The sequence below is a fragment of the Pseudomonas farsensis genome (genome assembly GCF_014268805.2).
Lineage (GTDB): Bacteria > Pseudomonadota > Gammaproteobacteria > Pseudomonadales > Pseudomonadaceae > Aquipseudomonas > Aquipseudomonas farsensis.
In genome coordinates this window covers 864,883-919,920 of sequence record NZ_JABWRF020000002.1, presented here as the reverse complement: position 1 = coordinate 919,920, position 55,038 = coordinate 864,883, and the positions used below count along the sequence as shown (strand labels likewise).

Here is a 55,038-nt window from a genome sequence, read left to right as displayed (position 1 = left end):
CATCTACAGCATGGAGCAGAGCCGCTACTTCCCCGAAGGCTGGCTGCGCCGCTACGCCCAGTGCGGCGTCGGCGAAATGCAAGGGCGCCTGCGTATCCAGGCCAACCTGCGCGCACGGGTGCGTTTTCGTGAGGTCAATGTGATCCGGCCATTACCGGAAGACTTGGGGACATTTGACGTGATTTTCCTGCGTAACCTGCTGATCTACTTCGATGCTGCGCAAAAGCAGGAAATCGTCCGGCGCATGGTCGGGCAACTGCGCGTCGGCGGCATGCTGTTTATCGGCCACGCCGAAAGCATCCACGGTTTCGATCTGCCGCTGCGCCTGGCGCAGCCTTCGGTATTCGAGCGGGTATGAACACACGAGGCAAGGAGCCGATCCGCGTTTTCATCGTCGATGACTCGGCACTGGTGCGCCAGGTACTGACGCAACTTCTGGAAAAACACGCGCACATTCGCGTTATCGGCATGGCCGCCGACCCGCTGTACGCCATCGACAAGCTGCGCAAGGACTGGCCCGATGTGCTGATTCTCGACCTTGAGATGCCACGTATGGACGGGCTGACGTTCCTGCGCCAGATCATGGCCGAGCGCGCCACCCCGACCATCATCTGCTCAAGCCTGGCCGAGCCGGGCACCGCGCTGGTGGAGCAAGCCCTCAAGGCCGGCGCCGCCGGTATTTTTACCAAGGCAAGGCTGGGCCTGCGCAAGGCGCTGGAAGATATCGAAAGCGAGCTGGTCAGCAGTGTCGAGAACGCCGCGCGACGCGCCGCCCCGCGCGCGCCGGCCAGCAAGCCGGTGGACGAAAAAAAAACCGCAAGCGGCGCGACGTACGGCCTCAAAACACCCGAACGAATCGTTACACTTGGCTGCTCGACGGGCGGCACCCTGGCACTGGAATTCATACTCAAGCGCCTGCCGGACAATTGCCCCGGCATCGTCATCGTCCAGCACATGCCAGAAAAATTCACCGCCGATTTTGCACGCAGGCTCAACGGCCTTTGCCAGATCGAAGTACGCGAAGCCAAACACCTGGACCGCGTGCACAGTGGGTTGGCCCTGCTCGCTCCCGGCGGCCTGCACATGCAGCTCAAGCGCAGCGGTGCGCACTTTCTGGTCGAAGTACTCGACGGCCCTGCGGTCAACCGCCACAAGCCTTCAGTAGACGTCCTGTTTCGCTCGGCGGCGCGGCATGCCGGTAGCCAGGCGCTGGGCATCATCATGACCGGCATGGGCGATGACGGCGCTCGCGGGTTGCTCGCCATGCGCGAACAAGGCGCCAGCACCGTTGCCCAGGACGAGGCCACCTGCGTGGTCTTCGGCATGCCCAAGGAAGCTATCAGGATGGGGGCTGCACAACATGTCGAACCGCTGCAACGGTTGCCTGCTCTGATCTGCCAGTTCGCCGACGCTGCAGGCCATGAATGACAGAAGCGGCGCCATACCGAACATTCAACCGACTGTTGCCAAGGCCACCCGGGCACCACGCATGCAAGCGGCCCGCTGACGGCTGCCCGCATTGCAACACCCAGAACAAAGCCAACAACGCTCCTTCTATTTTGCAAGACAGGTTACAGCCTATGCGTTGCCGTGTACTCCTTGCTGACGACTCGCCGCTGTTCCGCGCGGGCCTGCGAGCGCTGCTGGAAAAAAAACAAGAATATGCCGTGGTCGGTGAGTCCGGTGATTGCCTGGGGACGGTCGCGCTGGCCGAGCAGTTCAGGCCAGACATCATCCTGCTCGACGTAGCGCTCGCCTCCAAGGGCGAACAGACCTTGCGCGAGCTGTCGGAGCGCGCCCCGGAAAGCGCGGTGTTGATGCTTTCGTCACGCTCGGAACTTGAGTTCGTGATGAAGTGCCTGCGCCAGGGCGCGCAGGGGTTTCTGCTGAAAAGCGCGACAGTGCTGGAGCTGGAGCTGGCCCTGCAATCGCTGCAGGCTGGCGGCCAGTACCTGTGCTCGACGGTGTTGCCGCTGGTCATCGGCCAGGCGGTCAAGCACACCCGTCAAAACGCGGCGAACAACCCCGCCACCCAACTGACCGTGCGCCAACTCGAGATATTGCGGCTGATCGCCCGTGGTGAAACCACCCGTTCCATCGCCGAAGGCCTGGGCCTGAGCATCAAGACCGTCGAGGCCCATCGTTCGCAGATCATGCACCGCCTGCAAATCCGCGACGTACCGGGGCTGGTGCTGTTTGCCGTGCGCGAGGGCATCATCCGCCTCAACGATTGAGCGCGAGCCCGGCAAGGATCAGCCGCAGGTTGTCGGGCAGCGCCATCGGCCGCCCGCTGGCGCGTTCGACGAACACCTGCACCAGCGTGCCGGCCGCGCAGGCATCGTCATCGCCCGGGCGGTACAGCGCCAGGCGAAACTCCACGGTGCTACCCACCAGCCGCGTCACCCCAAGCCCCACTTCGAGCACGTCAGGGAAGCCTGGCAAGGCATAGAAATCCGCCGCCGAGCTGACCACCACCGCCGCCACTTCACCCTCGCGCAGGTCCAGCTCGGCCTGCTCCACCAGAAACGCCTGAATGGCGGTTTCGAACAGCGCATGCACCGTGGAGCCGGCCAGATGGCCGTTGTGGTCGTTGTCCTGGGGGCGGGTGAGTACGGGGTGGAAGTGCGAGAAGGCGGAACGCTGGGGGGATTCGGTCATGGGGCAGTCTCTGTTTCGCAGTCAGTGCTGGAATTGAAACAGAAATCCTGCACCTCGGGGGCGCTTTACAGAAAGACGGGGGCTAACATGCAAAAGCCGCCCCTAGGGGCGGCTTATGCGGTTGTTGCTTACAGCTGTGGGCCGGCGGCCTTGATGGCGTCGGAGACGTCGAACTTCTTGAAGTTCTCGGTGAACAGCTTGGCCAGCGCCTTGGCAGCTTCGTCGTAGGCAGCTTGGTCAGCCCAGGTGTTGCGTGGGTTGAGCAGCGCGGTATCGACGCCTGGGACGGCTTTTGGCACGTCCAGGTTGATGATGCCCAGGTGTTCGGTTTCGGCACCGACCAGAGCACCGCTCTGGATGGCAGCGATCACGCCACGGGTGGTCGGGATGCTGAAGCGCTTGCCAACGCCGTAGCCACCGCCGGTCCAGCCGGTGTTGACCAGGTAGACCTTCGAGCCAAAGCCATTGATACGCTTGATCAGCAGCTCGGCGTACTCGCCAGCCGGGCGCGGGAAGAACGGCGCGCCGAAGCAGGTGGAGAAGGTCGACTTGATGCCGCCGCCCGAACCCATTTCGGTCGAACCGACCAGCGCGGTGTAGCCGGACAGGAAGTGGTAGGCCGCCTGCTCGTTGTTCAGGATCGACACTGGCGGCAGTACGCCGGTCAGGTCGCAGGTCAGGAAGATGACTGCGTTCGGCTCGCCGCCCAGGTTGGCTTCGGAGCGCTTGGCAACGTGCTCCAGCGGGTAGGCCGCGCGGCTGTTCTGGGTCAGGCTGACATCGGCGTAGTCGGCATGCTTGTTGGCGTCGAGAACGACGTTTTCCAGCACTGCGCCGTGCTTGATGGCTTTCCAGATGACCGGCTCGTTCTTCTCGGACAAGTCGATGCACTTGGCGTAGCAGCCGCCTTCGATGTTGAACACCACGCCCTCGCCCCAGCCGTGCTCGTCGTCACCGATCAGGTAACGGCTTTCGTCGGCCGACAGGGTGGTCTTGCCGGTGCCGGACAGGCCGAAGAACAGCGTGACGTCGCCCGCTTCGCCGATGTTGGCGGCGCAGTGCATTGGCAGCACGTCGGCGGCCGGCAGCAGGAAGTTCTGCACCGAGAACATGGCTTTCTTCATTTCACCGGCGTAACGCATGCCAGCGATCAGCACCTTCTTCTGGGCGAAGTTGATGATCACGCAGCCGTCGGAGTTGGTGCCGTCACGCTCAGGCACGCATTCGAAGTTGGCAACGTTGAGCACCTGCCATTCGCCGCGGTCGGCCGGGTTGTACTGCGCCGGGTTGATGAACAGGCAACGGCCGAACAGGTTCTGCCAGGCGGTCTGGGTGGTCATCTTCACCGGCAGGTAGTGCTCGGCAGCGGCCCCTACGTGAACGTAGGAAACGAAGTGATCCTGGGCGTTGTTGAACGCCTCCACGCGGTCCCACAGGGCGTCGAACTTGTCGGCCGGGAACTTGCGGTTGATCGGGCCCCAGGCGATGGCATCCTGGGTGGAAGGTTCTTCGACGATGAAACGGTCAGCCGGCGAACGGCCAGTACGGTGACCGGTTTCGACTACCAGTGCGCCAGTATCGGCTAGCACGCCTTCACCGCGTTGCAGCGCTTCTTTTACCAGCTCATCGACACTGAGGTCGGTGTACACGGTGTTTTTGGCTTGCGTCATGAGATACCCCATCCGGCCCGAGGCCGAGTGCTCCGAACGTTTTGTAGTTGCTTAGGAAAAACTACTACAGCGAAAAAAGTGGCCGGATTATGCCAGAAACGCCCAAAAAAAGTAGGCCCCTCCTGTCAGAACTGCGATTTTGCGCAATTCGACAGGAGATTCTCCTGAGCTTTAACGTTTCAGTGACGAGTTTCTGATGCCGAGTCCGTACCGCCACCCGCAAAGAGTTGCGCTACATCACCGGCATCGAACAAATAGCGCTCGTTGCAGAACTGGCAATCGATCTCGATCTTGCCGCCGCACTCAACCACCAACGCCTTGGCATCCGCCTCGCCAAGACTGACCAGCGCATTGCCGGATCGTTCGCGCGAGCAACTGCAATGAAAGCGCAGCGGCTCGATATCGAACAGCCGCACCGCGTCTTCGTGGTACAGGCGGTGCAGCAGGATTTCGTTGTCCAGCGCCCACTCGTCGAGCTTGAGGGTGTGGGCCAGGGCCACCACATGCTGCCAGCTCTCTTCACGCTCTTCGTCGTCGGGCTGGCGATCACGCGGCAGTTGCTGCAGCAGCAGGCCACGGGCCTTGCCGGTGGAGGTGTCCAGCCAAAAACGCGTGTTCAACTGCTGCGACTGCACGAAGTAGTTGGTGAAGCACTCGGACAGGTTGGCGCCATCCAGGTCGACAGTGCCCTGGTAACGCTGGCCCTTGACCGGGTCGATGGTCAGCGTGAGGTGGCCGTCGGGCATCAGTTGTTCCAGCGAGGCGTTGTCCGCGATCTGCTCCGCTTCATAGCGGGCCACACCGCGGATTTCGCGGTCCCCGGAGCACTCGACCATCAGCAGCGGGATCGGCCCCTGGGAGCGCGCCTGAAGGATCAGCAGGCCATCGAACTTGAGCGCGCCGACCAACAAGGCGGTGGCCGCCATCAGTTCGCCCAGCAAGGCGGCGACCGGCTTCGGGTACGGGTGACGGGCCAGCACTTCGGCGTAGCTTTGGTCCAGCGACACCCACTCGCCGCGCACATCGCGGTCGTCGAAGATGAATCGTTGGGTGAAATCGGTATCTGGCAAGTCGCTCATGGTTGTCCGGGTATCTGCAAATGATGTCAAAATAATTACAGGCAAATAAATGGCCTGCTGTAGAGCGCGCAGGCGGCGCTCATATTCTCTGGAGATCGAGGTATCTTATGGACAATCGACCACTGTTTAAAGCCAGGTGGTCCTGGGGCCCACTCGCAGTCTGCACACTGCTGCCCATCGCATTACTGTGTTTCTGGTTGTGGCCTGCTGGCCAGGCCCTTTGCCTGGCATTCGACGAATGGCTGTTCCGCAGCCTCAACGCGCCGCTGGCCGATAACGTCGTATGGCGCTCGATCTGGGCTGTAGGCAGCCTGCGGCCGTTCGATATCGTGGTTGGCCTGATCATGCTTGGGCTGCTGATTCGCGGCAACTGGGTGTTCAAGGCCGTGCAGGTGCGCCAGGCATTTTTCGGCTTTCTGGTAACGCTGCTGCTCTTAGTGGTGATTCGTGCGCTGTTTTCCAAGTGGGTCAGCGCAATGGGCTGGCAACACAACAGCCCATCGATGGTGGTCGACAACGCCGTCCACCTGAGCGACTACTACCCGAACCTGGAAGCCAAGTGGGAACTCAAGGACCGCTCAAGCCAGAGTTTCCCGGGTGACCACGCCTCGGTGCTGCTGATCTGGGCGCTGTTCATGAGCCTGTTCAGCCGCCGCCTGATGCAGCATGTGGTGATCTGGACGCTGGCCGTGCTGTTCATGCTGCCACGGCTGGTGGCCGGTGCCCACTGGGGCCAGGACGACTACATCGGCGGGCTGCTGATGGCGGTACTGGCGCTGGGCTGGAGCTGCCACACCCCGCTCGCCGCCAACGCCACACGGGCCTTGGTGCGCTGCACGGCGCCGCTGTTCAACCTGTTCGCCAGGTTGCCGCTGATCGGCCGCCTGAGCATTCTGCGCAGCGCCTGATGCCCTGACCCGGTCTGCGTAGGAGCGGCCTTGTGTCGCTAAGGGCTGCGTAGCAGCCCCGGGGATATTGCATAAGGTCGAGATCCTGGGGCTGCTACGCAGCCCTTCGCGACACAAGGCCGCTCCTACAAGTGACCGGGTGGTTTTATTGAATCTGCTCAGGCGTCACGATCACCCAGTTCTTGTCTGCCGTCACCGCCAGCCCTTCCTTGGCCTGCGCCGCCGCATTGCGGGTAATCATCCCGTTCAACTGGTCCATGTACTTGGCCTTGCGGTTTATCCACAGGTGCACGCCGCCCTTGCCCACATCCACCCCGTGAAACTGCATGTAGCCATCACTGGTCGGGGTGTCGCCACCCACCAGCACGGGTTTCTTCCACTCATCGATGTACGTGAGAATTGCCGCCTGCTTGCCAGCCATCCAGGTGGCGGGCGTCCACAGGTACGGGGTCAGTTCGAGGTTTTCGTTGGCCTTGGCATCGTAGTGGCCGGCGCTGATCTGCTTGCGTGCGGTAGTCAGCTGGCCGTTGGCGCGGTCCTTGAGCAACAGGCTGACGCCGATGACATTCTGCGGTTTGACGTTGTAGCCGTACTTGGGGTCTGAGGCGACCATGCGCACCAGCTCTTCGGAGGCAGCCGAGATCACATACACCTCGATGCCGTTTTCCATCAGCTTGTTGTAAAGCTCGGCCTGGCCGGTGAAGACCTTCGGCGGCTGCACCTCGATGGCCTTGACCTGGTCACCCTCAAAATAGGTGGCCGGCACCGGCTTGGTCGAGGCCATCAATTCATCGACCTGCACCTTCAATTCTTTGAGGGTATAGCCCGAGAACACCTGGGCAACCCAGGGGTAGCAGACCATATCGTCGATTTCGCACAGCCGGTTGTAGTAGCTGTACAGGCTTTCCTTGTGCCCCGCGCTGTCCTTGAACGGGATCAGTTTGAGCGAAGGGTCGAGCTTGTCGCGGGTCAACAGCCCCTTGTTCTCCATGAACGGCAGCAACGCCTCTTCAAGGTCGTAGCGATAGCTGGTGTTGTCCATGTCGAACACCGCGTAATTGCCCTTGTTGGCGTTGGCGGCAATCATCGCATCGAGCTGCCTGGCAGCCTCGGGTGGCCAATGTTTCAGCTCGGTCGCCGCCCAGCTGCTGGCGCTGAGCAACAGCGCAAGGCCGCCGGCAATCAGTTTTGGAGCAGACTTCATATGCGGGTCTCCCGGTAACGTGGCCGTTCAACCCTAGACCGGCTTGCCGAAAAACGCACCTTTACCACCGACCCTGGGGCGCCTCTAAACGCCATGTTGATTGCCAAAAACGACAAGGCGTTATTCCATAACCGACCATACACATTACCTTTCGGTATAAATTCGTTTGTTTTCAGACTGTTAGCATTTACGTTCGCAATCGCTCACAGAGGCGATGCCTCTTTTTGCATTTTTTGGAGCTGCAATGAACCTGCCCCTGTCTCTCAACCTGCTGGCCTTCCTGGCGCTGCTGCTGGGCCTGTCGCAAACCCGCCACACTGACTGGAGCCTGGCCAGGAAGGTGCTGCTGGGCCTGGTACTGGGCGTCTGCTTCGGCCTGGTGCTGCACACGATCTACGGCGCCGGCAACCCGGTGCTCAAGGCCACCCTCGGCTGGCTCGACTTGGTCGGCAACGGCTATGTGGGCCTGTTGCAGATGATCGTCATGCCGCTGATCTTCGCCTCGATCCTCAGCGCCGTGGCCCGCCTGCACAACGCCTCAAGCCTTGGCCGCATCAGCGTGCTGAGCATCGGTACGCTGCTGCTGACCACCGCCATCGCCGCGTTGATCGGCGTGCTGCTGACCAACCTGTTTGGCCTGAGCGCCGAAGGGCTGGTGGCCGGTGTACAGGAAAGCGCCCGCCTGCAGGCCATCCACAGCGATTACGCCGGCAAGGTCGCCGACCTCAACATCCCGCAACTGCTGCTGTCGTTCGTCCCCAGCAACCCGGTGGGCGACCTGGCGCGGGCCAAACCCACCTCGATCATCAGCGTGGTGATCTTTGCGGTGTTCCTGGGCCTGGCGGCGCTGCAACTGATCAAGGACGACAAGGACAAGGGCCAACGCGCACTGTCGGCCATCGACGTGCTGCAAGCCTGGGTGATGCGCCTGGTGCGCCTGGTGATGAAACTCACCCCCTACGGCGTACTGGCGTTGATGACCAAGGTGGTGGCCAGCTCCAACCTTGAAGACATCCTCAAACTGGGCAGCTTCGTGGTGGTGTCGTACATCGGCCTGGGCCTGATGTTCGTGGTGCACGGGGTAATCCTGGCGCTGACCGGCGTCAGCCCGCTGCGTTTTCTGCGCAAGGTGTGGCCGGTGCTGACCTTCGCCTTTACCAGCCGCTCCAGCGCTGCCAGCATCCCGCTGAACATCGAGGCGCAGACCCAGCGCCTGGGCGTGCCGCAGTCAATCGCAAGCTTCAGCGCCTCGTTTGGCGCCACCATCGGCCAGAACGGCTGCGCCGGCCTGTACCCGGCAATGCTGGCGGTGATGGTCGCCCCGGCTGTGGGCATCGATACCTTCGACCCACTGTGGATTGCCACCTTGGTGGCCATCGTCACCCTGAGTTCGGCCGGAGTGGCCGGCGTCGGCGGCGGCGCTACCTTCGCGGCGCTGATCGTGCTGCCGGCAATGGGCCTGCCGGTGGAGCTGGTGGCGCTGCTGATTTCGGTCGAGCCGCTGATCGACATGGGCCGCACGGCGCTTAACGTGAACGGCTCGATGACGGCCGGTGTGGTGACCAGCCAGTTGCTCAAGCAGACCGACCGGCAGGTGCTGGCGAGCGATGAGCAGGGTCAGCTGAGCCACAGCTGACCCGCTTTGCCAAGGGGCGTGCCTACGCCCCTTAGGGTCTGTCTGAAATGTGTCTGCGCGAAGGCCAGACAAGGCGAAACGGGGCGAGGAAGCGGAGTGTACTGGAGTACATGAGCATTCCGAGCTCCGTTTCAACGCAGTATGGGCGAGTGCAGATACATTTCAGACAGAGCCTAGCGCTTGTTCCAAACTTCGAAGTGATAGCGCGGCTTGCCTTCCTCGGCCTGCGCTTCACTCGACGCCAACTGCCACTGCGCCTCGTCAAACGCCGGGAACCAGGCATCACCTTCGGGCTCAAGTTCCACGCGGGTCAGGTACATCCGGCTTACCAGCCCCTTCTCCAGCGCCTGCGCGTACAACTGCGCACCGCCAATCAGCATCAGCTCGGCAACACCCTGCGCACGTGCCCATTGCTCGGCACGCACCAGCGCCTGCTCAAGCGACGCAAATACCTCTGCGCCATCGAGCTGCAACCCCGGTTGGCGGCTGACCACGATATTCAGCCGCCCCGGCAGCGGCCGGCCGAGCGAATCCCAGGTCTTGCGGCCCATGATGATCGGCTTGCCGAGGGTGGTGGCCTTGAAGTACTTGAAGTCCCCCGGCAGGTGCCAGGGCATGGAGTTGTCGATGCCGATCACACGGTTCTGCGCGAGGGCGGCGATCAGGCTGAGGGGGAGTGAGGTCGTCATGCCGGCGAGGATAGCATCGGGCACGTGGGTTATGCTTGCCCCCTGACCTGTGCATTGGAAGAGCTTGTGACGCCACAGTCCCCACTCGACAAGCGCTGGCTCACCGAAGCGGTGCGCCTGCGCGAAGAACACGCCGGGCCCCTGGACGACCAGGAGGCCAACCGCCGCGCCCGGCAACAAGGCGGTGACCTGGCCGCCCGCATTGAAACCCGTGCCCTGTGGCTGGCCGAACGTGACGGCATGAGCACCGCGCTGCGCCACTGGAAGCAGGGCGCGCGCCTGGCGCTGTTGGCGCTGATGCTTGCCGCCGTGCTCAGCGGCGCCGGCCTGGGCCTGGCGGCACTGGGCGATGGCCTGCGCCCGGTAAACGTGTTCTGGGCGCTGGGCAGCCTGCTCGGGCTCAACGTGTTGCTGCTGGCCGGGTGGGCGCTGGGTTTCTGTTTTGCCGGCGAGCACGGGGCAACGCTGGGCCGGCTATGGCTGTGGCTTAGCGAGCGCCTGGCCCGCGACGCCAAGGCCGCGCAACTGGCCCCGGCGCTGCTGGTGCTGTTGCAGCGCCAGCGCCTGAACCGCTGGCTGCTCGGGCTGCTGGTGCATGGCCTGTGGCTGCTGGTCATGCTCAGCGCACTGGCGATGCTGCTGGCGCTGCTGGCTGCGCGGCGCTACGGGTTTGTCTGGGAAACCACGCTGCTGGCGGCCGAGCCGTTCATCAGCCTCACCCAGGCGCTCGGGGCCCTGCCTGCGCTGCTGGGTTTTACCATCCCCGACGAGGCGCTGATTCGCGCCAGCGGCGCTACCCAGCCTGCTTTGGATGCCGCGCGCCAAGCCTGGGCCAGCTGGCTGCTGGGTGTGGTGCTGGTGTACGGCTTGCTACCTCGCTTGCTGCTGGCCGCACTGTGCCTGTGGCGCTGGCGCCAGGGCCGCGAACGCCTGGCTCTGGACCTCAACCTGCCCGGCTACGCGCAACTGCGCGACGCCCTGATGCCCAGCAGCGAACGCATCGGCGTACAGGATGCAGCCCCCGAACACCTGCCGCACTTCGAGGCCGGCCAGCTCGATAGCGCCAGCACCGGCGCCTTGCTGGTCGGGCTTGAGCTGGATGACCAGCGCCCATGGCCACCCGCCCTGGCCGCGGGCATTAGCAATGCCGGGGTGCTGGACAGCCGCGAGTCGCGCAACAAGCTGCTCGAACAACTAAGCCGCTTCCCCCCAGCGCGCCTGGCCATCGCCTGCGACCCGCGCCGCTCGCCGGATCGCGGCACCCTGGCATTGCTCGCGGAACTGGCGCGCAATGCCGCCAGCACGCGCATCTGGCTGCTGCCGCCGCAACCGGGTGAAACGCTGGACGCCGCTCGCCTGGGCGATTGGCACGAAGCCCTGGAACGCCTCGGCCTGCCCTACGCCGACACCTCGCCCCTGACCTGGCTGGAGCATGGCCATGACTGAGCCGCTGAAACTGGCCGTTGTCGGCCACACCAACGTCGGCAAGACCTCGCTGCTGCGCACGCTGACCCGCGATGTCGGCTTTGGCGAAGTCTCGCACCGCCCCAGTACCACCCGCCATGTCGAAGGCGCACGCCTGTCGGTGGAGGGCGAAGCACTGTTGGAGCTGTACGACACACCGGGGCTGGAAGACGCCATCGCCCTGCTCGACTACCTCGAACGCCTGGACCGCCCCGGCGAACGCCTGGATGGCCCGGCGCGGCTTGAACGCTTTCTGCAAGGCAGCGAAGCCCGCCAGCGTTTCGAACAGGAGGCCAAGGTGTTGCGCCAGTTGCTGGCCAGCCATGCCGGCTTGTATGTCATCGACGCCCGTGAACCGGTGCTTGCCAAATACCGCGACGAGCTGGAAGTGCTGGCCAGTTGCGGCAAGCCCTTGCTGCCGGTGCTCAACTTCGTCGCCAGCCAGCAGCACCGCGAGCCCGAGTGGCGCGAGGCCTTGGCCCGCCTTGGCCTGCATGCGCTGGTGCGCTTCGACAGCGTGGCACCGCCTGAGGACGGCGAGCGGCGCCTGTACGAAAGCCTGGCCTTGATGCTCGAAGACGCCCGCCCCGCCTTGCAACGGCTGATCGACGACCAGCAGGCGCAGCGTCTGGCCCGCCAGCAAAGCGGCAAGCGCCTGATCGCCGAACTGCTGCTGGACTGCGCGGCCTGCCGGCGCAGCGTGACCGCAGAGCCTGCCGCCGAAGCCCTCGCCATCGAGGCCCTGCGCCAGGACGTGCGCCAGCGTGAACAACGCTGCGTGGAGGCGCTGCTCAAGCTGTATGCGTTCCGCCGCGAAGATGCCGATGCAGGCGACCTGCCGCTGCTGGACGGGCGTTGGGGCGATGACCTGTTCAACCCGGAAACCCTCAAGCTGCTGGGCGTGCGCCTGGGCAGCGGGGTGGCGGCGGGTGCGGCGGCGGGCGCGGGGGTGGACCTGCTGGTGGGCGGCCTGACGCTAGGCGCTGCGGCGCTGGCGGGTGCGATTGCCGGAGGGGCACTGCAGACCGCACGCAACTACGGCTCGCGCCTGCTGGGCAAGTTCAAGGGCCAGCGCGAGCTGACCGTCGACGATACCGTGCTACGGCTGCTGGCACTGCGTCAGCAGCAGTTGATGGTGGCGCTGGAAAGCCGTGGACATGCTGCGCAGGGCAGCATCAGGCTCAATGCGCCGGATGAAAAAACCTGGCGCGAGGGCAAGCTGCCCGAGGCACTGGGCAAGGCCCGGGCGCACCCGCAGTGGTCGACATTGAACCCCGGCGCCAAGCTGAACCAGGCGCAACGCCAGGAGCAGTTGGAGGCGCTGGTGCTGCAGTTGTGATTCGGCAGGCCCGACTGCATTCGTCACGCAGTCGGTGTAGGAGCGGCCTTGTGTCGCGAAAGGGCTGCGTAGCGGCCCGGAGATCGTGGCTTCATGCACAATTGCCGGGGCTGCTACGCAGCCCTTTCGCGACACAAGGCCGCTCCTACAAGGCTGACATCGGCCCTACATAAGGAGATTCACTTGCGCAACAGGCGCAACCCGTTGAACACCACCAGCAAACTGACGCCCATATCGGCGAACACGGCCATCCACAAGGTAGCCATGCCGGCAAAGGTCATCGCCAGGAAGACCGCCTTCACCCCCAGCGCCAGCACGATGTTCTGCAACAGAATCGCCGCGCTCTGGCGCGACAGGCGGATAAACGCCGGGATCTTGCGCAGATCGTCGTCCATCAACGCAACATCCGCCGTTTCGATAGCCGTGTCGGTCCCTGCCGCTGCCATGGCAAAGCCGATCTCGGCCCGCGCCAGGGCCGGGGCATCGTTGATACCGTCACCCACCATGCCAACGCGGTGGCCTTCGGCATAAAGCGCTTCGATGCTGTGCAGCTTGTCAGCCGGCAGCAGGTTGCCCTCGGCACGGTCGATGCCCACCTGCGCAGCGATAGCCTGGGCCGTGTGCGGGTTGTCGCCGGTCAGCATCACTGTCTTGATGCCCAGCGCATGCAGTTCGGCAATGGCCTGCCGGCTGCTGTCCTTGACCGTGTCCGCCACGGCGAACAGCGCCAGCGGGCCGCTGCGGTCGAGCAGCAACACCACCGTCTTGCCCTGGCGCTCCAACACATCCAGTTGCGCCTCAAGCTCAGGCGAGCACAGCCCCAGTTCTTCGACCAGGCGATGGTTGCCCAAATGGTAGGTCACGCCGTCGATATCCCCGCGCACGCCCCGCCCGGCCAGTGCAGCAAAACCACTGACCTCGACCATGGCCAGGCCTTCAGCCTTGGCAAACTGGGCAATGGCGCCTGAGACCGGATGGTCCGAGCGCGCCGCAAGGCTTGCCGCCAGCGCCTGGGCGCGGCCTTCGAACCTGGAGTCGAGTACCTGGCTGTCGGTTTGCACCGGCTTGCCGTGGGTGATGGTGCCGGTCTTGTCCAGGGCCAGGAAGTCCAGCTTGCGGCCACCTTCCAGGTAAACCCCGCCCTTGATCAAGATGCCCTTGCGCGCGGCAGCAGCCAGGCCGCTGACAATGGTCACCGGGGTCGAAATCACCAGTGCGCACGGGCAGGCGACCACCAGCAGCACCAACGCGCGGTAAACCCAGTCGAACCAGGCGCCGGCCATGAACAACGGCGGAATCAACGCCACGGCCAGGGCCACGGCGAACACGGCCGGGGTGTAGATGTGCGAGAACTGATCAACGAAACGCTGGGTCGGGGCGCGGGCGCCCTGGGCTTCTTCCACGGCCTTGATGATCCGGGCCAGGGTGGACTGGCCGGCAGCGGCGCCGACGCGGTATTCAAGCGCCCCGGCCTGGTTGATGGTGCCGGCGAACAGCTTGTCGCCAGCCGCCTTCTCCACCGGCAGGCTTTCACCGGTGATCGGCGCCTGATCGACGCTGGATTGGCCGTTTACTACCTCGCCATCCAGCCCGATGCGCTCGCCCGGGCGCACCCGCACCAAGGCGCCAATGGCCACATCACGCACCTCGACCTCCAGCCACTGGCCGTCGGCCTGCTGCACGGTGGCCATGTCCGGGGTCAACTGCATCAGGCCGCCGATAGCGTTACGCGCACGGTCCAGCGAGCGCGCCTCGATCAGCTCGGCAAGGGTGAACAACACCATGACCATGGCCGCTTCTGGCCACTGCCCAATCAACACCGCACCGGTCACGGCGATGCTCATCAGCGCATTGATATTGAGGTTGCGGTTTTTCAGGGCGATCCAGCCCTTTTTGTAGGTGCCCAGGCCACAACCCAGAATGGCCGCCAAGGCAAATACGGCGACCAGCCACTCAGGGGCCATGCCGGAAAAGTGCAGCACTTCGGCGCCAATGGCGGCCACACCCGACAGCGCCAACGGCCATACGCTCTTTTTCACCACCGGCGCTGCGCCGTCGCCCTCGCCCGTCAGCGGCTCGGCTTTCATGCCCAGGCTGTCGATGGCCCGCTCGATGTCGCCGGTGCCGTCCAGGGTGTGGCGCACGCCAAGCACGCGGTTGATCAGGTTGAATTCCAGCTGTTCGATGCCCGCCAGCTTGCCCAGCTTGTCCTGGATCAGCGTCTGTTCGGTGGGGCAGTCCATGGCCTGGATACGGAAGCGGCTAAGCCGCGCGCTGGCGCTGGCCGTCTCGCTCAGTTGCACCAACGCAGGCGCAGCAGCGCCACCGCAGCAGCTGTGGGCGTGGCCGTGGCTTTCGCCACCGTGGTCGTGGGCATGTTCGTGACTGACGGGCTGGTTCATCGGGGCGTCCTTGATTTGAGCCTGTTGCCAAGTGAACACCCTGTAGCCACTATAGGGTCAAGCCCTCAGTTGGAGATGTGCCGTGAAGATCGGAGAACTGGCCAAAGCCACCGACTGCGCCGTGGAGACCATTCGCTACTACGAGCGCGAGCAACTGCTGCCGGAACCTGCGCGCAGCGACGGCAACTACCGGCTGTACACCCAGGCCCATGTCGAACGGCTGACGTTCATCCGCAATTGCCGCACGCTGGACATGACCCTTGAAGAAATCCGCAGCCTGCTGCGCCTGCGTGACAGCCCGGACGGCTCATGCGGCAGCGTCAACGCGCTGATCGACGAACACATCGAGCATGTGCAGGCGCGTATCGACGGGCTGATGGCGTTGCAGGCGCAACTGGTGGACTTGCGCCGCCAGTGCACGGCGCAAGGTGCCGAGTGCGCGATCCTGCAGCAGTTGGAGACCAACGGCGCGGTAACGCTGCCGGACGTCGAGCATTCCCATGTGGGGCGCAGCCATGGGCATTGACGCCTGAAAACATCGCGGGGCAAGCCCGCTCCCACGTTCATCCACCTTCAAAGGGGGCGTGGGAGCGGGCTTGCCCCGCGATGGCGTCAGCCAAGCCTGCGAAGAACGATCAGACCGCCATCGGCGCCGTCAGTGGCGCATGGTGCTCGTAGCCTTCCAGCCAGAAATCGCTCGGCTCGATCTGCTCAAGCCACTCAGGCGCGTACACCCCGGTATCGGCAAACGCCGGTACACGGTCGCTGATCACGAACTTCGGCGCCGGCAGCGGCTCGCGCTTCATCTGCTCGTTGAGCATGTCCAGATGGTTCTCGTACACATGGGCATCGCCGATGAAGTAGGTGAACCAGCGCGGGGTGTAGCCGGTCAGGCGGCCGAACAACGACAGCAACGCCGCGCCTTCGGTGAGGTTGAACGGCGTGCCAAGGCCCAGGTCGTTGGAGCGGATGTAGAGCGTCAGGGAGATTTCCTTGGTCTCGACATTGGGGTGGAACTGGTACAGCAGGTGGCACGGCGGCAGCGCCATCTCGTCGAGCTGCGCGCAGTTCCAGCCGTGGAACAGGATGCGCCGGCTGCCCGGATCATTGGCAATGGTGTCCAGGCACTGGCGCACCTGGTCGATGGCCTTGTACAGAATGACGAACGCCTGGCCGTCTTCTTCATCCTGGGCAATCTGCCGGAAGCCGGCCTTTTCGGCCATTTCGATCGCAGCGGGGTTGTTCAGCGCGATGCGCTTGTACCCCGGCCACTGGCGCCACTGCACGCCGTAGATTTCGCCGAGGTCGTCATGGCCCTGGCGGAACGGGTTGGCCAGCCACTGGGCGTTCTCGTTGGCGTTCTGGTCCCAGACCTTGCAACCCAGGTCACGGAACTGCCCGGCGTTTCTCACACCCCGCAGAAACCCGACCATTTCGCCAATCGCCGACTTGAACGCCAGCTTGCGCGTGGTGACGGCAGGGAAGCCTTTTTGCAGGTCGAAACGCAGCATCGCACCCGGCAGGCTGATGGTGCGGATACCGGTGCGGTTTTCCTGCAGCGTGCCGTTTTCGATGACGTCACGGACCAGGTCTAGATACTGTTTCATGGCATTCCTGTAGCAAGCACGGCAGGGGGTCGCCCCTGCCGTGGGAATCAAACGACGGCTTTGGCCGTGGGTTTACGGTTGTAGGCCAACCAGATCAGGAAGAGCCCGCCGACGATCATCGGCACGCAGAGCAACTGCCCCATGGTCAGCCAGCCGAACGCGATATAACCCAGCTGGGCATCGGGTACCCGCACGAATTCCACGATGAAGCGGAAAATGCCATAGAACAGCGCGAACATGCCGGATACGGCCATGGTCGGGCGCGGCTTGCGCGAGTACAGCCAGAGGATGGCGAATAATGCCACACCTTCGAGGGCGAACTGGTACAGCTGCGACGGGTGACGCGGCAGTTGCGCCGGGTCGCTGAAGGGTGGGAACACCATGGCCCATGGCACATCGGTGGCCTTGCCCCACAGCTCGGCGTTGATGAAGTTGCCGATACGGCCGGCGCCCAGGCCAATCGGCACCAAGGGCGCAACGAAGTCCATCAGTTCGAAGAACGACTTGTTGTTGCGCTTGCCGAACCACAGCGCTGCCAGCATTACGCCGATGAAACCGCCGTGGAACGACATGCCGCCCTTCCAGACCTCGAAGATCAGCGTCGGGTTGGCCAGGTACTGGTGCAGGTCGTAGAACAGCACATAGCCCAGGCGCCCGCCGACGATCACCCCCATCGACAGCCAGAACACCAGGTCGGAGAGTTTTTCGCGGCTCCAGGTGGGGTCGAAGCGCTTCAACCGGCGCGAGGCCAGCAGCCAGGCGCCGCCGATGCCGATCAGGTACATCAGGCCGTACCAGTGGATTTTCAGCGGCCCGAGGGCCACGGCCACGGGGTCGATCTGCGGGTAAGGCAGCATGGTTATTCCTCTTGGTTCAAATCAGAAAACTCAGGCCGACGCTGAACAACAGCGCGGCAAACAGACGCTTGAGCACCCGTGGCGACAGCTTGTGCGCCAGGCGCGCGCCAAAGCGTGCGAAAAACATGCTGGTCACGGCAATGCCGAGCAGCGCCGGCAAGTACACAAAGCCGAAGCTGTGCGGCGGCAATTGCGGCTCATGCCAGCCCAGCCAGATGAAGCCAAGGGCGCTGGCCACGGCAATCGGCAAGCCGCAGGCGGACGAGGTTGCCACCGCTTGCTGCATCGGCAGGCTGCGCCAGGTCAGAAACGGGACAGTGAGCGAGCCGCCACCAATGCCGAAAATCGCCGAAGCCCAACCGATGACACCACCGGCTGCGGCAAGCGCCGGCTTGCCAGGGATGCCGCGGCTGGCCTTGGGCTTGAGGTCCAGGGCCATTTGCGCGGAAACCAACAGGGCAAACACGCCGATGATTTTTTGCAGCAGCGGGCCCTGGATCAACGAGGCGGTCTTGGCCCCGACCATGGCCCCGAGCAGGATACCCACGGTCATCCAGGCGAACACCGGCCATTGCACGGCACCTCTGCGCTGGTGTTCGCGTACAGCGTTGATCGAGGTGAAGACGATGGTTGCCAGCGAAGTGCCGACGGCCAGGTGGGTGAGCACCGAGGGCTCGAAGCCCTGCAACGTGAAACTGAACACCAGCACCGGCACGATAATGATCCCACCGCCCACGCCGAATAGCCCGGCCAGTACGCCGGCGCAGGCACCCAACAGCAGGTAGAGTACGAATTCCATTCGTGGCCCCAGTGGAAAACAATGCGGCATGGTAACGGAAGCCGCGCCTGGGGCTCTAGTGAACTCTGTGTCAGCTGATGCCTGGCCGGGACAGTGGCTGAAAATCCAAGAGGCTAGTTATGTGCCTGATCGTATTCGCCTGGCGGCCGGGGACAGCCCGCCCGCTGATCGTCGCAGCCAACCGCGACGAGTTCTATGCCCGCCCCACCCAGGCGCTGGGCGCCTGGGAGGATGCGCCGGGGGTGTATGCCGGGCGCGACCTGGAGGCCGGCGGCACCTGGCTGGGCATCGGCCCGCAGGGGCGCTTTGCGGCGCTGACCAATATTCGCGACCCAGGGCAGCCGCTGGGGCTGCGTTCGCGGGGGGAGTTGGTGGCAGGTTTTCTGCAGGGTGAACGGGGTGTTGAGGCTTATCTGCAGCACGTGGCCAGCCGGGGCGGGGAGTATTCGGGTTTCAACCTGCTGGTCGGCGACGGCACGCAGTTGGGGTATCTGAATGCCCGCCAAGCACAGCCGCGCATGCTCGATGAAGGGGTGTATGGGTTGTCCAACGCTGAGCTGGATACGCCATGGCCGAAGCTGGTAAAAGCGCGGGCGGGGCTGCAACGGCTGGAGCAGCGGCCTGAACCGCAGCAGTTGCTGGCATTGCTGGCCGACGCGGCGCCGGCTGCCGACAGCGAGTTGCCACAGACGGGTGTGGGGCTGGCGACCGAGCAGTTGCTGTCGAGTGTTTTTATTGCCAGCCAGAGCTACGGGACTCGGGCGAGTACGGTGCTGATTGTGGATAACAACGGGCAGCGGCGCATGGTGGAGCGCAGCTTTGGGCCGTTTGGCGGGCGCCTGGGGGAGGTTGAGGTGTTGGCCTGAGCCATTGACGCTGGTTGGGCCGGCCTCTTCGCGGGGCAAGCCCGCTCCCACCAAGCCTGGTGTGGCCTTGTGGGAGCGGGCTTGCCCCGCGAGAGGCCAGCGCAGGCTTCAGAGGGTCTTGTTGGCCCCAGGCCCGATCATCCGCGCCAGCCCCAGGTTCTTCAGCGCCAGTTGCAGCGAGCTGTGGATAAGTTGCGGGTTGTCGTGGCTCAGGGCGTCGACCAGCAGCTCCTTCGCCTTGCTCATGTTCACCTGGCGCAACATCCACTTCACCTTCGGCAAGTTGGTGGCGTTCATCGACAGGCTGTCAAAGCCCATGGCCATCAGCAGGATCGCCGCAGCGGGGTCACCGGCCATTTCGCCGCAGATACTCACAGGCTTGCCCTCGCCGTGGGCATCGCGCACCACGTGGCTGAGCGCCTGCAGCACCGCCGGGTGCAGGTAGTCGTACAGGTCGGCGACACGCGGGTTGTTGCGGTCCACCGCCAGCAGGTACTGGGTCAGGTCGTTGGAGCCCACGGACAGGAAGTCCACCTGCCGCGCCAGCTCTTTGGTCTGGTACACCGCTGCCGGGATTTCCACCATCACGCCAACCGGCGGCATCGGCACGTCGGTGCCCTCGTCACGCACCTCGCCCCAGGCGCGGTGGATAAGGTGCAGCGCCTCTTCCAGCTCGTGAATGCCCGAGATCATGGGCAGCAGGATGCGCAGGTTGTTCAGCCCTTCGCTGGCCTTGAGCATGGCGCGGGTCTGCACCAGGAAGATTTCCGGGTGGTCGAGGGTGACGCGAATGCCGCGCCAGCCCAGAAACGGGTTTTCTTCCTTGATCGGGAAGTACGACAGGGCCTTGTCACCGCCAATGTCGAGGGTGCGCATGGTCACCGGCAGCGGGTGGAACGCCTGCAACTGCTCGCGGTAGATCGCCAGCTGTTCCTTCTCGCTGGGGAAACGCTGGTTGATCATGAACGGCACTTCGGTGCGGTACAGGCCCACACCCTCGGCGCCGCGCTGCTGGGCACGGGCAACATCGGCGAGCAGGCCGGTGTTGACCCACAGCGGCATGCGGTGGCCATCCGGGGTAATGCACGGCAGTTCGCGCAGCGCGTCCAGCCCCTGGGCCAGTTGGCGCTCTTCCTCGACCACTTCGCGGTACTGCTTGCGCAGCACATCGCCTGGGTTGGTGAACACTTCGCCCTTGTAGCCGTCAACGATCAGTTCGATGCCGTCGACCTTCGAATACGGCAGGTCGACCAGGCCCATGACCGTGGGGATGCCCATGGCCCGGGCCAGGATCGCAACGTGCGAGTTACCCGAACCGAGCACCGAAACCAGGCCCACCAGCTTGCCTTCTGGCACTTCGCCAAGCATCGCCGGGGTGAGCTCTTCGCTGACCAGAATGGTGTTGTCCTGGTACACCAGCGACTGCGAGCGGGCTTCTTGCAGATAGGCCAGCAGGCGCCGACCGAGGTCCTTGACGTCGGAGGCGCGCTCGCGCAGGTAATCGTCGTCCATCAGCTCGAAACGGCTGACGTGCTCGCCCACCACCTGGCGCAACGCACCCTGGGCCCACTGGCCAGTCTTGATCACGGCGACCACTTCGCCGCCCAGGGCTGCGTCTTCGAGCATCATCAGGTAGACGTCGAACAGCGCACGCTCTTCAGGGCGCAACTGCGTGGCCAGCTTGGCCGACAGCTTGCGCATGTCGGCGCGCACGCCTTCGAGGGCGTTGTTGAACAGCTTGAGTTCGTTGTCGATGTCTTCGACGGTCTTGTCCGGCACCACTTCGAGGTCCGCCGGCGGCAGCATGACCACCGCCCGACCGACCGCAGCACCCGGCGAGCCAGGCACACCGACGAAGCGCGCTTCCTGGATGCCCTTGCCCTGGCGGCCCAGGCCGCGAATGGAGCCGGTGGCCTCGGCGTGGGCGATAACCCCGGCAAGCTGGGCGCTCATGGTCACCAGGAAGGCTTCTTCGCCTTCATCGAACTGGCGGCGCTCCTTCTGCTGGATGACCAGTACCCCAACCACGCGGCGGTGGTGGATGATCGGCGCACCGAGGAACGACGCGTAGCGCTCTTCGCCGGTTTCGGCAAAGTAGCGATAACGCGGGTGATCGGCGGCGTTTTCCAGGTTCAGCGGCTCTTCACGGGTACCCACCAGGCCCACCAGGCCCTCGTTGGGGGCCATGCTGACCTTGCCGATGGAGCGCTTGTTGAGGCCTTCGGAGGCCATCAGCACGAAGCGGTTGCTCTCAGGATCGAGCAGGTAGACCGAGCAGACCTGGCTGCCCATGGCTTCCTTGACGCGCAAGACAATGATACCCAACGCCGTCTTGAGATCTTTGGCGGAGTTCACTTCCTGGACGATCTTGCGCAGCGTATTGAGCATGGCTCGGGGTCGGACTCCGTGGTCAGTCGCGCGTCAACAGGCGCGGGGCTAGCTCTTTCAGGGCGCGACGGTAAACCTCGCGCTTGAATGTCACCACCTGGCCCAACGGATACCAGTAGCTGACCCAGCGCCAGCCGTCGAATTCCGGTTTGCCGGTGAGGTCCATGCGCACCCGTTGCTCGTTGCTAACCAGGCGCAGCAGGAACCACTTCTGTTTTTGGCCGATACACAACGGCTGGCTATGGGTACGCACCAGACGTTGGGGTAAACGATAACGCAACCAGCCACGGGTGCAGGCAAGTATTTCCACGTCCTGGCGTTCCAGGCCGACTTCTTCGTTCAGCTCGCGGTACAAGGCGTCTTCCGGCGTTTCGTCAGGGTTGATGCCACCCTGTGGAAACTGCCAGGCATCCTGGTTGATCCGGCGAGCCCATAGCACCTGCCCGGCATCATTCGTGAGAATGATCCCGACATTGGGGCGAAAACCATCCGGGTCGATCACGGCAGCAACCTCGCAAACGCATGTCGCCGCATTGTTCCACAAAGCCTGCGAGCGCAGCAACGCGCCCGCAAGCTTATGTGCAGCAAGGTGAAAACTCCGTATTCTGCGGGGCTTTCCCGGAAGCTTTTGCGAGAACTAGCGATGCGCCTGGCTTTATTCGACCTGGACAATACCCTCCTCGGCGGCGACAGCGACCACGCCTGGGGCGACTACCTGTGCGAACGGGGCATTCTTGACCCGATCGCCTACAAGGCGCGCAACGATGCCTTTTACCAGGACTACCTCAACGGCACCCTGGACCTGCAGGCCTACCTGGCCTTCTCCATGGAGATCCTCGCCGCCACCGAGCCTGCCCAGCTGGACCAGTGGCACGCCGAGTTCATGCGTGACTGCATCGAGCCGATCATGTTGCCCAAGGCCATGGCGCTACTGCAGCAGCACCGCAATGCCGGCGATCAGCTGGTGATCATCACCGCCACCAACCGCTTCGTCACCGCGCCCATCGCCAGGCGCCTGGGTGTGCAGGTGCTGCTGGCCACCGAATGCGAAATGCAGAGCGGCCGCTACACCGGGCGCAGTACCGATATACCGTGTTTCCGTGAAGGCAAGGTGACGCGCCTGGCGCGGTGGATGCTGGAGAACGGCTTTACGCTTGAAGACAGCTACTTCTATAGCGACTCGATGAACGACCTGCCGCTGCTGGAGCAGGTCACCCACGCGGTGGCCGTCGACCCCGACCCGAACCTGCAGGCCGAAGCCGAAAAACGCGGCTGGCCGGTGATTTCGCTCAGGGACTGAGCGCAGCGTGCGGCTAGACCGGCTTGGCGCCCATCAGCCCAGCAATCGACAGGAAACACACGCCGCTGAACAGCGCCAGCGCGAGGGTCAGGCGCAGCCCCGCACCCTCGCCCTTGCGCAGCCGGTTCAGGCGCACCAGCAGCCACCACACGGCCAGCGCGCCGACGGTGTAGATGACGCTTGAGGCCAATACCCAGGTTTGCCCCAGCGGCCAGCCGACCAGGTGCACCAGCCACCAGCCGGTGAACGGCATGCTCACCAGGCACACACCCATCAGCAGCCAGACGAACAGCAGCGGGCGGCGCAACAGCTTGGCGTAGGCCTCGGCATCGCCCTGGCGGCGGGCACGCAGGGTCCAGACGGCCAGGCCCAGGGCGCTGAGCAACAACAGCGCGGTGGCGAGGACATGCAGGGTCTTGAGGGTGGTCAGGTGTTCCATCGCAGAATGTCCTTGATATGGGCCAGTACGCGTGTGCTGCATCGCGGGGCAAGCCCGCTCCCACAGGATGCATGAAAGCGCTTTTGTGGGAGCGGGCTTGCCCCGCGATGGCGTCGTCAGCCCAAGAATAGCCGGTAAGCCGGGTTCTCGGTTTCATCCCAATACGGGTAGCCAATCTTGGCCAATGCCTCCGGCACCAGGTGGCGTTCTTCTTCAGGCACCTGCAAGCCTGCCACTACGCGGCCATCCGCCGCGCCATGGTTGCGGTAATGGAACATCGAGATGTTCCAGCGCCCACCCAGCTTGTTGAGGAAGTTGAACAGTGCACCGGGCCGCTCGGGGAATTCGAAGCGCAGCACGATTTCGTCATGGGCGCCCGCCGAATGGCCGCCGACCATATGGCGGATGTGCAGCTTGGCCAGCTCGTTGTCGGTCAGGTCGACCACCGGGAAGCCTTGCTCGGTCAAATGCTGTACCAGCATGGCCCGTGGGTCGGTTTCCGGGTGAGTCTGCACACCGACGAAGATGTGCGCCTCGTCAGAGGTGTGCTTGCGGTAGTTGAATTCGGTGATCTGGCGCTTGCCGATGGCCTCGCAGAAGGCCTTGAAGCTGCCCGGGCGCTCGGGGATGGTCACGGCGATGATGGCTTCACGCTTTTCGCCCAGTTCGGCACGCTCGGCGACATGGCGCAGGCGGTCGAAGTTGACGTTGGCGCCAGAATCGATGGCCACCAGGGTCTGGCCGGTGACGCCTTTGAGCTCGACGTACTTCTTGATGCCCGCCACGCCCAATGCGCCGGCAGGTTCGGTGATCGAGCGGGTATCGTCGTAGATATCCTTGATAGCTGCACAGATTTCGTCGGTGCTGACAGTGATCACTTCATCGACATGGTGGCGGCAGATATCGAAGGTATGCTGGCCGATCTGCGCCACCGCCACGCCATCGGCAAACAGCCCGACCTGCGGCAGCACCACACGCTCGCCTGCGGCCATGGCAGCTTGCAGGCAGTTGGAGTCGTCGGGCTCGACGCCGATGACCTTGATTTCCGGGCGCAGGTACTTGACGTAGGCGGCAATGCCGGCAATCAGCCCGCCACCGCCCACCGGCACGAAGATCGCGTCCAGGCGGCCTGGGTGCTGGCGCAAGATCTCCATGGCCACGGTGCCTTGGCCGGCAATGGTGTGCGGGTCATCGTAGGGGTGGATATAGACGAAGCCCTTTTCATCGACCAGTTTCAGCGAGTACGCCAGCGCCTCGGGGAACGAGTCGCCGTGCAGTACAACCTTGCCGCCGCGCGAACGCACGCCTTCAATCTTGATTTCCGGGGTGGTCTTGGGCATCACGATGGTGGCTTTGATGCCAAGCTCGCGCGCCGCCAAGGCCAGGCCCTGGGCATGGTTGCCGGCGGATGCGGTCACCACGCCCCGCGCCAGCTCTTCGGCGGTCAGTTGCGCCAGCTTGTTGTAGGCCCCGCGAATCTTGAACGAGAACACCGGCTGCAGGTCCTCGCGCTTTAGCAGCACGCTGTTGCCCAGGCGCTTGCTCAGTTGCCCGGCGCTGTGCAGCGGGGTTTCGACGGCTACGTCGTAGACGCGCGAGGTGAGGATCTTCTTGACGTACTGTTCGAGCATCGGGAAAGCATCACTGGGCCGCGGGACAAGGGCTGCGAGTCTACCGCAGCGCCACGTCGGGCGACCACAGCAAAGCCGTGCGAGCCGTTATACTAGGCAACTTTGAAACCCGCCCTGCCCCTTCCCGGAGCCCGCATGACCCAGGATCAACTCAAACAGGCCGTCGCCCAGGCCGCTGTCGACCTCATCCTCCCAAAGCTGGATGAAAAAAGCGTCGTAGGCGTTGGCACCGGTTCTACCGCCAACTTCTTCATCGACGCCCTGGCGCAGCACAAGAGCGCCTTCGACGGCGCCGTCGCCAGCTCCGAGGCCACTGCACAGCGCCTGAAGGGCCATGGCATTGCGGTGTATGAGCTGAACAGCGTCAGTGAGCTTGAGTTCTATGTCGATGGCGCCGACGAGAGCGACGCGCACCTGAACCTGATCAAAGGCGGTGGCGCGGCCCTGACCCGCGAGAAAATCGTCGCGGCCGTGGCCAAGACGTTCATCTGCATCGCCGATGGCAGCAAGCTGGTACCGGTGCTGGGCGCCTTCCCGCTGCCGGTCGAGGTCATCCCCATGGCCCGCAGCCACGTGGCGCGCCAGCTGGTCAAGCTGGGCGGCGACCCGGTTTACCGCGAGGGTGTGGTGACCGACAACGGCAACGTGATCCTGGATGTCTACAACCTGCAGATCACCAACCCGGTCGAGCTGGAAACCCAGATCAACGCCATCGTTGGCGTGGTAACCAATGGCCTGTTCGCCGCTCGCCCGGCTGATGTGCTGTTGCTGGGTACTGCTGAAGGCGTGAAGACCCTCAAGGCCGAGTGAGGCCTTTGCAGGTGAACCGGCCAGCCTGCATTGGCCTCATCGCAGGCTGGAGAGCTCCTTTGTGGCGAGCGGGCTTGTCCCGCGTTGGGCTGCGCAGCAGCCCCTGGGGTTTCAGGGCTGCTGCGCAGCCCAACGCGGGACAAGCCCGCTCGCCACGACTCTCTATCATTTCCCACAGGATTGGGTCCAACCAGCAATGTTGCGGTTGAGCACGGCCCCTGTGGGAGCTGGCGCCAGCCTGCGATGAGGCCGGTGCAGGCGAGCCGGTTCACCCAGCCCAATCAATTAGCTGGCTGCTTGAACACATAAAACAGGTTCGGCTCGCTGACCAGGTACAGCGTCCCGGCCTCGTCCATCGCCAGCCCTTCAGCCTGCGGCACGGTCTTTTTCAAGCCCTGGAACCCCTTGCGCAACGACAAGGTGCTCAGTGGCCTGCCATCGACATCCAGCTCTATCACCAGCCGCGATTCATCCGACAGCGCCAGCAGGTGCCCGCTGCGCTCGTCGTATTGCAGGCTCGACAGGTCCCTGACGAACATCCGCGCATCACGCTTGCGGTCCTGCTCTACACGCACGGCATAAGGCTGCTCGGGGTCGGCATGGGGGAAGCCATGCACCTCATAGATCAGCATGGGGTCGCGCTCCTTGGCCACGAACAGGCGTTTGCCCACCGAGTCATAGGCCAGCCCTTCAAAGCCCTTGTTGCCGTTCAAGCCGATCCCCAGGGTGAGCTGCTCGGCATCGCCCGCATCCAGGAACAGCGTGCTGTCATCCAAACGCACGCGAATCAGCCGATGCTGGCGTTCATCGGTGATCACGTAACTGTTCGGGCCTACGTATTCCACCGCCTCCGGGTCGCCGAAACCGGTCAGCGGCACCCGGCGCAGAATGCGCCCGTCGAGCGAAAGCTCGATCAGCTCAGGGTTCGAGTTGGTCACGGTAAACAAGGTTTTGCGGTCGGGGTCGTAGGTCAGCGCCGACACATCGTCGTTCAGGCCTTCGATGGGCTGCGCTTCAAGCGCCACCTCATAACGTTCAAGGCCAATGCCTTGCTCGGCCGGCTGCCACCAGGCCTTGAGATTGAACCAGCCGCGCTCGAAGAGGCGGAATTCATGGGCAGCAACGCCAGCTAAAGCCAGCGCGACAAGCAGGACAGAGGCGGTGATCAGGCGGTAGCTTCGGCGCATCAGGGCAGGCTCGACAGAGTGAGTGCAGATCAAACCATTCAGAACTGAAGCAAACCTTAAAGTCAGAGCGGGAAACAACTGGCAGAGTTGTCAGTTTTTTCTGAAGCGATAGAAGAGGTTGGGCTCGCTGACGATGTACACCACGCCTTGATCGTCCATCGTCACGCCCTCGGCACGCGGAATGGTGTGCTTCAGGCCATTGAAGCCCCCCAGCAACGTCATGAAGCTGACCTGAGCGCCCTTGTCGTCGAGTTCGAGCAGCATGTTCGATTCGGCCGACAACGCCAGCAGGTGGCCGGTGCGCGGGTCGACAGCCAAGGCGGACAAGTTGCGCAGATCGAGCCCATCGCTAGGCAACGGGCTGCGGCCCTCTTTGCTCAAGGCATACAGGGTGGGCGGGCGCTCAGCGCCGATCAGCAGGCGCTGACGCATGGCGTCCCAGGCGATGCCCTCGAAGCCCTTGTTGTCCTCCGGGGACTCCCCCAGGTCAACGCCTTGATAGTCGCCGCGCTCCAGCGCCGCGGTGTTCGCGTCGACCGTGACCTTCACCAGATCCCGTTGGCGCTCATCGACGATACCGATGCGGCCGTCCTCCAACACCACCACCCCTTCAGGGTTGGCCCAGCCATTGAGGGCGATCTTGCGCAGTACGTTGCCGTCCAGGTCGAGCTCGGCCAGGAACGGGTGCTTGCCCATGACGGCGAACAAGGTGCGGGTATGCGGGTTGAACGCCAGGTCCGAGGCTTCGTCGCGCTCCATGCCCGGCAGCGGCTTGGCGTCGATATCGGCAATGTACGCCGGCAGCCAGATGCTTTGCTCGCGCTCGCTGGTGGACTCGAAGCGTTCTTTGATCCACAGCAAGCCGCGGTCATCCCAGTGCATGGCCACCGCAACGCCATAACCGATCACGGCAAGCACGCCGAGCCATAGCGGCCAACGCAGCAACATTCGACGCCGTGGCGTTGGGGGTAAGGGTGAAGCGGAGGGGGTGACCATTATTGGGGGTCCTGTAGGCTTGCCGTAATGTCTTCCTAACGCCGGCGAACGGGCTCAAAATGGCGCATTATCCGTAACGTTTGTGAAAAAAACGGCAAAACCTGCCAGGGGATGAAACGGCGACGGCCTGAAACCCTCGCCGCTTCAGGGTCAGAGCACCCGGCTCTCGAAGCGGCAGACACCGGGCAGCTCCAGCACCAGCTCGTCACCGACATTGAACGGGCCAACGCCCGCAGGGGTGCCGGTCAGGATCACGTCGCCAGCCTGCAGCGAGAAGCACGCAGCCATGTGCTTGATCATAGGCACGATGGGGTTGAGCATCATCGCGCTGTTGCCGTCCTGGCGCACTTCACCGTTGATGGTCAGGCGTACCGGGATATCAGTCACGTCAGCGAAGGTGGATGCAGCAACGAAAGGCGGCAGCACGCAGGCGCCGTCAAAGCTCTTGCACAACTCCCACGGCAAGCCCTGCTCTTTGAGCTTGCTCTGCAGGTCGCGCAGGGTCAGGTCCAGTGCCGGCGCATAACCGGAAATGGCGTCGAGCACCTCTTCATCGGTTGGCTTGGTCGACAGCGACTTGCCTAGCAACACGGCAATTTCGGCTTCGTAGTGCACCGAGCCACGTTCGGTCGGGATCTTGAAGCCACCCTCAAGCGGCACCACGCAACTGCCCGGCTTGATGAACAGCAGCGGCTCGCTGGGGATCGGGTTGTCCAGTTCCTTGGCATGCTCGGCGTAGTTGCGCCCGATGCATACCACCTTGCCCAACGGGAAGTGGATGTGGGTGCCGTCTACGTACTTGTGCTGGTAACTCATGGCCGACTCCTGTGAATACTGCTTTTATTCAAGAGCAAAGATCTTACCCGGATTCATGATGCCGTCAGGGTCGAATACGGCCTTGATTGCCTTCATGCAGGCGATTTCTTCGGGCGAACGGCTATAACCCAGGTAATCGCGCTTGGTCATGCCCACGCCGTGCTCGGCAGAAATCGAGCCGTTATAACGCTCGACGATCTCGAACACCCACTTGTTGACCTTGGCGCAGGAGGCAAAGAACGCGTCCTTGCTCATGCTGTCGGGCTTGAGAATGTTCAGGTGCAGGTTGCCGTCGCCAATATGGCCGTACCAGACCACTTCGTAATCCGGGTAGTGTTCGCTGACGATGGCGTCGATATCGCGCAAGAAATCGGGCACTTTCGACACTGTGACCGAAATGTCGTTTTTATACGGTGTCCAGTGCGAGATGGTTTCCGACAGGTACTCGCGCAGTTTCCACAGGTTTTTCAGCTGGGTCTCGCTCTGGCTCATCACCCCATCGAGCACCCAGCCTTGCTCCACACAATGCTCGAAGGTCGCCAGCGCCTCGTTGGCCACCTCTTCGGTGCTGGCCTCGAATTCCAGCAGGGCATAGAACGGGCAGGCGGTCTCGAACGGGGCAGGCACGTCGCCGCGCGCGAGGATCTTGGCCAGCCCTTTGTCAGAAAAAAACTCGAAGGCTGTCAGGTCAAGCTTGCCCTGGAAGGCATGCAGCACCGGCATGATCGCGTCGAAGTCCGGCGTGCCCAACACCATGGCGGTCAGGTTGCGCGGGGCACGATCCAGGCGCATGGTCGCTTCGACCACAAAGCCCAAGGTGCCCTCGGCGCCTATAAAGAGCTGGCGCAGGTCATAGCCGGTGGCATTCTTGATCAGGTCTTTGTTCAGTTCGAGCAACTCGCCCTTGCCGGTGACCACTTTCAGCCCGGCGACCCAGTTGCGGGTCATGCCGTAGCGGATCACTTTGATACCGCCGGCGTTGGTGCCGATGTTGCCGCCCACCTGGCTGGAGCCGCTGGAGGCGAAATCCACAGGGTAATAAAGGCCCTGTTCCTCGGCAAATTGCTGCAATTGCCGGGTGATGACGCCAGGCTGGCACACCACGGTGCGGTCGAATTCGTTGAACCCAAGAATCTGGTTCATGTAGTCGAAGGCCACCACCACTTCGCCATTGGCCGCCACGGCAGCCCCGGAAAGCCCGGTGCGCCCGCCGGAGGGCACCAGCGCAACCTGGTTGCGGCGCGCCCATTTGACGATGGCCTGCACCTGCTCGGCGGTCTTGGGAAACACGATGGCGGTGGGCGCAGGCGGGTAATGCTTGGTCCAATCCTTGCCGTAGGCCTCCAGCGAAGCCGGGTCGGTCAGCACCTTGCCCGGGTCGACAAGGGTCATCAGTTCATCAATTACCGCAGGGTGGGTCATCGCGGGAACTCTCGACTTATTCATAGTCACCCTGAGCACTCTTCACCTGTCGGTTTGAGCTCAGATTGTGTCGCGTATGCTAGCATAGCCGTCCCGCTGGTCGTGCTAAGGCCGATGCCGCGCCGCTTCACCCCCTCGCCATTTTTCTCCGGGATACAGGTTTAAGCAGATGAGCAAGACTTCTCTCGACAAGAGCAAGATCAGGTTCCTTCTTCTCGAAGGCGTCCACCAGAATGCCGTGGACACCCTCAAGGCTGCCGGCTACACCAACATCGAGTACCTCACAGGCTCGCTGCCCGATGCCGAACTGAAGGAAAAGATCGCCGATGCCCACTTCATCGGCATCCGCTCACGCACCCAACTGACCGAAGCGGTCTTTGATTGTGCGAAGAAACTGGTAGCGGTCGGCTGCTTCTGCATCGGTACCAACCAGGTCGACCTGGCCGCCGCCCGCGAGCGCGGCATTGCGGTGTTCAACGCACCGTACTCCAACACCCGTTCGGTTGCCGAGCTGGTGCTGGCCGAAGCCATCCTGCTGCTGCGCGGCATCCCCGAGAAAAACGCTTCCTGCCACCGTGGCGGCTGGATCAAGAGCGCGGCCAACTCGTTCGAGATCCGTGGCAAGAAACTGGGCATCGTCGGCTACGGCTCCATCGGCACCCAGCTGTCGGTACTGGCTGAAAGCGTCGGCATGCAGGTCTACTTCTACGACCCGCTGACCAAGCTGCCACTGGGCAACGCCACCCAGGTTGCCAGCCTGAACGAACTGCTGGGCCTGGCCGACATCGTGTCGCTGCACGTGCCTGAGCTGCCATCCACCCAGTGGATGATCGGCGAGAAAGAAATCCGTGCGATGAAAAAGGGCTCGATCCTGATCAACGCCGCACGCGGCACTGTAGTCGAGCTGGACCACCTGGCCGCTGCGATCAAGGACAAGCACCTGATCGGCGCCGCCATCGACGTGTTCCCGGTCGAGCCGCGCTCCAACGATGAAGAGTTCGAAAGCCCGCTGCGCGGCCTGGACAACGTGATCCTGACCCCGCACATCGGTGGTTCCACCGCCGAGGCGCAGGCCAACATCGGCCTGGAAGTGGCCGAGAAGCTGGTCAAGTACAGCGACAACGGTACTTCGGTGTCGTCGGTCAACTTCCCTGAAGTGGCGCTGCCGGCGCACCCAGGCAAGCACCGCCTGCTGCACATCCACGAAAACATCCCGGGCGTGCTCAGCGAGATCAACAAGGTCTTCGCCGAGAACGGTATCAACATTTCTGGTCAGTTCCTGCAGACCGACGAGAAAGTTGGCTACGTAGTGATCGACGTAGACGCCGAGTATTCCGACCTGGCGCAAGAGAAGCTGCAACACGTCAAAGGCACCATCCGCTCGCGCGTATTGTTCTGACGCTGATTGCCGCATCGCGAAGGGAGGCCCTGGTGGCCTCCCTTTTTTGTGCCCGCCTGGCGGTTATTTCACGTTTACGGTGATTTTTTGCGATTCCACAGCCGGCTTGAACGGCACATGGTAGGCATCGCCCAGCACCAGTTGCAGGGTGTGTTTGCCTGGGGTCAGTGTGATGGTGGTTTCGGTCTGCGCCTTGCCGAAGTGCAGCACCTGCGGGCCGGCGGGCAGGGCCACGCCGCTCTCAGGCATCAGGCTGGTAGGCAGCGGCGTATCGCTCAGCGGCGCCTTGTCGACATCGACCAGCAGGTGGTGATGGCCGCTGTGCGCGGTCTGATCGCCGGCAGGCTTGAGCGCGATGCCCTCGATACCGAATTTGACGGTGAAGGTCTTGTCGACGGTGGCGCCGTCGGCGGGGGAAACGATGAACACCTTGGCGTCCTTCGGTGGCTGCTGGCTCTTCAAGGCGTCGTTGGCGCAGGCCAGCACCGATGCCCCCATCAACAGACTGGCGACGGCAGCACGCGAAAATAGGCTTTTCATTCACTTCTCCTGTGATTCACTTCAATAGACCGCTATGACTTAAACGAGCGTAGCGGCAATTCACCATAGTCCAGTCACAGGGCGAGAGGTTCAAAAGCCTGTTTAGAAAAATTTCTGCCGCAGTCAAACATCGGCGCGATGACGGGGTCATAGGCTGCGTTCGACCGGGGCGGGGGAAACAAGCCGCGGCGAATGAAATTTATCTGCCGAAGAAGAAAAGGGGCACTCATGCGTTTGACCATTGGCGTACTGCTGGCTGCGCTATTCAGCCCGCTGGCCCAGGCCGACCTGATCGACGAAATCAACGATCGCGGAGAACTGCGGATTGCCGTACAGGGCGATGCCGCGCCTTATGCCTTCAAGGAAGAAGACCACCTCACCGGGTTCGACATTGAACTGGGGCAAGAACTGGCCAAAGAGCTGAACCTGCGCGCCGAGTTTATCGAAGCGACCGGCGACGAGGTGCTGCCCGGCGTCAGTGAGGGCAAGTTCGATATCACCGTGAACAAGGCCGACAGCAAGCTGGCCGACAACCTCGATGCCAGCCAGTCATTCAGCGACGAGAAGCTGGTCATACCGTTCCAGAAGGACAACCCGGCGTTCGAGAGTGCGCTGAACAACGCGCTGCAGCGGATCAAGGATGATGGGCGCCTGGGGGCGCTGCAAGACAAGTGGTTCAAAGGCGCCAGCCAGACTGCGGCGGGGCAGTAACAGCGCGGCGCAGCCATCGCAGGCTAGCGCCAGCTCCCACAGGGACCGCGCTAGGCAGCGATATTCAGGCCTGGCTCAGACTCCTGTGGGAGATTCTATGGTTTCGGGCAAGCCTGTTCCCGCCAGATATATCTCCTTGTGGCGAGCGGGCTTGCCCCGCGTTGGGCTGCGCAGCAGCCCCTTGGGTTTTCAGGGCTGCTGCGCAGCCCAACGCGGGACAAGCCCGCTCGCCACAACTGTCTATCATTTCTCATAGGATTGGGTCCAACCAGCAATATTGCGGTTGAGCACGGCCTGCATGGGAGCTGGCGACAGCCTGCGATGAAGCCAGCGCCAATCAGCCGCCGAGCAACGCTCGCTGCGCCTGGTCCAGCTCCAGCTCGCTGAACACCTGTACGCCTTCGCGGCGCAGCAGCGCGGTGGTCACGCCCTCGCCGGCCACCTTCACCCCTGTAAAACTGCCGTCATAGGTCAGCCGGTTGCCACACGAAGGGCTGCCCGACTTGAGCACCGCCACCCGAATGCCATGGCGACGCACCAGCGCTACAGCCAATTGCGCCCCGGCCAGAAACGCCGCGCTGACATCCTCACCCACCACGGTGATCACCTGCGCCTGGCCGTCCAGCACCTGGCCGCCCTGCCCACCTGGGATCTCAGCCGCCGGGCGCGGGGTCGGCAGCCCTCCGGCGACCTCCGGGCACAACGCCACCACCCGCCCCTCGGCCTGCCAGGCCTGCAACATGCCAGGATGGCCACTCGCCCGCCCGTCATAGCGCACCGGCTGCCCTAGCAGGCAGGCGCTGACCAGGACCTTGGGCAACTCAGAACGGGTCATTGCCACGGCGCCGGAACCAGCCCGTCAGTGACAAGCGCTCGCGGCCAGCGGGCAAGACTTCGTGGGGCACGTCGCCCGACAGAAACACCACCAGGGTGCCCGCCAACGGCTCGACATCACGCTGCACATCGCCTTCGAGGAACATGCGCAACTGCCCGCCATCAGTGGGCTGCCAGCTTTCGTTGAGGTACAGCACCGCCGACACCGTGCGCCGGTCGTCATCGCGAAAACGGTCCAGGTGGCGACGGTAGAAGGCGCCCGGCGGATACAGCGCAAAATGGCATTCGAAATCTTCAAGCCCGAGGAACAAGCCCTGGTTGATGGCCTGGCGCAGGCTGTCCATGGCATGCAGGTAGCGGTCGCAGGGTTCGGATTCGCCGGGGTCGATCCACTGGATCTGATCGCCGCGAATGGCCTCGCGCACTTCCTGCTCGGCGCCGCGCCCCACCCCGGCCGGGTTCAGCGCGCCCTGGGCATGGCGCTGCCGACACTCGTGTGCCAGCTCGCGCGACAGCGCGTCGGGTATAAACAAGGTTTGCTGCGACCAGCCACGGGTGGCCAGGTCATCGACGATGGTCGACAGCATCGGGTGTTCGAGAGGTAAGTGCATTGCGCATCATAGCCATTCGGCAGGTACTCGCACAGCGCCACTTGGTCAGGAAGCGGCGCGGGTATCTCGACAAAGCCCCGCTGTGCCAAGGACAATGGTGCCCTGCCGACAGGAGTCCTGAATGCGCCGTCTGTTTTCCCTGCTGCTGCTGATGATCTGCACCATGCCTGTCTGGGCAGACAGCCTTGATCAGCTGTACAAAGTCGCCGGTTGGCCCGACCAGCGCGCCCATTTCACCGATGCCGTGAGCGCCGCCCAACAGCGCTACCGCAACAGCCTGCCGCCTGCGGTTTACCAGGCACTGGTCAATAACAGCAACCAGCGCTTCAAGCCCCAGGCCATGGACGCGCGCGCCCTGGCCCAGTTGCGCAGCAACCTGGCCAACCCGGCGCCGGCGCTGGCGTTCTTCCAGTCGCCACTGGGGCGCAAGGTGGTGGCCGCTGAGCTGCTGGCCACGCGCAAGGACCAACTGGCCAAGAACGCCAAGGGCCTGCCGAAGATGCAGGCCAGCGACGACCGCCTGCTGATCATCGGCCACCTGGCCCAGGCCTTGCCCGCGCGCGAAGCCGGGGCCGAGGTCAGCCTTGCCATTGCCGGGGTGGCCGCCGATAGCCTGAGCTCGATGATCCCCGGCCTGTTCGGTGGCGGGCAGGCCCAAGGCATGCTCGACGGCCAGCGCCAGCGCCTGATGAACCAAGTCGGCGAAGACCTCAACAACACCCTGCTTTACGTGTACCGCGGCCTGTCGGACGCAGAGCTTGAGCAATTCTCGACCTTCGCCGAATCACCTGAAGGCCAGGCCTATTACAAAGCCGCCGTGGCCGCTGTGCGCGCAGCCCTGGCGGTTGGCCAGCAAGCCTCGGACCTCAAGTGATCAGCCCAGCCGCTGGCCGATGAACTCGAAATAGCGCTGGCGGATGTTCGGCAACTCGTTGGCCAGGTGGTGACGGGCGTCGGCCATCAGCAGAATCTGCGGTGCCTCGAACTTGGCCTTGAGCACCTTGAGGTTGTACGGCCAGTCGACCGTCCCATCTGCCTCCCCCTGCACGATCAACAGCGGCCGCGTACTGCGCGGCGCCGTCTCGATACGCCGCACCCATTTCAGCAAGGCCCCTACCCAGGCAGTGGGCAGGCGCCGGGGTTGCAGGGGGTCGGCCTGCAGAAACGGCATGAACGCAGGGTCATTGGTGTTTTCGCTGAAGCGCCGCTCGATGCCATCGACAAAGTGGCGCAACACGCAGTAGCTGAGTTTCGACCAATGCCAGGCGCGCGGGCGCACCAGCGGCGCCAGCAGAATCACCTGGCCGTCTGCCGGGCTTTGTTCGGCACAGTGCAGCAGGTGGTCGACCACGATGGCAGCCCCGGTGCTTTGCCCGCACAGGTGCCACGGGCGCGGCAGATCAAGCTGGCGCGCCTGCGCGAACAGCGCCTCCAGCACCTGCTGGTACAGGCCGAAGTCGGCAATGCTGGCGCGCTCGCCGCTGGATAGCCCATGCCCCGGCAGGTCGCAGCTGATCACCACGTAATTGCGCGCCAGCGCCCATTCGATCACATGCCGGTACAGGCCCATGTGGTCGTAGTAGCCGTGCAGCAAAAACATCGTCGCCACCGGCTGCGCGGGCATCCACACCTGGCCGACCAGGTCGAAGCCCGCAGCCTTGAAAGCGCCCAGCCAGCTCTGCGCCGGCAGTTCGAGGCCATAGAAACGCTGGTAGTCGCGGCCCTCGGCGGGCAGCGGCTGGCGCTCGGCAAGGCCAGATAGGCTGCTGCGCAGCAGGTCGGGGTGAAACGTGGCAGGCATGGGGACATCCACAATGCAGCGAGTATTGATCTGGGATATTCAGCTCTGCGAGGCATCGTGGCAAGCTTGGCCACCTATTGATCGTGCGCTGCCCATGAAGATCCGCTCCCTCGTCATTACCCTGCTGTGCGCCGCGGCCCTGTGGTGGGCCTACGACAGCTTCCAGGCCCGCTACCTGCGCCCGTTCGACAACCAGGCCACGCTGTTCGATGGCAGCCAACTGCGCCTGCCGGCAGACCTCGCCGGCCCCGGTCCGATCCGCGTGGTGCATTTCTGGGACCCGGCCTGCCCATGCAACGTCGGCAACCAGCAGCACCTGGGCGAACTGGTCGCGCACTTCGCACCGCTGGGGGTGAGTTTCCATGTGCTGCAAAAACCCGGCACCCACGGCCAGTTGCCGGCCAATCTGGGTGCCCTCAAGCCAGTGGATAACCTGCCCGGCAGCGAACAGCTTCCGGCATCACCTGCAGTCGCAATCTGGGACCGCGACGGCAAGCTGGCCTATTTCGGCCCGTACAGCGAAGGGGCCGTGTGCAACTCAGGCAACAGCTTCATCGAGCCGGTGCTCAAGGCACTGATGGAAGGCCGGCCCGTGCTGGCCTCCAATACGTTGGCCGTGGGGTGTTATTGCCCTTGGCAGGCCGGCAGCCAGCAATAACCCGCACCTGCGCACTTGTTCAGCCCTTAACCCGCGCCGGATTGCCGACCACCACCGCGCCAGCCGGGACGTCCCGGGTCACCACGCTGCCGGCACCGACCACGGCGTTGTCGCCGATGGTCACCCCCGGCAGGATGATCGCCCCGCCGCCCAGCCATACATTGTTGCCAATGCTCACCGGTCGCCCGCTTTCCAGGCCCGTGCGCCGCACCTCGGGGTCCAGCGGGTGGTCGGCGGTGTAGATCTGTACCGCAGGCCCGATCTGGCAGTCGGCGCCGATGCGCACCGGCAGCACGTCGAGGATCACGCAGTTGAAGTTGATGAAGGTGTTGGCTCCCACGCTGATGTTGTAGCCGTAGTCGCAGTAGAACGGCGGGCGAATCACCACGCCCTCGCCAACACTGGCAAAGTGCTCGGCCAGCAGGCCATGGCGGGCCTGGCTGAGCAATTCGATGCTGTTGTTGTAGCGGTGCATCCACTGCTTGTTGGTGGCCTGCTCCTTCTGCAGCTGCGGGCAGCTGGCGTGATAGAGCTGGCCGGTCAGCATTTTCTGTTTTTCGCTAAGGGCCATTGAAAGTCCTCCCTGGGGGCTATGCTGAGTGCGCGAATCCGCCGAAGATCGGACCACAATCTTTTACGCGAGTGCACAAGGAGTCTCGATGAAGCGCAGCCTGACCTTGCTGGCGATGGTGATCGCTCTCGCCATCGCCGGCAGCGGTTACTGGTACGTGCAGGGCAAGCAGCCGGTGCGTGAAGGCGAGTTGGCCCTGGCAGGCCTGCAAGGGCCGGTCAGCGTGCGTTACGACGCCCGCGGCGTCCCGCACTTGCAGGCGCAGAACGAAGCCGACCTGTATCGCGCCCTCGGCTACGTGCACGCCCAGGACCGGCTGTTCCAAATGGAGATCATGCGCCGCCTGGCGCGTGGCGAGCTCGCTGAAGTGCTGGGCGCCAAGCTGCTGGCCACCGACACGCTGTTTCGCAACCTGCGTATTCGCGAGCAGGCCGCGCTGATGGTGCAGCGCATCGACCACCAATCTGCACCGTGGCAGGCGCTACAGGCCTACCTCGACGGCGTGAACCAGTGGCAGGCCGGCCACCCCAAGCCCATGGAGTTCGACCTGCTGGGCATCGCCCCGCGCCCCTTCACCGCCGAAGACACCCTGAGCATCGCCGGCTACCTGGCCTACAGCTTTGCGGCGGCGTTTCGCACCGAGCCTGCGCTGACCTACATCCGCGACCAGCTTGGCCCTGAGTACCTGAAAATCTTCGACCTGGGCTGGCACCCTGACGGCGCCCTCGCCGCACCGCTGGCCGCCGCCGACTGGCGCAGCCTGGAGCAACTCGCCCAACTCAGCCACGCGGCCTTGGGCGATGCCGGCATCCCGCAGTTCGAAGGCAGCAACGCCTGGGCCATTGCCGGCAGCCGCACCCGCAGCGGGCGGCCACTGCTGGCCGGCGACCCGCATATCGGCTTTGCCGTACCAGCGGTGTGGTACGAGGCCGAGCTGTCGGCGCCGGGCTTCAGCCTGTATGGTTATTTTCAGGGGCTGAACCCGTTCGCACTGCTGGGCCACAACCGTGAATTCGGCTGGAGCCTGACCATGTTCCAGAACGACGATGTCGACCTGATCGCCGAAAAGACCAACCCCGCCAACGCCGAGCAGGTCATGGTCAACGGCCGCTGGCAGACGCTGGAAAAAACCCAGCAAAGCATTGCCATCAAAGGTGAAGCGCCGGCCACCATCACCCTGCGCCGCTCGCCCCACGGCCCCCTCGTCAACGATGTGCTCGGCAGCAGCGCAGGGGCCACGCCGATTGCCATGTGGTGGGCATTTCTCGAGACCGAAAACCCGATTCTGGAAGGCTTCTACCAGATCAACCGCGCCGACACCCTGGACAAGATGCGCGACGCCGCAATCAAGGTGCAGGCGCCCGGCCTGAACCTGGTGTGGGCAAACGCCAAGGGCGATATCGGCTGGTGGGCGGCAGCGCGCCTGCCCATGCGCCCTGCCGGGGTCAACCCGGCGTTCATTCTGGACGGCAGCAGCCAGCAGGCCGACAAACCCGGTTTCTACCCGTTCAGCACCAACCCGCAACAGGAAAACCCGGCCAGTGGCTACATCGTCTCGGCCAACTATCAGCCCGCGGCGCCTGTACCAGTGCCCGGCTACTACAACCTCGCCGACCGTGGCCGCCAGCTCGACCGCCATCTGGCCCGCCCGGACATCCAGTGGGACACCGCCAGCAGCCAGGCCCTGCAACTGGACACCAGCAACGACTATGGCCCGCGCACCCTGGCGCCGCTGCTGGCCACCTTGCGCAGTATCGCCCAGGGCGATGAGGAAAAAGAGCTGGTCGAGCAGTTGGCCGCCTGGCGCGGCGACTACCCGGTGGACTCGACCAGCGCGACGCTTTTCAACCAGTTCCTTTACGAACTGGCCTTCGCTGCCCTGCACGATGAGCTGGGCGATACCTGGTTCCCGGTGCTGATCAGCACCCGCGCCATCGATGCCGCACTGCCGCGCCTGGCCGCCGACCCGGCGTCACCCTGGTGGAATACCCGCGGCAGCAATGAACATACCGACCGCAGCGCCATCGTGCGCCTGGCTTGGCAGCGCAGCCTCAACCACCTGCGCGATACCTTCGGCCAGGACTGCGCCACCTGGCAATGGGGCAAGGCCCACACCCTCACCCACAGCCATCCGCTGGGGGTGCAAAAGCCGCTGAACTTGCTGTTCAACGTAGGCCCGTTCGCGGCCCCCGGCAGCCACGAGGTGCCGAATAATCTTTCCGCAAAAATCGGCCCGGCGCCCTGGCCGGTTACCTACGGGCCTTCGACCCGCCGCGTGATCGACTTCGCCGACGCCGGCTCCGCCGCCACCATCAACCCCGTAGGGCAGAGCGGCGTGCCGTTCGACAAACACTATGCCGACCAGGCCGAGGATTACATCGAAGGCCGCTACCACAAGGCGCGCATGGGGGTGATTCCGGCGCAAAGTACCTTGCGCCTGGTGCCTGCGCAGTGACCCCTACCCACTTCAGGAACTGACCATGGATAAACACTTCATCGAAATCGACGGCGCGCGCATGAGCTATGTCGACCAAGGCCACGGTTTTCCGCTGCTGCTGGGCCACAGTTACCTGTGGTCGGCGGCCATGTGGCAGCCACAGATCGAGGCACTGTCGCGGCACTTCCGGGTGATCGTGCCGGAGCTGTGGGGCCACGGCAGCTCGGACGCCCCACCAGCGTGCACCACCGACATGAGCGCCCTGGCCCGCCAGCATCTGGCCCTGCTCGATAAGTTGCATATAAAGAAATGCCATCTGGTCGGGCTATCGGTAGGCGGCATGTGGGGCGCGCAGCTCGCTGTCGAGCACCCTGAGCGCGTCGACCGGCTGGTGCTGATGGACACTTATCTGGGCGCAGAGCCTGAAGCCACTCGGCTCAAATACTTCGCCCTGCTGGATGCAGCCAGCGCCGCAGGCACCTTCCCGGAGCCTTTGCTGGACATCATCGTGCCGATTTTCTTCCATGCCGGTGGCCAGACTGTGCCAGAAATCCGCGAGCAGTTCCGTGCCGACCTCAAGGCCAGCAGCGCGCAAACCATTCGCCAGAGCCTCGACCCGCTGGGGCGGGTGATTTTCGGCAGGCCCGACCTGCTGGCGCGCCTGGGCGAATTGCCGGGTGAGCGCAGCATTGTCATCTGCGGCGACCAGGACATTCCCCGGCCGCCAGAAGAGTCCAACCAAATGTCACGCCTGATCGGCTGCCTGGCGGCGCAGATCCCCAACGCCGGGCATATCTCCAGCCTGGAGAACCCGAAGGTGGTGAATGATTTTTTGTTGGCGTGGTTGCCGCGTAATCATTGAACAGTGGCTGCAGCACTGCTCTGTGGCCCAGAGCAGCTTGGTGTGAGAGTCCATGATCTTTACTCGCTTGTGGTGGCCTCATCGGATAGATAGTTGTGGCGAGCGGGCTTGCCCCGCGTTGGGCTGCGCAGCAGCCCTGAAAACAAAGGGCTGCTGCGCAGCCCAACGCGGGGCAAGCCCGCTCGCCACAAGGAGATATGTCTGGCGAAAACAGGGTTCAGCTCAACCCTGCCACTTGCCGCCTTCAACAATCACGCTTTCCGGCTTGGTATCGTCGCTGAGTTCCTTGCGCACGTACTGGTCATACAGCTTGAGCAGGAACTTCTCCTCACCCAGCTTGGCAAGCTCTGCGTTGACCCAGTCGCGCAGCTCGGTGTTGCCCTTCTTCACCGCCGGCGCAATCGGCGCTTCATCGCCCAGCAACTGCGGCAGGACGCGGTAGCCCGGGTTCTGCTTGGCCCAGCTGAACAGGATCAGGTTGTCCTGGGCATAGGCATCGCCACGGCCATTGGCCAGCGCGGCCAGCGACTCGCTGTTCTTCTCGAACTTGAGCAGTTTCCAATCAGGGTGATTCTTGGTCAGCCAGATATCAGCGGTGGTGCCGGTGGTGACGATGATGGTCTTGTCGGCCAGGTCGTCGAGCGTCTTCACCGGGCTGCCATCGGCCACGATAGCCTGCACCGCGACGCGCAGGTTGGGGTTGGTGAAGTCCACCGCTTCCTTGCGTTCCGGGGTGACGGTCATGTTGGCCAGAATCAGGTCGACCTTGTCGCTCTGCAGGAACGGGATACGGCTGGCAGGCTCCACGGCGACGAATTCGACTTTGTTTTCATCGCCCAGCAAGTCCTTGGCCAGGCGCCGCCCGATATCGGTATCGAAGCCCACGTAGCGGCCGCTTTCATCGACAAAACCAAACGGCGGCTTGTCGGTGAATACGCCAACAATCAGCTTGTCGCGAGCCTTGATGGTCTCCAGGTAGCTGGTGGCAGGCGAGGCAGCCGCCGGTTTGGCGGGTTCATCGGACTTGTTGCAGCCGGCCAGCAATGCCAGGCCAAGCAACGGGGCAAGCAGTTTGGTAAACGCGGTGGTGGTCATGACAGTTCCTTGTGCAGTGTCTTGGGCAGGCTTTCAACGAAAGAGAATTTCTCCAGGAACTGCTGCGCGCGTGCGCTTTGCGGCTGGGTGAAGAAACGCTCGGGTGGGTTCTGTTCAAGGATCCTGCCGGCCTCCATGAACACGATGCGGTCGGCCACCGCGCGGGCGAAGGCCATTTCGTGGGTGACGATGAGCAGGGTCATGCCTTCGCGGGCCAGGCCCTGGATCACCTGCAGCACTTCCTTGACCATCTCCGGGTCAAGGGCGGCGGTCACTTCGTCGAACAACATCACCTCGGGGTTCATGCACAGCGATCGCACAATGGCGATGCGCTGTTGCTGGCCACCGGAGAGCTGGCGCGGGAATACATCGCGCTTGTCCAGAAGGCCCACCCGGGCCAGCAACGCCTCGGCCTGGGCCTGGGCTTCGCCGCGCTCGCGCTTTTGCACCTTGAGCGGGCCAAGCAGCAGGTTGTCGAGCACGCTCATATGGCCAAACAGGTGATAGCTCTGGAACACCATGCCCACCCGCTGGCGCACCTGGCGCCAATCGGTGCCCGGCGCCAGCAGCTCCTTGCCGTCCAGGCGCAGGCTGCCGCTGTGGGCCTGTTCCAGGCCGTTCAGGCAGCGCAGCAGCGTGCTTTTGCCACAACCGCTGGGGCCCAGAATGACCACCACCTCGCCGGCTTGCACCTGCAGGTCGATCTGCTCGAGCACCTGTTGCTCGCCGAAAAACTTGTTGAAACCCTGAAACTCGATCAATGCGCTCATGTGTGGGCCCAGCGGCGTTCCAGCACGCGCGAGGCGGCCGAAAGCGGGTAGCAGACAAAAAAGAAGAACAGCAACAAGGCGCCGTAGATCAGCACCGACTCATAGGTACGCTCGATGATCTGCTGGCCGGCCTTGATCACCTCGACCACACCGATCAACACCGCCAGCGAGCTGGTCTTGATGATCCGCGTGTACAGGTTGATGGTCGGCGGGGTCATGCGCTTGAGCGCTTGTGGCAGCAATACGTAGCCATACAGTTGCCAGCCGGACAGGCCGATCGACAGCCCCGCTTCACGCTGGCCACGGGGCAGCGAGCGCAACGCGCCGCGCACCACCTCGCCCACTTCGCTGGCGCCCCACAGGCCCAGCACCAACACCGCGCACCAGAAGCTGGGGATGCTCAGGCCAAAGAAGATCGGCAAGCCGAAGAACACCAGGTACAGCCAGACCAGCACCGGGATCGCCCGGAACAGCTCCAGGTACACCTGCAGCGCGATGTTCACTGGGCGTTTGCCCAGGTTCGCCAGCACGCCGTAGAGCACCCCGCCCACGGTTGCGAAGAAGATGCCGAGTGCAGAAATGGACAGTGTTTGCAGGGCGCCTGCCGCCAGTTGCGGCAGCGACACCTGCAGCAGCTCAAACCCCGTACTGGCCATGTTGCAGCCTCCGTTCCAGGTAGCGCAGCAGCAGCGACAGCGGCAGGAAGATCAGCACGCAAAGCAAAGTCAGCACGGCGAGCATTTCGTAGGTTTTGTAATACAGGGCGATGTAGTTCTTGGTGGTGTAGAGAATCTCGGGCACCGCCACCGCTGACACCACGGTGGTTTCCTTGAGCAGGAAAACAAAGGTCGCGAACAGTGCCGGCAGGCTGAGAATGCTGGCCTGCGGCAGGATCACATGGCGCAGCAACTGGCCTTCGGACAGGCCGATGGAACGCCCGGACTCAAGCTGCGCACGCGGCACCGCCTCGACCCCTGCGCGCAGCACCTCGGTGAGGTAGGCACCGCCCATGAAGGTCATGGTGATGATCGCGGCGCCAAAGCCCGAGATCTTCACGCCGAGGCTGGGCAGTGCGAAATAGACGAAGAACAGCTGGATTAGCAACGGCGTGTTACGCGCCAGCTCCACATAGCCTTTGACCAGGCGCCACAGGTAAGGCGTACGGAACACCAGGATGGCAGCATTGGCCACCGCGACCAGCAACGAGGTAAAAATCGCCAGCAGGCCGACCTGCAAGGTCACGCCCACGGCCTTGAGGAATGCCGGCAATGTGCTAAGCATGAAAGCAGTGTCGAAGCTCATGGAAATTGCCTCGGCACAGGGTCAAAGAGGTACGGCATGGGAAGTGTCCAGGTCGGCACGAGGGTCGCTCGGCGTCGTTTCACGGTAGATGGCAGTGTGCCGGTAAGCACGTTGGATAGACTTTAAAGGTATAAAAATATTTTTATAAATACCTTTATTGCATATCGATATCACCATCGAAACGCTCGGAAATTTCCTTTGTGCGCGTGGGACCTTTCCTAGGAAATGCCTCTCCAAGAAACGCCAGACTTTGACCTGATTAGCCCATCCCCGATAAAACAAGGACGACCTTGATGAATAGCCCCTGCTCGCCGACGTTCAACGAACAACTGCTATGGCTGATGGCATTGCGCCGTGCTTTGGGGAATCAGCAGCCGGCGCGATGAACGCAGGGCCCTTGTAGGAGCGGCCTTGTGTCGCGAATGGGCTGCGTAGCAGCCCCGGCAATACCTGCGTGGAGCACAAATCTTGGGGGCGCTTCGCCCCCCTTTCGCGACACAAGGCCGCTCCTACAGAAAACCGTGATTACCGGGCAATCAGTCCGCTTCCAGCGCCTCTGGCTTGCCGGCAGCGCTTGCCTCGGCCCCGCGCCAGCGCCGAACGGCCTTCTGAAAGAATTGGCTGTTAGGCACCTGCACCAGCGCACCACCCGCTTCGGGGGTTTCCATCAAGGTGGTGTAAAGCAGGTTGATCGCGATCACCCGGCCCTTTACCCCCGGCTTGTCGAGGGTATCGACCAGCTCGACCACATCACCGATGCGAAACGGCCCGACGGTAAAGATCAGCACCGCGCACAGCAGGTTGGAAAGCACGCTCCAGATGGCGAAAAACGCCACTGCCGCCACCGCGACGAAACCCGAAAGCGCCGTCCACAGCACCGTGGCCGAAACCCCGAGGCGCTCCAGCACGAACAACACGGCGCTGCCCATGATCAGCCAGCGCAACGCGCCACGCACCGGCACCAGCAGTTCGTGCGGCAGCGGGTAGCGCTCGCCCAGGCTCTGCAGGGCGCGGCCAACCATGCGCTGCAAGACGAACGCCACAACCATGATCAGCAGAATCTGCAGGCCCAGCCAGAACGTATCCATCCATTGCCCGGGCAGCAGCGAGCGCAGCTCATCCATCAGGACAGCGCCTCGATCTCGGCCTGCATGCTTTCGAGCAACTCCAGGGCTTCCATCCAGGCCTCTTCAAGCTCGCCTTCACGCTGCTTGAGCTGGCTCTGGCGGCCGAGCAGATCGCGCAGCTCGTCTTTGCGCGCAGCCTCGTAGACGCCACTGTCGCCCAAGGCCGCCTCGACCTCGGCCAGGGTCTTGTGCAACTGCCCAAGCTCGGCTTCGAGCTTGTCGGCGGCCTTTTTGTGCGGCGCCAACTGCTGACGCAGGGCGGCGGCGGCCTGGCGCTGGGCCTTTTTATCGGTTTTATCCGGGTTGACCGGGGCGCTGCTAGCAGGCGCCATGCGCTGGCGGTAGTCGATCAGCCAGCGGCTGTAGTCGTCGAGGTCACCCTCGAAGGTATCGACCTTGCCATCGGCGACCAGCAGGAAGTCGTCGGTGGTGCTCTTGAGCAGGTGACGGTCGTGGGAGACTACCACCACGGCACCGGCAAACTCCTGCAACGCCATGGTCAGGGCCAGGCGCATCTCGAGGTCGAGGTGGTTGGTCGGCTCATCGAGCAGCAGCAGGTTGGGCCGTTCCCAGGCGATCAGGGCCAGCGCCAGGCGGGCTTTTTCGCCACCGGAGAAATTCACCACCGGCTCATCGACGCGGTCGCCATGGAAGTCGAAACCCCCGAGGAAGTCGCGCAGGGCCTGCTCGCGCTCGGCCGGGGCGATGCGTTGCAGGTGCAACAGCGGGCTGGCCTTGTCGTCCAGCGAGTCGAGCTGGTGCTGGGCAAAGTAGCCCACTGCCAGGTTCTCGCCGCGCACCAGGCGCCCGCCCAGCGGTTGCAGCTCGCCGGCAAGGTTCTTGATGAGGGTCGATTTACCCGCGCCGTTGGGGCCGAGCAGGCCGATACGCGCGCCCGGGACCAGTTGCAGCTTGACCTTCTCGAGGATGGCCTTGTCGCCATAGCCCAGGCGCGCCTCGGACAGGTCAAGCAGCGGGCTTGAGATTTTTTGCGACTCGCGGAAAACGAAGTCGAACGGCGAATCGACGTGGGCCGCCGACAGTTCTTCCATGCGTTCCAGGGCCTTGATGCGGCTTTGCGCCTGGCGTGCCTTGGTAGCCTGGGCCTTGAACCGGGCGATGTACTTTTCCATGTGCGCGCGCTGCGCCTGCTGCTTCTCGAAGGCCTGCTGCTGTTGCGCCAGGCGCTCGGCGCGGGTGCGCTCGAACGCGCTGTAGCCGCCTTTGTAGAGGTTCAGCTTGCGCTGTTCGACGTGCAGCACATGGTCGACCACGGCATCGAGGAAGTCGCGGTCGTGGGAGATCAGCAGCAACGTGCCCTGGTAGCCCTTGAGCCAGTCTTCGAGCCACAGAATGGCGTCGAGGTCCAAGTGGTTGGTGGGCTCGTCGAGCAGCAGCAGGTCGGACGGGCACATCAGCGCCTGGGCCAGGTTCAGGCGCATGCGCCAGCCACCGGAGAAGTCGCCGACACGCCGGTCCATCTGTTCGTTGCTGAAGCCAAGGCCGGCCAGCAGCTTGCGCGCACGGGCATCGGCGGTGTAGCCGTCGGCGCTGTCCAGCTCGCTGTGCAGACGTGCCAGCGCGGCGCCGTCATGGGCCTGCTCGGCGCCAGCCAGTTCGGCCTGCACCTTGCGCAGGCGCACATCGCCGTCGAGCACATAGTCCACCGCCACGCGGTCGAGGGTGTCGACCTCCTGGCGCATGTGGGCAATGCGCCAGTCGCCGGGCACATGGCAGTCGCCGCCATCGGGCGACAACTCGCCGCGCAGCAAGGCGAACAGGCTGGATTTACCGGCGCCATTGGCGCCGATCAGGCCGGCCTTGTGACCGGTGTGCAGGGTCATCTCGGCGCTGTCTAGCAGGCGCTGTGGACCACGCTGTAAAGTGAGGTTTGATAGTCTGATCATGATGGTCGCGGAGTCTACCAGCTTCCCCGACCACTGGCGCGAGCGAAACCATGCACACCGACCTGTGGAATCACGCCCTGGCCCTGTACGCGCGGCCCGGGGTAGAAACGGCCTGCCTGGCCTTGCAAGCGCTGGGCGGCGATGTCTGCCTGTTGCTATGCGCAACCTGGCTGCAAACGCGCAAGGTTACCCCCAATGCGCAGCGGCTTGCCGCGCTGCAAGAGGCCGCCACAGCGTGGCAACGGGAGGTGGTGGCGCCACTGCGCGCATTGCGCCAGCAGTGGCGCGAGCACGCCCTGGCCGACCCGCAACTGGCGGTATTGCGTGAACAGGTGAAGGGGCTGGAACTACAGGCTGAGCGCACCTTGCTGGAGCGCCTGGAGCAACTTGCGCGCCGATGGCCTGCGGGAGCGGGCGATGGCGAAGAATGGTTGGCCCGGCTGGCGCCGGACCAAGCCAGAGGCCACGACGCGCTGGATCAATTGCGCGTCGCTGCCCGGCAGCTTCAGGATGCCGAAGACGGCGTCTGAGCAGGGGTGCTTGCAGCGGCTGCCGGTGTGGCCGAGTTGGTGGCCGACGCCGGGGCAGTGCTGGCGGTTGGCGCGGCAGGCTTGGCAGCGGCTGGTTTTGCGGCAGCTGGTTTTACCGGAGCCTTGGCAGCAGCAGGTTTGGCCGGGGCTTTGGCAGCGGCTGGCTTGGCTGCTGGTTTGGCAGCGGCAGGTTTGGCGGCAGCGGTTTTGGCTGGAGCCTTGGCGGCAGCTGGTTTTGCGGCAGCGGGTTTAGCGGCGGGCTTGGCGGCAGCAGCCTTGGCCGGCGCTTTGGCAGCGACTGGTTTGGCAGCAGGCTTGGCAGGCGCTTTGGCAGCCACTGGCTTGGCAGCCGCTTTGACCGGCGCTTTGGCAGCAGCGGTTTTAGCAGCGGCAGGTTTTGCGGCAGCCGTGCGGGCGGGAGCCTTGGCAACTGCGGGTTTAGCAGCAGGCTTGGGCGCAGCAGCCTTGGCTGGTGCCTTGGCAGGTGCAGCTTTCGCAGGGGCAGCTTTGCCAGCAGGCTTGGCAGCCGCTTTTGGCGCAGCAGCACGAGAGCCCAGCGCCTTGGCCGCAGCCTCACGCACTTTGCCAACACCCTGGGCCAGTTTCAGGCTTTCCTGGGCGTCACGCTTGAGCTGTTGAATATAAGTGCGGGTTTGCGCCTGGCGCTCTTTGAGCGATTCCAGCAGGCCTTCAAGTTCAGCGGCGGCTTTTTGCGCCTTGCCTTGGGCCTTGGCTTTGCCGGCCTTGGCCGCGTCTTGCAACTTCAGGCGGGCGGTGTGCAGTTTTTCCTGCGCCTTGCCGCGTTGTTTTTCCAACTTGGCCAACAGTTTCTCGGCATCCGCCAGCGCTTGGGAGCAGGCATCTTCCAAATGTTCGAGCAGGCTGCCCGAAAGTTGCTGGAGCAGGTGTAACGGCGTACTTACTGGCTTCTTTTTGGCCGACATGGTTTACCTCCTGGCTGACGAGAGTGCGGCTCATACTATGCTTCTGCTGCTACCGCCGCTAGGGCATGTTGACAGTATCAGTAGCCCCGCGTTGCATACCCGCACCCAGTCGTTGTCTTGCAGCAAAAAACAAGTGTAGTTGGCCGCTAATTGGGCGCGGATATTTCCACGTCAGGGTGGAGCAACGCTGGCATACTTCGCGCTCTTTGCAGCAGGAGTCGAGCATGTCTCGTTATTTAATGTTCGCGCTGTGCCTGGTCGCCCCGCTGTCGCAGGCCGCCGAGCAAACCGCCAGTGAAACCGACCTGTCCTACAGCATCGGCGCAAGCCTGGGTGAGCGGCTGCGCCAGGAAGTGCCTGGCTTGCAACTGGACGCGCTGGTAGAAGGCTTGCGCCAGTCTTACCAAGGCCTGCCGCCGCGCATCGACAAGTCGCGCATGGAGGCCATCCTGCAGCAGCACGATGAACAAACCAGCGCGGCCAACCAACAGGCCGCCGTCGACAAATTGCTCACCGCAGAAAAACGCTTCATGGCCAGTGAGCGCACCCGCGCCGGCGTGCATGAACTGCCCGAAGGGATTCTCTACAGCGAACTGGCAAGCGGCAGCGGCGCACAGCCAAAGGCCAGCGGCAGCGTGCAGGTGCGGTATGTGGGTAAGTTGCCCGATGGCACGGTGTTCGATCAGAACCTGCAGCCGCAATGGTTCAAGCTGGACTCGGTGATCGAAGGCTGGCAAGTGGCGTTGCCGCAGATGAAGTCCGGCGCTAAATGGCGGCTGGTGATCCCCTCGGCGCAAGCCTACGGCGCCGATGGTGCGGGCGACCTGATCGCGCCCTACACCCCGCTGGTATTTGAAATAGAACTACTGGGCGTGGCCGACTGAATCAGGCCTGCACCGCACCCTCTTCCTTGTGCGCGTTGTGCAGCACTTCGATCAGGCAGTCTTCAAGTTCAAAGCGTTCGTGCAACAGGCTACCGAGCTTGCCGAGTTTCTCGGCAAAGCGCTCGGGGTCCGTGCATTCGCCTTTTGCGCAATGGTCGTTGAACGCCAGGGCAATCTGGGTGCTGTCATCGATGCGCGGGGTGATCTGCGTGGCCAGCTCCAGGCCGCGAGTATCACCAAAGGCCTTGGCTTCACTGACCAACTGCTCGCTGACCTCAAAGTGCCAGGCCGAAACGTAGTCGACCAGCAAGACGCAAAAATCGCCGTTCTGCTCTTTGTCGGCGAATGCAGGCTTGGCATCGCGCAATGCGCTGAAGGCCTGTATCAGCTCCTCGCGCTCCGCCAGCCAACGGTCGATCAGCTTGTGAACACCGCCCCAGCGTTCCTGGGCGTTCTGGCAACTATCGAGCATGGCGATCTCTTCCCTTCTGGATAGATGCCGCTGCACTTCGTGGCACCAGCCGTGGCACAAAAGTGGCGTCAGCGAGACGGCATCGAACAGTGTGTTTTCGGTATGCGTGCTGGGAGATTATTCCCGCGCGTCCTGCCCTTCAAGGTACGCAGCGCACTAAGTTCATACAAGCGTTTAATACCTTTCCTACAAACCACTGGTCGAGCAATGCCCTGCTTATTGTCCAGGATCAAGCAACGACCAGTTGGCGGAAACGATACGCCAGCAGCGAATGCAGCGCCGGCATGGCCAGCAGCACGAAAGCCAGCAGGCTCCACTCCGGCAGGGTCAGGTCAAGAAAGCTCCAACTGATCGACACGCACTCCGGGCTGCCCAGCAGCAAGCGGCCCAACACCTCACCCAAAGGCCGCGCCATCAGCGGCATCGGGCAGCCGTCGGCAGGCGCCGGGCCGCCCTGCAGCCACACATGCCGCCCGGCCAGCAAAGCACCGCCCAAGGCACATGCCGACGCCATCCAGGCATAACCGCGCCGGCGCGGGCCACGCAGCAGCGCCAGCAGGCACACCAGTGCGTACAGGCCCAGCATCAACCGCTGGCTCAGGCACAACGCGCAGGGCGCCAGGCCCACCAGGGGCTGCAAATAATACGAGACAGCCAGCACCAGTAACGATGCCAGCAAGGCGGGGAAGTAAAAGCTGCGCAGGCGAGCCAGCGACATGGAGTGTCCACACGTGGGGAAGGGGTTCTCAACGGTAGAGGAAAGACGCGCTTTGTATCAAGGCGCTACAGAGGCGAATCGTCGCTGATTAGCGGCGAAAGCGTGCCGAACATGGTAGGACCGTTCTGACACTGCGGAGCAAAATGGTGGGGCTTGTAGGACGGGTTCAGGGCTGGCCCGCGCAAACGCGCAGGCCAGCGCAGGAATCAGGCACGCATGCCCTCAGGCAATGGCAGCGCCAGCAGGCGCTCGTCGAGCAACCCCAGCCCTTCCTGGAACAGCTGGTTGCTGCGCTCGGTTTCGCCAAGGCTGGCCAGCAAACGCGCAAGCTCGGCGCAGGTTTCCGGGTTGCGCTGCATGCGCAGGCTGCTTTCAAGGTAGTCGCGGGCCTTGCCCCAAAGACGGTTCTGCAGGCTCAGCCGGCCCAGCGTGAGCAGCAGGCTCGGGTCTTGCGGGTGGTCCTTGAGCCAGCCTTCAGCCGTTTGCAGTTGGCGCACCGGGTCATCGCCACGAACCAAACCGTAAAGGCGCGCCAGATGGCTCTCGTAACTGCGCTTGAGCGCCGCACGCAACACCTGCTCGGCCTCGCCCTGGGCGCCCACCTGACGCAGTTGCTCGGCATAGGCCAGCACCAGTTGCGGCTCCTGGCGCTGGGCGTTGGTCAGTTGCTGCCAGGCGCGCTCCAGCGCCTGGCGAGCGGCTTGTTGATCTTCGCCACGGGTGGCCGCCAGGTTGATGTTCTGGCCCCAGGCACGCTGCTCCAGCTGGGCAAGTTCGGCTGCCGGCAGCACCTTGTGCTTGCGCAGGTCTGGCAGCAGGCGAATCAGCGCCGGCCAGTCGCCGCGCTCCAGGTGAAGGCGCTGCAACAGGCGCAGTACCTGTGCGTTGTTCGGGTGACGCTCCTGCATGGCGTGCAGGGCTTCGAGGGCGCCATCGTTCTCGCCACGGTCCATTTGCAGCTGCGCGTGGGTCAGGGCGACGGCAAGCTCGGCCTGCGGCTGGCGCTCCAAAGCACGCTCCAGCAGGTTGTCACGGTCTTCGACGCGGCCCTGCTCGTTGGCGGCGCGGGCGGCCCCGAGGTAGAACAGCAAGGGCTGGCGCTCGGCTTCGGCGGCGCGTTGCAGATGGCGCTGCGCGCTGGCCCAGCGGCCTTCGGCGAGGTCCAGCTGGCCTTGCTCGATGGCAATGCGGGTGCGCCGGCTACGGTTGCGCCGCGACCACGGGTTGACCGCGCCGCCAGAGGTCAGCAGCAGGCCCACCAGGTAGCGCAACAGCAGCAACGCCAGCACCCCGGCCACCAGCGCCGACAGCGCCGCCCACAGCCCCGACTGGTAGCGGAAGCTGCCATAGGCGATCAACACATAGCCGCTGTGCTTGGCGATGGCGATACCCAGCGCCGCAGCGATGACAATCGCCAGCACTGCCAGCAGATAGACTCGCTTCATGGTTTGCCCCCTTGCGCCTGGGCCGGCAGATGGCGGCGCTGGATGTACGCCTGCACCGCAGCCAGGCTCTCGCTCAGGTCGGGGGTAACAACCGACACGGGCTGCTCGGCCAGCTTGTTAAGGCTGTCGAGCATGGCCTTGCTCTGTGGGTTGTCCGCGTTGAAGTTGGCCAGCAGCACGCTGCGCGCGTCGTCCAGCGCCTGGTTGTAGACCTTTTCTTCGCCATTGAGCGCGGCCCACTGGGCTTGCTCGATGGTCAGGCTGAGGGCCAGGCGCAGCTGGTTGAGCGATTGCCCGGCAAGCAGCGGCCGCACGTTGTCGTCAGCATTGAAGTCGATCTGGAAGTACTTGGAAATCTCGCCCCACCAGCGCGACCAGCGGCTGCCGGCATCGCCGTCAGCAGTCAGCGCGCCCGTGGCATCGGCGCCACTGTTGAACTCCGGCGACTGGGCGCTGAGTTGCAGCACCTGCTCGCGCTGCGCGGCCAGCTTGAGGAACAGGCCGGTGCGGTCCGGTTGCTGGGTGCTGTTGAGGGTCGCCAGGCTACGCGCCAGTTGCTCGCGCGCTGCGAACGCGCCGGGGTCGCTTTGTTCGCGCAGAATTTCGTCAGCGCCTTCGACCAGCGCCTTGGCACTGGCGATGTCCTGCAACGCCGACAGCCGCAGGGTGGCCAGCCGCAGCAAGTGCTCGGCCTCGGCCAGGCGCCACTCCTTGCGGCTTTCGCCAAGGACGGTTTCCAGGCGCTGGCTCAGGCGTTGCTGGTCGCCCTGCAACTGCGCCACCAGGCGGCGGCGGTCTTCCAGCTCGCTGGCCGATGGCAGGCCGGCCAACTGCGTAGTGAGCTGCTGCTCGCGCTGCTGCAGCGCGTCGGCACGCTGGTTGAGCGCTTGCAAGTGCTCAGCCTGGCCCAGTTCATTGCCTTGCAACTGACGCACCTGCCAGGCACCCCAGCCACCCACCCCGACGCCTGCGGCGCCGACCAGCAAGGCCAGCAGTGCAAGGCCGGTGCCGGAACGGCGCGCCGGTGGCGGGTTGGAGGTTTCTGGCGCTTCAGGCGCCGCGGGCTGTTCGGTGTGGGACAAGACTGTTTCGCTCACGTATCCATCCTTTGCATGGTGGCCCATCGCTCATGTGCGTGGCGCCTTAAGGGGCAGGTGCAGCGGTTCGCTGCACGGCTGCCAGCAAGGCCGCGGCACCTGCGCCGCGGCAATCCACAATCTTCAGTGCTCCCAGCTCGCGGGCCTGCTCGGCAACACGCGGGCTGGGAACGAACAACGGCAGGCGTGAAAGCCGTGGCCAATCCGCCCCCGCCAACTGCTGCAAGTGTGCAAGACCCTGCCCACTGCTGACCACCAGGCCATTGAGGCGTTCCCCATCGACGCAGCGCGCCAGTGTTCCTTGCGGGTAATGCGGCAGGCTACGGCGATACAGTTGCAGATATTCGACACTAGCACCTTGCTCGGCAAGACGCTCGGCCAGCAGTTCGCGACCTCCCTCGCCACGGGCGATAAACACCCGTGGCGCGGGCACGGCGAGGGCCTGGCGCAGGGCTGCCAGGCCGAGGAGTGCTTCGCTGTCATCGCCGGCTGCCGGGAAATTCACTTCCAGCCCGCGCGCCTTGAGAATGCCGGCGGTGGCTTCACCGACGGTGAACCAGCCCGCGTGGGGCGCGGCGATGCCGGCCTGGTCGAGTTGCGCCAGCAGCAGGCGTGCCGCGGGTTTGCTGACCACGATGATGGCGTGGGCCGAGGTGATACCGGCGAGGCGCAGCGGGTGCGCGGGGCCAGCCTCGAGCGGTTCGATGGCCAGCAGCGGCAGGCTGGCGCTGGCGATGCCGGCTGCGGCCAAGGTCTGCGCCAGTGCCGCACAGTCCTCTTCAGGCCGGGTCAGCAGCAGGCGCCAAGGGCTCACGGGTGCCCGGCCTCGCCGTAGACCTCTTGCAGAATGGCCGCTGCGCCCTGCTTGAGCAGCGCGTCGGCCACCTGCACGCCAAGCACTTCGGCCTGCCGGCGCGGGGCGCGGGCGTCGGCCACCAGCAAGGTGCCGCCCGAGGGCTGGCCCACCAGGCCACGCAGCCACAGCTGCTCGCCCTCAAGCACGGCGTAGCAGGCAATCGGCACTTGGCAGCCGCCGTTCAGGTGTTTGTTCAAGGCGCGCTCGGCAACCACGCGGTCGGCGGTGTCGAGGTGGTGCAGGGGCGCCAGCAGGGCATGGATTTCGCTGTCGGCGCTGCGGCATTCGATGCCCACCGCGCCTTGGCCGCCGGCAGGCAGACTGTCTTCGACACTGATGCTGGCGGTGATGCGCTGCTCGAAGCCAAGGCGGATCAGGCCCGCTGCGGCAAGAATGATGGCGTCGTATTCGCCAGCGTCGAGTTTGGCCAGGCGGGTGTTGACGTTGCCACGCAGGAACTGGATTTTCAGGTCCGGGCGACGCGCCAGCAGTTGCGCCTGGCGGCGCAGGCTGGAGGTGCCGACCACGCTGCCGGCAGGCAATACCTCAAGGCTTGCGAAGGTATTGGAAACAAACGCATCACGCGGGTCTTCGCGCTCGCAGATGCAGTACAGGCCGAGCCCTTCGGGGAAGTCCATGGGCACGTCTTTCATCGAATGCACGGCGATGTCGGCTTCGTTTTCCAGCAGCGCGGTTTCCAGTTCCTTGACGAACAGGCCCTTGCCGCCAATCTTCGCCAGCGGCGCGTCGAGCAGCTTGTCGCCACGGCTGACCATGGGCACCAGCGTGACCTTCAGGCCAGGGTGCGCCTGCTCCAGACGCGCTTTTACATATTCGGCCTGCCACAGGGCCAAGGCACTTTTACGGGTGGCAATGCGGATTTCGCGAGTGGACATGAAGCGCCCCGATGCAGAGAAATGCCGCCGATGATAACAGCTCCGCCGGGCACGCAAGCAGATGTGGGTCAATCGCCAACTCTACAGCCTGGGGGATTTCGGGCCTGCCATGCAGGCCATCGCAGGCTGGCGCCAGCTCCCACAGGGTCTGGGTCAACTCACAATATCGAGGCTGGACACATTCACTGTGGGAGCTGGCGCCAGCCTGCGATGAGGCCGTGACGGGGATGCTCAGAGCGCCTGCATCATCTTGCGCACACCCGCCACATGGCGCCGGCTGACGGTCAGGGGGTCGCCATCCAGGCCTTTGAGGTAAAGCTGGAAGTGCCCAAGCGGCGTGCGCTGCAAACGCTCGATGCGCTCGCGGGCCACCAGCGCGTTGCGGTGGATACGCACGAAGCGGT

At 63.8% G+C, this 55,038-nt stretch carries 55 protein-coding genes (2 of these 55 cut by a window edge); 19 read left to right on the top strand and 36 right to left on the bottom strand.

The annotated features are described in order from the left end of the window. The 3 genes from HU719_RS13465 to HU719_RS13455 all read left to right on the top strand — a co-directional run. A protein-coding gene (locus tag HU719_RS13465) for a CheR family methyltransferase (RefSeq protein ID WP_186536682.1) crosses the window boundary here: on the top strand, window positions 1–358 show its 3' portion. 443 nt of this gene lie to the left of the window's left edge; only the last 358 of its 801 coding nucleotides appear in the window; the start codon falls outside the window, past its left edge; the stop codon is at window positions 356–358. Next, window positions 355–1,428: a protein-glutamate methylesterase/protein-glutamine glutaminase gene (locus HU719_RS13460; RefSeq protein WP_186536681.1), complete on the top strand. Its 1,074-nt coding sequence runs from the start codon at window positions 355–357 to the stop codon at window positions 1,426–1,428. The genes HU719_RS13465 and HU719_RS13460 overlap by 4 nt, the downstream gene beginning before the upstream one ends. A gap of 152 nt (window positions 1,429–1,580) precedes the next feature. Further along, window positions 1,581–2,234: a response regulator gene (locus tag HU719_RS13455; RefSeq protein ID WP_186522304.1), complete on the top strand. Its 654-nt coding sequence runs from the start codon at window positions 1,581–1,583 to the stop codon at window positions 2,232–2,234. Here the strand turns inward: HU719_RS13455 and HU719_RS13450 are convergent. From HU719_RS13450 to hslO, 3 genes are all read right to left on the bottom strand, one after another. Beyond that, the gene (locus HU719_RS13450) at window positions 2,224–2,658 is read right to left on the bottom strand and encodes an acyl-CoA thioesterase (protein WP_186536680.1); all 435 of its coding nucleotides are present in this window, start codon (window positions 2,656–2,658) and stop codon (window positions 2,224–2,226) included. The two genes, HU719_RS13455 and HU719_RS13450, sit on opposite strands and share 11 nt — an antisense overlap. A 128-nt stretch (window positions 2,659–2,786) precedes the next feature. Further along, window positions 2,787–4,328: a phosphoenolpyruvate carboxykinase gene (locus HU719_RS13445; protein WP_186522300.1), complete on the bottom strand. Its 1,542-nt coding sequence runs from the start codon at window positions 4,326–4,328 to the stop codon at window positions 2,787–2,789. Window positions 4,329–4,507: 179 nt separating this feature from the next. Then, on the bottom strand, window positions 4,508–5,407 hold the full coding sequence (hslO, locus tag HU719_RS13440; protein WP_186536679.1) for an Hsp33 family molecular chaperone HslO: 900 nt from the start codon (window positions 5,405–5,407) through the stop codon (window positions 4,508–4,510). A gap of 107 nt (window positions 5,408–5,514) precedes the next feature. On the opposite strand from hslO, the gene HU719_RS13435 reads away from it, so the two are divergent. Beyond that, a complete protein-coding gene (locus tag HU719_RS13435) occupies window positions 5,515–6,315 on the top strand; it encodes a phosphatase PAP2 family protein (protein WP_186522296.1) in 801 nt (266 codons plus the stop codon). Window positions 6,316–6,460: 145 nt separating this feature from the next. Here HU719_RS13435 and HU719_RS13430 read toward each other — a convergent pair whose 3' ends face one another. Further along, the gene (locus HU719_RS13430; RefSeq protein WP_186537174.1) at window positions 6,461–7,519 is read right to left on the bottom strand and encodes an HAD family hydrolase; all 1,059 of its coding nucleotides are present in this window, start codon (window positions 7,517–7,519) and stop codon (window positions 6,461–6,463) included. Between the two features lie 244 nt (window positions 7,520–7,763). Between HU719_RS13430 and HU719_RS13425 the strand changes: the two genes are divergently transcribed. Beyond that, complete coding sequence (locus HU719_RS13425; RefSeq protein WP_186537173.1) at window positions 7,764–9,155, top strand: L-cystine transporter; 1,392 nt, start codon at window positions 7,764–7,766, stop codon at window positions 9,153–9,155. A gap of 173 nt (window positions 9,156–9,328) precedes the next feature. On the opposite strand, the gene HU719_RS13420 is transcribed toward HU719_RS13425, so the two are convergent. After that, on the bottom strand, window positions 9,329–9,844 hold the full coding sequence (locus tag HU719_RS13420; protein ID WP_186537176.1) for a dihydrofolate reductase: 516 nt from the start codon (window positions 9,842–9,844) through the stop codon (window positions 9,329–9,331). A gap of 54 nt (window positions 9,845–9,898) precedes the next feature. Between HU719_RS13420 and HU719_RS13415 the strand changes: the two genes are divergently transcribed. Together HU719_RS13415 and HU719_RS13410 are read left to right on the top strand one after the other, a co-directional pair. Beyond that, on the top strand, window positions 9,899–11,290 hold the full coding sequence (locus tag HU719_RS13415; RefSeq protein ID WP_186537175.1) for a DUF2868 domain-containing protein: 1,392 nt from the start codon (window positions 9,899–9,901) through the stop codon (window positions 11,288–11,290). Beyond that, a complete protein-coding gene (locus HU719_RS13410; RefSeq protein ID WP_186537172.1) occupies window positions 11,283–12,647 on the top strand; it encodes a GTPase/DUF3482 domain-containing protein in 1,365 nt (454 codons plus the stop codon). The genes HU719_RS13415 and HU719_RS13410 overlap by 8 nt, the downstream gene beginning before the upstream one ends. 179 nt (window positions 12,648–12,826) lie before the next feature. Here HU719_RS13410 and HU719_RS13405 read toward each other — a convergent pair whose 3' ends face one another. Beyond that, on the bottom strand, window positions 12,827–15,049 hold the full coding sequence (locus tag HU719_RS13405; RefSeq protein WP_186537171.1) for a heavy metal translocating P-type ATPase: 2,223 nt from the start codon (window positions 15,047–15,049) through the stop codon (window positions 12,827–12,829). A gap of 82 nt (window positions 15,050–15,131) precedes the next feature. On the opposite strand from HU719_RS13405, the gene cadR reads away from it, so the two are divergent. Then, on the top strand, window positions 15,132–15,575 hold the full coding sequence (gene cadR / locus HU719_RS13400) for a cadmium resistance transcriptional regulator CadR (protein ID WP_186537170.1): 444 nt from the start codon (window positions 15,132–15,134) through the stop codon (window positions 15,573–15,575). Window positions 15,576–15,684: 109 nt separating this feature from the next. Here the strand turns inward: cadR and HU719_RS13395 are convergent, their stop codons facing one another. Genes HU719_RS13395 through HU719_RS13385 form a run of 3 tightly spaced genes read right to left on the bottom strand, consistent with a single transcriptional unit; the run spans window position 15,685 to window position 18,312 of the window. Then, window positions 15,685–16,656, bottom strand: a complete 972-nt coding sequence (locus HU719_RS13395; RefSeq protein WP_186523268.1) for a thymidylate synthase — start codon at window positions 16,654–16,656, stop codon at window positions 15,685–15,687. A 47-nt stretch (window positions 16,657–16,703) separates the two neighbouring features. Further along, window positions 16,704–17,513, bottom strand: coding sequence for a prolipoprotein diacylglyceryl transferase (gene lgt, locus HU719_RS13390; RefSeq protein ID WP_186537169.1), 810 nt, complete (start codon window positions 17,511–17,513; stop codon window positions 16,704–16,706). Between the two features lie 16 nt (window positions 17,514–17,529). Continuing rightward, the gene (locus tag HU719_RS13385; protein ID WP_186537168.1) at window positions 17,530–18,312 is read right to left on the bottom strand and encodes a sulfite exporter TauE/SafE family protein; all 783 of its coding nucleotides are present in this window, start codon (window positions 18,310–18,312) and stop codon (window positions 17,530–17,532) included. A gap of 119 nt (window positions 18,313–18,431) precedes the next feature. Between HU719_RS13385 and HU719_RS13380 the strand changes: the two genes are divergently transcribed. Then, window positions 18,432–19,178, top strand: coding sequence for an NRDE family protein (locus HU719_RS13380; RefSeq protein WP_186523273.1), 747 nt, complete (start codon window positions 18,432–18,434; stop codon window positions 19,176–19,178). A gap of 108 nt (window positions 19,179–19,286) precedes the next feature. On the opposite strand, the gene ptsP is transcribed toward HU719_RS13380, so the two are convergent. Both ptsP and HU719_RS13370 read right to left on the bottom strand, forming a co-directional pair. Further along, the gene (ptsP, locus tag HU719_RS13375; protein WP_186523274.1) at window positions 19,287–21,566 is read right to left on the bottom strand and encodes a phosphoenolpyruvate--protein phosphotransferase; all 2,280 of its coding nucleotides are present in this window, start codon (window positions 21,564–21,566) and stop codon (window positions 19,287–19,289) included. 22 nt (window positions 21,567–21,588) lie between these two features. Continuing rightward, window positions 21,589–22,068, bottom strand: a complete 480-nt coding sequence (locus HU719_RS13370; RefSeq protein WP_028688498.1) for an RNA pyrophosphohydrolase — start codon at window positions 22,066–22,068, stop codon at window positions 21,589–21,591. A gap of 141 nt (window positions 22,069–22,209) precedes the next feature. Here HU719_RS13370 and HU719_RS13365 point away from each other — a divergent pair, with 141 nt between their 5' ends. Then, the gene (locus HU719_RS13365; RefSeq protein WP_186537167.1) at window positions 22,210–22,866 is read left to right on the top strand and encodes a histidinol-phosphatase; all 657 of its coding nucleotides are present in this window, start codon (window positions 22,210–22,212) and stop codon (window positions 22,864–22,866) included. 13 nt (window positions 22,867–22,879) lie between these two features. On the opposite strand, the gene HU719_RS13360 is transcribed toward HU719_RS13365, so the two are convergent. Beyond that, a complete protein-coding gene (locus HU719_RS13360; RefSeq protein WP_186537166.1) occupies window positions 22,880–23,305 on the bottom strand; it encodes a DUF2269 family protein in 426 nt (141 codons plus the stop codon). 116 nt (window positions 23,306–23,421) lie between these two features. Beyond that, on the bottom strand, window positions 23,422–24,936 hold the full coding sequence (ilvA, locus tag HU719_RS13355; RefSeq protein WP_186537165.1) for a threonine ammonia-lyase, biosynthetic: 1,515 nt from the start codon (window positions 24,934–24,936) through the stop codon (window positions 23,422–23,424). A 135-nt stretch (window positions 24,937–25,071) separates the two neighbouring features. Between ilvA and rpiA the strand changes: the two genes are divergently transcribed. Further along, window positions 25,072–25,746, top strand: coding sequence for a ribose-5-phosphate isomerase RpiA (rpiA, locus tag HU719_RS13350; protein WP_186537164.1), 675 nt, complete (start codon window positions 25,072–25,074; stop codon window positions 25,744–25,746). Between the two features lie 281 nt (window positions 25,747–26,027). Here rpiA and HU719_RS13345 read toward each other — a convergent pair whose 3' ends face one another. The 4 genes from HU719_RS13345 to HU719_RS13330 form a co-directional block, all read right to left on the bottom strand. After that, window positions 26,028–26,933 carry an SdiA-regulated domain-containing protein gene (locus tag HU719_RS13345; RefSeq protein ID WP_186537446.1) on the bottom strand — a complete coding sequence of 302 codons (906 nt, stop codon included), beginning with the start codon at window positions 26,931–26,933 and terminating at the stop codon, window positions 26,028–26,030. A gap of 90 nt (window positions 26,934–27,023) precedes the next feature. Continuing rightward, window positions 27,024–27,929 carry an SdiA-regulated domain-containing protein gene (locus HU719_RS13340; RefSeq protein WP_186537447.1) on the bottom strand — a complete coding sequence of 302 codons (906 nt, stop codon included), beginning with the start codon at window positions 27,927–27,929 and terminating at the stop codon, window positions 27,024–27,026. 150 nt (window positions 27,930–28,079) lie between these two features. After that, the gene (locus tag HU719_RS13335; RefSeq protein WP_186537448.1) at window positions 28,080–28,745 is read right to left on the bottom strand and encodes a fumarylacetoacetate hydrolase family protein; all 666 of its coding nucleotides are present in this window, start codon (window positions 28,743–28,745) and stop codon (window positions 28,080–28,082) included. Between the two features lie 24 nt (window positions 28,746–28,769). Continuing rightward, entirely contained in the window at window positions 28,770–30,167 is a 1,398-nt protein-coding gene (locus tag HU719_RS13330) for a D-2-hydroxyglutarate dehydrogenase (protein WP_186523473.1), read from the bottom strand. 169 nt (window positions 30,168–30,336) lie between these two features. On the opposite strand from HU719_RS13330, the gene serA reads away from it, so the two are divergent. After that, window positions 30,337–31,566: a phosphoglycerate dehydrogenase gene (gene serA / locus HU719_RS13325; RefSeq protein ID WP_186523474.1), complete on the top strand. Its 1,230-nt coding sequence runs from the start codon at window positions 30,337–30,339 to the stop codon at window positions 31,564–31,566. Between the two features lie 63 nt (window positions 31,567–31,629). Here the strand turns inward: serA and HU719_RS13320 are convergent, their stop codons facing one another. After that, the gene (locus tag HU719_RS13320) at window positions 31,630–32,106 is read right to left on the bottom strand and encodes a DUF4399 domain-containing protein (protein WP_186523476.1); all 477 of its coding nucleotides are present in this window, start codon (window positions 32,104–32,106) and stop codon (window positions 31,630–31,632) included. Window positions 32,107–32,334: 228 nt separating this feature from the next. On the opposite strand from HU719_RS13320, the gene HU719_RS13315 reads away from it, so the two are divergent. After that, window positions 32,335–32,817 carry a transporter substrate-binding domain-containing protein gene (locus tag HU719_RS13315; RefSeq protein WP_186523478.1) on the top strand — a complete coding sequence of 161 codons (483 nt, stop codon included), beginning with the start codon at window positions 32,335–32,337 and terminating at the stop codon, window positions 32,815–32,817. 337 nt (window positions 32,818–33,154) lie between these two features. Here HU719_RS13315 and HU719_RS13310 read toward each other — a convergent pair whose 3' ends face one another. Together HU719_RS13310 and HU719_RS13305 are read right to left on the bottom strand one after the other, a co-directional pair. Continuing rightward, window positions 33,155–33,652, bottom strand: a complete 498-nt coding sequence (locus tag HU719_RS13310) for a 2-thiouracil desulfurase family protein (protein ID WP_186537435.1) — start codon at window positions 33,650–33,652, stop codon at window positions 33,155–33,157. Next, on the bottom strand, window positions 33,639–34,262 hold the full coding sequence (locus HU719_RS13305; RefSeq protein ID WP_186537434.1) for a 2OG-Fe(II) oxygenase: 624 nt from the start codon (window positions 34,260–34,262) through the stop codon (window positions 33,639–33,641). The genes HU719_RS13310 and HU719_RS13305 overlap by 14 nt, the downstream gene beginning before the upstream one ends. A 121-nt stretch (window positions 34,263–34,383) precedes the next feature. Between HU719_RS13305 and HU719_RS13300 the strand changes: the two genes are divergently transcribed. Beyond that, window positions 34,384–35,136 (top strand): DUF2059 domain-containing protein, encoded by a 753-nt coding sequence (locus HU719_RS13300; RefSeq protein ID WP_186537433.1) that lies wholly within the window; start codon window positions 34,384–34,386, stop codon window positions 35,134–35,136. Here HU719_RS13300 and bipL read toward each other — a convergent pair whose 3' ends face one another. Further along, complete coding sequence (gene bipL / locus HU719_RS13295; protein ID WP_186537432.1) at window positions 35,137–36,063, bottom strand: phospholipase BipL; 927 nt, start codon at window positions 36,061–36,063, stop codon at window positions 35,137–35,139. Window positions 36,064–36,157: 94 nt separating this feature from the next. Here bipL and HU719_RS13290 point away from each other — a divergent pair, with 94 nt between their 5' ends. Beyond that, window positions 36,158–36,721, top strand: coding sequence for a DUF6436 domain-containing protein (locus tag HU719_RS13290; protein WP_186537431.1), 564 nt, complete (start codon window positions 36,158–36,160; stop codon window positions 36,719–36,721). A gap of 19 nt (window positions 36,722–36,740) precedes the next feature. Here HU719_RS13290 and HU719_RS13285 read toward each other — a convergent pair whose 3' ends face one another. Continuing rightward, complete coding sequence (locus tag HU719_RS13285; RefSeq protein ID WP_186537430.1) at window positions 36,741–37,292, bottom strand: sugar O-acetyltransferase; 552 nt, start codon at window positions 37,290–37,292, stop codon at window positions 36,741–36,743. A gap of 88 nt (window positions 37,293–37,380) precedes the next feature. Here HU719_RS13285 and HU719_RS13280 point away from each other — a divergent pair, with 88 nt between their 5' ends. Both HU719_RS13280 and HU719_RS13275 read left to right on the top strand, forming a co-directional pair. Then, window positions 37,381–39,747: a penicillin acylase family protein gene (locus tag HU719_RS13280; protein ID WP_186537429.1), complete on the top strand. Its 2,367-nt coding sequence runs from the start codon at window positions 37,381–37,383 to the stop codon at window positions 39,745–39,747. 25 nt (window positions 39,748–39,772) lie between these two features. Next, a complete protein-coding gene (locus HU719_RS13275) occupies window positions 39,773–40,591 on the top strand; it encodes an alpha/beta fold hydrolase (RefSeq protein ID WP_186537428.1) in 819 nt (272 codons plus the stop codon). 222 nt (window positions 40,592–40,813) lie between these two features. Here HU719_RS13275 and HU719_RS13270 read toward each other — a convergent pair whose 3' ends face one another. From HU719_RS13270 to HU719_RS13245, 6 genes are all read right to left on the bottom strand, one after another. Continuing rightward, the gene (locus HU719_RS13270) at window positions 40,814–41,686 is read right to left on the bottom strand and encodes a transporter substrate-binding domain-containing protein (RefSeq protein ID WP_186522533.1); all 873 of its coding nucleotides are present in this window, start codon (window positions 41,684–41,686) and stop codon (window positions 40,814–40,816) included. Next, window positions 41,683–42,456 carry an amino acid ABC transporter ATP-binding protein gene (locus HU719_RS13265; RefSeq protein WP_186537255.1) on the bottom strand — a complete coding sequence of 258 codons (774 nt, stop codon included), beginning with the start codon at window positions 42,454–42,456 and terminating at the stop codon, window positions 41,683–41,685. The genes HU719_RS13270 and HU719_RS13265 overlap by 4 nt, the downstream gene beginning before the upstream one ends. Beyond that, window positions 42,453–43,112, bottom strand: coding sequence for an amino acid ABC transporter permease (locus tag HU719_RS13260; protein WP_186522535.1), 660 nt, complete (start codon window positions 43,110–43,112; stop codon window positions 42,453–42,455). Before HU719_RS13260 ends, HU719_RS13265 begins: the two co-directional genes overlap by 4 nt. After that, entirely contained in the window at window positions 43,093–43,758 is a 666-nt protein-coding gene (locus HU719_RS13255; protein ID WP_186522536.1) for an amino acid ABC transporter permease, read from the bottom strand. The genes HU719_RS13260 and HU719_RS13255 overlap by 20 nt, the downstream gene beginning before the upstream one ends. 536 nt (window positions 43,759–44,294) lie before the next feature. Continuing rightward, the gene (locus tag HU719_RS13250) at window positions 44,295–44,882 is read right to left on the bottom strand and encodes a mechanosensitive ion channel family protein (protein WP_186522537.1); all 588 of its coding nucleotides are present in this window, start codon (window positions 44,880–44,882) and stop codon (window positions 44,295–44,297) included. Beyond that, a complete protein-coding gene (locus HU719_RS13245) occupies window positions 44,882–46,792 on the bottom strand; it encodes an ATP-binding cassette domain-containing protein (RefSeq protein ID WP_186522538.1) in 1,911 nt (636 codons plus the stop codon). The genes HU719_RS13250 and HU719_RS13245 overlap by 1 nt, the downstream gene beginning before the upstream one ends. A 50-nt stretch (window positions 46,793–46,842) precedes the next feature. Between HU719_RS13245 and HU719_RS13240 the strand changes: the two genes are divergently transcribed. After that, window positions 46,843–47,322: a TIGR02444 family protein gene (locus HU719_RS13240; protein ID WP_186522539.1), complete on the top strand. Its 480-nt coding sequence runs from the start codon at window positions 46,843–46,845 to the stop codon at window positions 47,320–47,322. Here HU719_RS13240 and HU719_RS13235 read toward each other — a convergent pair. Next, window positions 47,298–48,266, bottom strand: a complete 969-nt coding sequence (locus HU719_RS13235; RefSeq protein WP_186537254.1) for an AlgP family protein — start codon at window positions 48,264–48,266, stop codon at window positions 47,298–47,300. The genes HU719_RS13240 and HU719_RS13235 overlap by 25 nt on opposite strands. A 224-nt stretch (window positions 48,267–48,490) precedes the next feature. Here HU719_RS13235 and HU719_RS13230 point away from each other — a divergent pair, with 224 nt between their 5' ends. Beyond that, entirely contained in the window at window positions 48,491–49,150 is a 660-nt protein-coding gene (locus HU719_RS13230) for an FKBP-type peptidyl-prolyl cis-trans isomerase (RefSeq protein ID WP_186537253.1), read from the top strand. A gap of 1 nt (window position 49,151) precedes the next feature. Here HU719_RS13230 and rsd read toward each other — a convergent pair whose 3' ends face one another. From rsd to HU719_RS13195, 7 genes are all read right to left on the bottom strand, one after another. After that, window positions 49,152–49,622, bottom strand: a complete 471-nt coding sequence (rsd, locus tag HU719_RS13225) for a sigma D regulator (RefSeq protein ID WP_186522542.1) — start codon at window positions 49,620–49,622, stop codon at window positions 49,152–49,154. A 229-nt stretch (window positions 49,623–49,851) separates the two neighbouring features. Next, the gene (locus HU719_RS13220) at window positions 49,852–50,340 is read right to left on the bottom strand and encodes a disulfide bond formation protein B (RefSeq protein ID WP_186522543.1); all 489 of its coding nucleotides are present in this window, start codon (window positions 50,338–50,340) and stop codon (window positions 49,852–49,854) included. A gap of 206 nt (window positions 50,341–50,546) precedes the next feature. After that, window positions 50,547–51,785 (bottom strand): heme biosynthesis HemY N-terminal domain-containing protein, encoded by a 1,239-nt coding sequence (locus HU719_RS13215; protein WP_186522544.1) that lies wholly within the window; start codon window positions 51,783–51,785, stop codon window positions 50,547–50,549. Next, a complete protein-coding gene (locus tag HU719_RS13210; protein WP_186537252.1) occupies window positions 51,782–52,882 on the bottom strand; it encodes a uroporphyrinogen-III C-methyltransferase in 1,101 nt (366 codons plus the stop codon). The genes HU719_RS13215 and HU719_RS13210 overlap by 4 nt, the downstream gene beginning before the upstream one ends. Before the next feature lie 46 nt (window positions 52,883–52,928). Continuing rightward, complete coding sequence (locus HU719_RS13205) at window positions 52,929–53,696, bottom strand: uroporphyrinogen-III synthase (RefSeq protein ID WP_186537251.1); 768 nt, start codon at window positions 53,694–53,696, stop codon at window positions 52,929–52,931. Beyond that, complete coding sequence (gene hemC, locus HU719_RS13200) at window positions 53,693–54,634, bottom strand: hydroxymethylbilane synthase (protein WP_186537250.1); 942 nt, start codon at window positions 54,632–54,634, stop codon at window positions 53,693–53,695. The genes HU719_RS13205 and hemC overlap by 4 nt, the downstream gene beginning before the upstream one ends. A gap of 231 nt (window positions 54,635–54,865) precedes the next feature. Beyond that, a protein-coding gene (locus tag HU719_RS13195; protein WP_186522548.1) for a LytR/AlgR family response regulator transcription factor crosses the window boundary here: on the bottom strand, window positions 54,866–55,038 show its final stretch. The gene runs 571 nt beyond the window's last position; 173 of the gene's 744 nt are visible here — the last part of the coding sequence; the start codon falls outside the window, past its right edge; the stop codon is at window positions 54,866–54,868.

Bases quoted from the DNA above. Each gene is read 5' to 3' on its own strand.
- HU719_RS13460 (WP_186536681.1), top strand. From the start codon at position 355: ATGAACACACGAGGCAAGGAGCCGATCCGCGTTTTCATCGTCGATGAC.
- HU719_RS13455 (WP_186522304.1), top strand. From the start codon at position 1,581: ATGCGTTGCCGTGTACTCCTTGCTGACGACTCGCCGCTGTTCCGCGCG.
- HU719_RS13450 (WP_186536680.1), bottom strand. From the start codon at position 2,658: ATGACCGAATCCCCCCAGCGTTCCGCCTTCTCGCACTTCCACCCCGTA.
- HU719_RS13445 (WP_186522300.1), bottom strand. From the start codon at position 4,328: ATGACGCAAGCCAAAAACACCGTGTACACCGACCTCAGTGTCGATGAG.
- hslO (WP_186536679.1), bottom strand. From the start codon at position 5,407: ATGAGCGACTTGCCAGATACCGATTTCACCCAACGATTCATCTTCGAC.
- HU719_RS13435 (WP_186522296.1), top strand. From the start codon at position 5,515: ATGGACAATCGACCACTGTTTAAAGCCAGGTGGTCCTGGGGCCCACTC.
- HU719_RS13430 (WP_186537174.1), bottom strand. From the start codon at position 7,519: ATGAAGTCTGCTCCAAAACTGATTGCCGGCGGCCTTGCGCTGTTGCTC.
- HU719_RS13425 (WP_186537173.1), top strand. From the start codon at position 7,764: ATGAACCTGCCCCTGTCTCTCAACCTGCTGGCCTTCCTGGCGCTGCTG.
- HU719_RS13420 (WP_186537176.1), bottom strand. From the start codon at position 9,844: ATGACGACCTCACTCCCCCTCAGCCTGATCGCCGCCCTCGCGCAGAAC.
- HU719_RS13410 (WP_186537172.1), top strand. From the start codon at position 11,283: ATGACTGAGCCGCTGAAACTGGCCGTTGTCGGCCACACCAACGTCGGC.
- HU719_RS13405 (WP_186537171.1), bottom strand. From the start codon at position 15,049: ATGAACCAGCCCGTCAGTCACGAACATGCCCACGACCACGGTGGCGAA.
- HU719_RS13395 (WP_186523268.1), bottom strand. From the start codon at position 16,656: ATGAAACAGTATCTAGACCTGGTCCGTGACGTCATCGAAAACGGCACG.
- lgt (WP_186537169.1), bottom strand. From the start codon at position 17,513: ATGCTGCCTTACCCGCAGATCGACCCCGTGGCCGTGGCCCTCGGGCCG.
- HU719_RS13385 (WP_186537168.1), bottom strand. From the start codon at position 18,312: ATGGAATTCGTACTCTACCTGCTGTTGGGTGCCTGCGCCGGCGTACTG.
- HU719_RS13380 (WP_186523273.1), top strand. From the start codon at position 18,432: ATGTGCCTGATCGTATTCGCCTGGCGGCCGGGGACAGCCCGCCCGCTG.
- ptsP (WP_186523274.1), bottom strand. From the start codon at position 21,566: ATGCTCAATACGCTGCGCAAGATCGTCCAGGAAGTGAACTCCGCCAAA.
- HU719_RS13365 (WP_186537167.1), top strand. From the start codon at position 22,210: ATGCGCCTGGCTTTATTCGACCTGGACAATACCCTCCTCGGCGGCGAC.
- HU719_RS13360 (WP_186537166.1), bottom strand. From the start codon at position 23,305: ATGGAACACCTGACCACCCTCAAGACCCTGCATGTCCTCGCCACCGCG.
- ilvA (WP_186537165.1), bottom strand. From the start codon at position 24,936: ATGCTCGAACAGTACGTCAAGAAGATCCTCACCTCGCGCGTCTACGAC.
- rpiA (WP_186537164.1), top strand. From the start codon at position 25,072: ATGACCCAGGATCAACTCAAACAGGCCGTCGCCCAGGCCGCTGTCGAC.
- HU719_RS13345 (WP_186537446.1), bottom strand. From the start codon at position 26,933: ATGCGCCGAAGCTACCGCCTGATCACCGCCTCTGTCCTGCTTGTCGCG.
- HU719_RS13340 (WP_186537447.1), bottom strand. From the start codon at position 27,929: ATGGTCACCCCCTCCGCTTCACCCTTACCCCCAACGCCACGGCGTCGA.
- HU719_RS13335 (WP_186537448.1), bottom strand. From the start codon at position 28,745: ATGAGTTACCAGCACAAGTACGTAGACGGCACCCACATCCACTTCCCG.
- HU719_RS13330 (WP_186523473.1), bottom strand. From the start codon at position 30,167: ATGACCCACCCTGCGGTAATTGATGAACTGATGACCCTTGTCGACCCG.
- serA (WP_186523474.1), top strand. From the start codon at position 30,337: ATGAGCAAGACTTCTCTCGACAAGAGCAAGATCAGGTTCCTTCTTCTC.
- HU719_RS13320 (WP_186523476.1), bottom strand. From the start codon at position 32,106: ATGAAAAGCCTATTTTCGCGTGCTGCCGTCGCCAGTCTGTTGATGGGG.
- HU719_RS13315 (WP_186523478.1), top strand. From the start codon at position 32,335: ATGCGTTTGACCATTGGCGTACTGCTGGCTGCGCTATTCAGCCCGCTG.
- HU719_RS13310 (WP_186537435.1), bottom strand. From the start codon at position 33,652: ATGACCCGTTCTGAGTTGCCCAAGGTCCTGGTCAGCGCCTGCCTGCTA.
- HU719_RS13305 (WP_186537434.1), bottom strand. From the start codon at position 34,262: ATGCACTTACCTCTCGAACACCCGATGCTGTCGACCATCGTCGATGAC.
- HU719_RS13300 (WP_186537433.1), top strand. From the start codon at position 34,384: ATGCGCCGTCTGTTTTCCCTGCTGCTGCTGATGATCTGCACCATGCCT.
- bipL (WP_186537432.1), bottom strand. From the start codon at position 36,063: ATGCCTGCCACGTTTCACCCCGACCTGCTGCGCAGCAGCCTATCTGGC.
- HU719_RS13290 (WP_186537431.1), top strand. From the start codon at position 36,158: ATGAAGATCCGCTCCCTCGTCATTACCCTGCTGTGCGCCGCGGCCCTG.
- HU719_RS13285 (WP_186537430.1), bottom strand. From the start codon at position 37,292: ATGGCCCTTAGCGAAAAACAGAAAATGCTGACCGGCCAGCTCTATCAC.
- HU719_RS13280 (WP_186537429.1), top strand. From the start codon at position 37,381: ATGAAGCGCAGCCTGACCTTGCTGGCGATGGTGATCGCTCTCGCCATC.
- HU719_RS13275 (WP_186537428.1), top strand. From the start codon at position 39,773: ATGGATAAACACTTCATCGAAATCGACGGCGCGCGCATGAGCTATGTC.
- HU719_RS13270 (WP_186522533.1), bottom strand. From the start codon at position 41,686: ATGACCACCACCGCGTTTACCAAACTGCTTGCCCCGTTGCTTGGCCTG.
- HU719_RS13265 (WP_186537255.1), bottom strand. From the start codon at position 42,456: ATGAGCGCATTGATCGAGTTTCAGGGTTTCAACAAGTTTTTCGGCGAG.
- HU719_RS13260 (WP_186522535.1), bottom strand. From the start codon at position 43,112: ATGGCCAGTACGGGGTTTGAGCTGCTGCAGGTGTCGCTGCCGCAACTG.
- HU719_RS13255 (WP_186522536.1), bottom strand. From the start codon at position 43,758: ATGAGCTTCGACACTGCTTTCATGCTTAGCACATTGCCGGCATTCCTC.
- HU719_RS13250 (WP_186522537.1), bottom strand. From the start codon at position 44,882: ATGGATGAGCTGCGCTCGCTGCTGCCCGGGCAATGGATGGATACGTTC.
- HU719_RS13245 (WP_186522538.1), bottom strand. From the start codon at position 46,792: ATGATCAGACTATCAAACCTCACTTTACAGCGTGGTCCACAGCGCCTG.
- HU719_RS13240 (WP_186522539.1), top strand. From the start codon at position 46,843: ATGCACACCGACCTGTGGAATCACGCCCTGGCCCTGTACGCGCGGCCC.
- HU719_RS13235 (WP_186537254.1), bottom strand. From the start codon at position 48,266: ATGTCGGCCAAAAAGAAGCCAGTAAGTACGCCGTTACACCTGCTCCAG.
- HU719_RS13230 (WP_186537253.1), top strand. From the start codon at position 48,491: ATGTCTCGTTATTTAATGTTCGCGCTGTGCCTGGTCGCCCCGCTGTCG.
- rsd (WP_186522542.1), bottom strand. From the start codon at position 49,622: ATGCTCGATAGTTGCCAGAACGCCCAGGAACGCTGGGGCGGTGTTCAC.
- HU719_RS13220 (WP_186522543.1), bottom strand. From the start codon at position 50,340: ATGTCGCTGGCTCGCCTGCGCAGCTTTTACTTCCCCGCCTTGCTGGCA.
- HU719_RS13215 (WP_186522544.1), bottom strand. From the start codon at position 51,785: ATGAAGCGAGTCTATCTGCTGGCAGTGCTGGCGATTGTCATCGCTGCG.
- hemC (WP_186537250.1), bottom strand. From the start codon at position 54,634: ATGTCCACTCGCGAAATCCGCATTGCCACCCGTAAAAGTGCCTTGGCC.